This is a genomic window from Bacillus sp. EE-W1, from assembly GCF_009760835.1.
GTDB lineage: Bacteria > Bacillota > Bacilli > Bacillales > Bacillaceae_G > Bacillus_A > Bacillus_A wiedmannii.
In genome coordinates this window covers 179,452-236,626 of sequence record NZ_WIPE01000069.1, presented here as the reverse complement: position 1 = coordinate 236,626, position 57,175 = coordinate 179,452, and the positions used below count along the sequence as shown (strand labels likewise).

Here is a 57,175-nt window from a genome sequence, read left to right as displayed (position 1 = left end):
CATGAAGTAGCAGCATTTGATTTAAATACGAGTGCAGTGGAAGAAATGAAAGAGTATGGTGCTACAGGTGTATCTAGCTTAAGTGAACTCGTTCAATCATTACAATCACCAAGAATTCTTTGGGTTATGGTACCACACGCTGTCGTTGATTCTGTTATTGATGAAGTTACACCATTGCTATCAAAAGGAGATATTTTAATTGAAGCTGGTAATTCACATTATAAAGAGTCAATTCGCCGATATGAGCAACTAAAGAAAGATGGCATTCACTTTATGGATGCAGGAACTTCTGGCGGAATGGAAGGCGCGCGTAATGGAGCTTGTTACATGATCGGAGGAGATCAAGAAGCTTGGGACATCGTTGAACCTATCTTCCATGATACAGCTGTAGAAAATGGATTCTTGTATGCAGGAAAAGCTGGTAGCGGTCACTTCTTAAAAATGATTCATAACGGAATTGAATACGGAATGATGGCTGCTATTGGTGAAGGATTTGAGGTTTTAGAGAAGAGTGAATTTGATTACGATTATGAAAAAGTATCAAGAGTATGGAACAACGGTTCAGTCATTCGTTCATGGTTAATGGAATTGACTGAAAACGCATTTTCTAAAGATGCAAAACTGGATGAAATTAAGGGCGTTATGCATTCTTCTGGTGAAGGAAAATGGACAGTAGAAACAGCATTAGACCTTCAAACAGCAACTCCTGTTATCGCAATGTCTCTATTAATGCGCTACCGCTCATTAGACAATGATACGTTTACAGGGAAAGTTGTAGCAGCACTGCGTAATGAGTTTGGCGGACATGCAGTAGAAAAGAAATAAACATTTTAAAAGTATAACTCGTTAATGTTAAAAAAATGGAGGGAATGAATTATGAAGTTTTTTATTGATACTGCAAATCTTGAGGACATAAAAAAAGCATATAAACTTGGAGTTTTAGCCGGCGTTACAACGAATCCTTCTTTAGTAGCGAAAGAGGGCATTAAGTTTGAAGACCGTATTGCAGAAATTTGTCAGGCAGTGCCTAAAGTTGAATCTGTTTCGGCAGAAGTAACTCCAGATGTTGTAGAAGCTGAAGAAATGATCTCTCAAGCAGAAGAACTGATTAAAATTAACGGTGGCGATAAAAACATCACGATAAAACTTCCGATGACGCTAGCAGGATTAGAAGCTTGTCGCTACCTTACTGAAAAAGGTGTGAAAACGAACGTTACACTTATTTTCACTGTGAACCAAGCCCTTTTAGCTGCTAGAGCAGGTGCAACGTATGTTTCACCATTTTTAGGTCGCCTAGATGATATTTCTGAAGATGGCGTACTATTAGTTGCTAAAATAGCTGAATTGTTCGATATTCATCAATTAGATACACAAATTATTGCGGCTTCTGTTAGACATCCAGACCATGTCACTCGTGTAGCAATGGCAGGTGCTCACATTGCAACAATTCCTTATAAAGTAATTGAACAACTTGCTATGCACCCATTAACAGACCAAGGTATTGAGAAGTTTGCTGCGGATTGGGCGAAGGCGCCTAAGTTATAAGGAAGTAAAGTTTACACAAATTGCTTTTTCATGAGAGGACCAATCTCTATGTAACTTCATCCTTTAAAATAAATCTCGAGTTTGGTACCTTATTACGTAAAAGCAGCGATATGAAAAGACACCATGCATTTTCAAAACAGCACAATGGTTATAAAAAGGATCCCCTTATGAGAGTGAAGTTTATGAAAACGTAGCTCTCATAAGGGAGCGTCTTTTTGTAGACACCATGGTGCTCTTTTGTTATAGGAATGATTTGAAAGGGGTTACATAGTGAGTTCGAAATATATGATTGGTGTAGATATTGGGACAACTAGTACAAAAGCAGTTTTGTTTTCGATCGATGGATCTGTTATTGCAAGCCATGGGATTGAATATCCTTTATATTCGCCCACACCAGAAATAGCAGAACAAGATCCAGAAGAGATTTTTCAAGCAGTCATACATACGATTAAAGAGACTATACAATCAAGTAATGTACAGCCAGTTGATATTCTTTGTGTTTCTTTTAGTTCGGCAATGCATAGTGTCATTGTTGTAGACGAAGCAGGGAAGCCGTTAACGAGATGCATTACTTGGGCAGATAATAGAAGCGCAAGTTGGGCAGAAAAAATAAAGAATGATATGAATGGTCATGAAATTTACCTTCGTACTGGAACACCAACCCATCCTATGTCACCACTTTCGAAATTAGTTTGGCTTAAAAATGAACATGCTGATTTATTTGCAAAAAGCTATAAATTCATTTCTATTAAAGAATATGTTTTCTATAAGTTATTTAAGGAATATGTAATTGATTATTCTATAGCATCAGCAACAGGAATGTTCAATTTGAAATCTTTAAAATGGGATGAAGAAGCTCTTCGTGTTGCAGGAATTTCGGAGGGAAAGCTTTCTAAACTCGTTCCAACGACGCACACTTTAATAGGATTAGATGAAGAATTTGCAAGAGAGATGAATGTACTTGTTACTACTCCTTTTATAATAGGAGCGAGTGATGGAGTACTATCGAATTTAGGTGTGAATGCAATAGAACCTGGAGTAGTTGCTATTACAATTGGTACGAGCGGTGCAGTGCGAGTTGTCACAAATCATCCTGTAACGGATCCGAAGGGTAGGACTTTTTGTTATGCGTTAACTGAGGACCTTTGGGTAATTGGTGGACCGGTGAATAATGGTGGTATGATTTTTAGGTGGGTTCGTGACCAATTATGTGCGTTAGAAGTTGAGCATGGGAAGCGCTTAGGAAAAGATCCTTATGAATTGCTTACTGAAATAGCAGCAAAAGTTAATCCTGGATCTGATGGTTTATTATTTCATCCGTATTTAGCAGGAGAAAGAGCCCCTTTATGGAATGCGAATGCGCGGGGGTCTTTCTTTGGGCTTGGACTACATCATAAGAAAGAGCATCTTATCCGTGCTGTTTTAGAGGGAATCATTTATAACTTGTATACAGTTCTCCTTGCTTTAAAAGAACTAATTGGCGAACCGAAAAAAATTCAAGCGACAGGTGGCTTTGCAAGATCGGAACTTTGGAGACAGATGATGGCAGATATTTTTCATCAAGATGTATATGTTCCTGAAAGTTTCGAAAGCTCTTGTCTAGGAGCAGCTATCCTTGGTTTATATAGTTTAGGTGAAATAAATACATTACATGTAGTTTCTAATATGGTAGGTGCCAATTTTTATCATGAGCCAAACATGGAAAGTGTGGAGAAATATAAAGAATTAATACCGATCTATATTCGTTTGGCCCGTCACTTGGAAGAAGAATATGAAAGTATAGCAGCTTTTCAGAAAAAATGGGTTTAGAGGTTATTTGGCAGAAAAATATGGTAACTTATAAAGAGGTACTCCGATTTTTTAGGATATTCTTTCAATCAAAAATAGTTTTATGAACTTGGTAAGAAGTATGATGAACAAAAACTATAGGGAGAGGGTTATGAAAATGACGGATAACAAAGAGTTTATTGGATATGTTGGAACGTACACGAAAGAAAATAGTGAAGGGATATATACTTTTACTTTAAATACAGAAGCACAAAAAGTTAGTAATGTAACGCTTGCGGCTAAGCTGGATAACCCTACATATGTAACGATTAGCAAAAATAATCAATATATCTATTCTGTTGTTAAGGAAGGCGAAGCTGGTGGTGTAGCTGCTTATTCGATTAACAGTTATACAGGAGAGCTAACGGAACAAAACAGACAAGTAGTAGAAGGGGCTTCTCCTTGTCATATTAGTGTGGATAGTGAAAACGGTACGGTAGTTACAGCAAATTACCATAAAGGAACAATTGAGTCTTTCGTAGTTAATGAAGAAGATGGAACTGTAAATCCTGTTACATCGATTATGGCAAATGAAGGTTCTGGTCCAAATAAAGAAAGACAAGAAAAACCACATGCGCATTACGCGGGATATACTCCTGATGAAAAATATGTGGTAGGCGTTGATTTAGGAATTGATAAAATCATTACGTATGAAATAAAAGATAGTAAGTTAAAGGAAGTGAATAGCTTGTCTGTAAACCCAGGAAGTGGTCCGAGACATATTGCTTTTCACCCGAACGGAAAGCATGCTTATGTCATGACTGAACTTAGCTCGGAAGTTATTGCATTATCATATAATCCGGAAGAAGGGTCCTTTACAGAGTTGCAGTATATTTCTACCGTTCCAAAAGAATTTGATGACAATAGTCAAGGAAGTGCTATTCATATTTCTTCTGACGGCCGTTTTGTGTATGCGGCGAATCGCGGTCATAATAGTATTGCTGTTTTCAGTGTGGATCAAAATTCAGGCCAGCTTACATTTGTTGCACATACATTTACAGAAGGAAATTGGCCGAGGGACTTTGTATTAGATCCGACTGAAAAGTTTCTTCTTGCTACAAATGAAAAGTCACATAACCTTGTGCTATTTTCAAGAAATGAAACGACAGGTGAGTTAACATTGTTACAATCTGATGTTATTGTACCAGAGCCTGTTTGTGTGAAGTTTTTGAACGTTTAATTTGTGATTGGTAGAATTTCTATATATCCCAAAAACAGTAAAAAAGCAAAGCGATATCGCTTTGCTTTTTATTGTTTCTTTTTCGGTCTACGTACTAATTCGCCGCCGCAGTTTGGGCAAACGTTGTGTCTTTCTTCTGTACACGGTGCACAAAATGTACATTCATACACGCAAATGTAGGCTTCGGAATTTGATTCGAGAGATTGATCGCAAATTTGACAGTTTGTTTTCATTTCGAGTGCCATAGTAAGTCTCCTTTTAGTTTGAATATTTATAATTTAATTATAATTCATTAGATAGAAGCTGTCTTTTTCAATTGAAAGGAAATCGAATGATAAAGTTATGATTTGAAATGAAAGAAGCTCATTTATTTTTAAATTGATTATTTAATAAGGTTGGAATATTATGAAATAGTCAAAAGACAACAGGGGGTATATATTTTGACTAATCATAACGATCATTTAAAAGCAAACTGCGAAAAATGCTTCGGTTTATGTTGCGTGGCGTTACCGTTCGCAGCATCGGTAGATTTTGCGGTGAATAAAGATGGCGGGACACCATGTTCTAACTTACAAACAGATTTTAAATGTAGCATACATAAAAATCTTAGAGGAAAAGGTTATAAAGGTTGTACAGTGTTTGAGTGTTTCGGGGCTGGGCAGAAGATTTCGCAAGTTACGTTTAACGGGATTGATTGGCGGAAAGATGCTAAGCATGCGAGAAAAATGTACGATGCTTTTCCAGTTATGCATCAGCTTCATGAAATACTGTGGTATTTGAATGAGGCTATTCTTTTGAAGGCGACACAATCGATTCATAAAGAACTAAGTAAAGCAATTGGAGAGACAGAGCGCTTATCAAATTTAAATGCGGACGAGTTAATGAAAGTAAATATTCCATTACACCGTGCGGAAGTAAATGTGTTACTTTTAGAAACGAGTGAGCTAGTTTGGAAGGAAATGAATGCTGCGCGTAAGAAACGAATTAGTCACCGCGGAGCAGATCTTATGGGGGCAAATTTGAAAAAGAAAGATTTGCAAGGAGCGAATTTAAGAGGGGCATACTTAATTGCGGCTAACTTAAATGGAGCAAACTTAAGAGGAGCAGATCTTATCGGAGCAGATTTACGAGATGCAGATATTCGCGGGGCGGATTTCACAAATAGTATTTTTCTGACGCAAGTTCAAATTAATGCAGCGAAAGGGGATAAACATACGAAATTACCGAAAGTGTTGTCCCGTCCATCGCATTGGAGTGCGTAAAGAATGTGGAACAGGCAGAGATTAAGAATCTCTGCCTGTTTTTTCATTTCTTTTCAAAAGTAGTAATGAAAACACTACATATAATAAGGATACCACCAATAAAAAAGTTAATATTTAATATCTCATTTAAGAGTAACCAACCAAGCAATGATCCGACGATGGGTTGGAAGAAGAAAAATAACGAACCGATGCTTGCGTCCATTAATTCTAACCCTTTATTCCAAAGGAAAAAGGCACCTGCCGTTGAGACGACTCCTAAATATACTACGCCTAATATTACGTACGTATTTATTGTTTCGATAGAGGTTGATTGTAGTTCCCATATCATAAAAGGTGTAATGAAAAAGAGTGAAAAGAATATGGCGTACGTTGTAATAACTAAGGATGAAAATCGAGCTGAAGCAATCTTCACATAAATGGATAGTAAAGCCCACGTAATAGCGGCCCCGACTAATATAATTGTACCGATAAAATAGGAGCCAATTTCAATATCCCATCCAATGACGATAATGACACCGATTGTTGCTATGATAGTAGATAATAGTCTACGAGCGGTTAGTTTTTCTTTTAAAATGATCGCTGCAAATATAACCATAAATGCCGGAGTGGCTGATGTTACTAACGAGCCTGTATGAGCGTCAGATAATTTTGTTCCGATAAATTGACAAGTAATCGAAATGAAATAGCCGATAAATCCAATCCAGGCGAAGAGTAGCCAATCTTTTTTGTGAATGGTTACTTTTTTCTTTTGCTTTTTCTCAGCTATTTTCAAAATTGCATATAAAACAACGAAAGCGATAATAAAGCGTAGCCAAACAAGTGTCAGTGGTGGGATAAAGTCGAGTACGTATTTACTAACAACATACATACCGCCCCATATACTAGCTGCTAGTGATAAACATATAGCTCCTAAAATTGTTTGTTTCATGTAAAGTACCTCCGTCTATTTTTAGGGTATTATGAGTTCCCTAAGACGAGGCATAGTGTTAAGTGTTATATGAATGCCCGCCTTAGTTTATAGACGGCCTACAGGTTGATCATTTTCGAATGAAGTGTTGTAGTACATGAGTGCATTCCTCCTTCATAATTTAATAAAGATATTATAACTTAATTTTCAGTTTATTGGGATGTTTCTTTAGAAAATGGCGGTTGTCTAAGAAAGCATAGTATATGGTAGAAAAACATATTTTAAAAATAAAAGAAACCAATTACATAACTGATAAGTATAGTAAGAGTAGGATGAAAAAGTAGATTAATAGAGAACGAGGAGGAGATTGTTATAACTACAACCGTTATTTCTCATTTTTATAACGAAGAGTATTTATTACCGTGGTGGCTTGCTCATCATACGAAACTGTTTGATCATGGCATTTTAATTAATAAAGGTTCAACAGATCGTTCGGTTGAAATTTGTAAAAAATTCGCACCACACTGGGAAGTACGAGATTCTGCAAATCCAGAATTTGATGCATTAGCGACAGATCATGAAGTGATGAGGATAGAACAAGAAGTAAAAGGATGGAAAATGATTTTAAATACGACCGAGTTTCTTTGTGTGCAAGATAAAAATCAGTTTTGGAAATCCCTGAATGAATTGGGAGGGAGGATGTATTGGCTGGAAGGGCTTATTATGGTCGATGATCTTAACTATAATTATCCGGACCTTAACTTTAGAATACCTTTAATGAAACAGCGATTTCATGGTTATTTACCAGAAGATTGGGCGTTATGGAGAAGAGGTAGATTTATTCATAATCATGAACACGGAAGTTATACGGTTGGGAGACATTTATCTGCACATGAATCTATGATTTATCCGCCACTTGCGTGTATTGCATGGTTTGGTTTCAGCCCTTGGAACAATGCGATGAGAAAGAGGAAATTACAAATTGGCCCGACTCTTTCTGAAGCTAGTAAGCATGGGGGAATGGGAACACATCATATTATTACACCTGAAAAATTAGAAGAATGGTATAAGGATTTAGCGAGAGGGACGAAGGATTTGCGTTTTAGTGGTGCGTATCGTTATGTTTTTTTATAAATGATTCCCACCATAAAATTGTTTCTTCGATCCCAGTATTTAGATCGTATGTTGGTTTCCAATTTACTTCAGTTTTTAAACGCTCTACATTAACGCCGACGAATAAAGGTTCATCTTTAGAGAAAGGAATCGCACCTAGTTTAATTAAATGTTCTTTTCCTAACTTTTTAGCAATGATAGAAGCTAATTCTTTAATTTGTACAGATTGACCAGAAGCGATATTGATTGTGCCTGTAACGCCATGTTCTAATACTGTTACGAGAGCATCAGCGACGTCGCTCACATGGAGGAAATCTCTTGATTGTTTTCCATGTGTACATAGTGCTTCCTCATTTTTTAATAAGGAAGTGATAATGTTAGAAACGAGCCGATTCCCTTGTTCGTGAGGGCCATACATATGAAAGATGCGGCCCCAACACATGCTGAGGCCGGTTTGCTCAGCGTACGTTTGTAGCCAAGAGTGTAGTGCGTTTTTACATAATGCATACGGTGTTTTATAGGAAAGAAGCGGTGAATCTTCAAATAGTACGCCGTTAAACCATTCGTACTCTGCGCCGGTGCCGGCAACAACGACTCGCTTTCCGCCGCATGTTGTGAAGTGCTGAATCAATGAGATGCTGGATGTAAGCCAATAGTAATTATTAATAGATACATAACAAGCTGGCGGCACTGCTTCCCAAGCTAAATGAATGAGATGACTAGGTTTAATGTCGTAAATGAGTTTTTTTACTTCTTCATCACAAAGTAAGTTTACTTTATGCCAGTGGCAAGGGATGTGAGAAGGCTTCTTTGTATGATAAGTGGCGTGCACCTCATAGCCCCTTTGTATAAGAGAATTTACAACATATTTACCAATCCATCCACTACCGCCTGTTACAAGAATTTTTTTCATGGCTCAATTACCTCAACTTCTGGAATGGTTACTAAAAATTTGCCGCCCCACTCACGAATGAAAGAGCATTCTTTCATAATTTCATCTTTCAAATTCCAAGGGAGTATGAGAATGTAATCAGGTTTTGTACGCTTAATTTCTTCTGGAGATTTTATTGGAATGCGTGTTCCTGGTAGTAGGAGATTTTGTTTGTGAGGGTTTTTATCTACTGTATAAGCTAAAAATTCTTTTCCTATTCCGCAATAATTTAAAAGGGTGTTTCCTTTAGCTGGTGCACCGTAACCAATAATTTGTTTGTTTAAAGCTTTTGCTTCGATAAAAAACTTTAAAATATTTATTTTCAATTGCTCGATGCGTTTAGAAAAAAGGAGATAACAATCTAATGTATTTAGCCCGTGATCTACTTCTTTTTCGATTAATTTTGTAACACTGGAATGGATAGTGGATTTGTCGCTATGATGTTTTACAAAAATACGTAAGGAACCACCGTGCGTTGCAAGCTCTTCTACATCGACAATTTGTAAATGATGATGAGCTAAAACTTTTTGAAGACTTATAAGTGAGAAATAGGAGAAGTGCTCATGGTAGATCGTATCAAACTGTTTAAAGGATATGAGATTTAACAAGTGCGGGAATTCAATTGTTATTGTTCCGTCTTGTTTTAATAACGTTTTTAAACCAGCGACAAAATCATGTAAGTTCGGGACGTGTGCCAATACGTTATTTGCGATGATTAAATCAGCTTTTGGTAATTTTTTTGCAAAGTCATTGCTGAAAAAATTCACTTCAGTAGGAATTCCTTTTTGGATAGCGATTTCTGCTACATTTTTTGCTGGTTCAATTCCTAACGTTTCGATATGTTCTTTTTGAAAATATTGTAATAAGTACCCGTCGTTACTCGCGATTTCAATCACTTTCGAATGATTGGTTAAGTTGAAACGCTTAATCGCCATTTCTACATATTGCTTAGCGTGTAGTAGCCAACTGGAGGAGTAAGAGCTGAAGTATAAGTAGTCATGAAAAATATTGTGCGGAGGTTCAAATTCATCTAATTGTACAAGTAAACAAGAGTGACAAACAAATGTGTGCAGCGGATAAAATGGTTCCATTTTATATGAGTGTTCTGGAGTTATAAATGAGTTAGCGAGAGGGGAAACGCCTAAATCTAAAAAAGTATTTGTTAATAATGAGTGGCAAAAACGGCATTTTTTCTGGTCCATTTTGTAGCCCCCTTATAAATTTTTGAATGCATCGATTTGTTGGCGCGTGAAAGATTCCATATTTTCACCAGATGCATATTTCTTGTACCAATCAACAGTCCAAGCGATAGAATGGTTTGTTGATAACTTAGGTGTCCAACTGAGTTTATTTACTGCTTTTGTACTGTCGAGTGTTAAGACAGGTGATTCATAGGGTGTGTTTATATGAGGAGAAAGGATTGTTAGTGGTTGATTCCATAATTTCATGATAGATTGAATGACGTCATGAACTGTTCGGTTAGGTTCGTTCAGCGGACCGAAATTCCACGCTTCTGCATATGCAGCGTCTGTCCAAAGTTTTTCAGCTAAAAGGATATAGCCATGTAAAGGATCTAATACGTGTTGCCACGGGCGAATAGCGTGTTTGTTTCTAATATTTAACGTACCATCTTGTAAATATGCACGAATGACATCTGGGAATAATCGGTCATTTGCCCAATCACCACCGCCGATAACGTTACCTGCTCTTACTGAGGCAAGATTCGGAGTGTTAGTGCGGAAGAATGAGTTTTGATAGGACGTTGCCACTAGTTCAGCACAAGCTTTACTCGCACTATAAGGATCGAAACCTCCTAATCGGTCACTTTCCAAGAATGCACGGTTACCGCTCCCATCATTTTCATAGCACTTATCACTTGTAACATTAATGATGACGCGTATACTTTCTATCTGTTTTGCCGCTTCTAATACATGAACAGTACCTAAAACATTCGTTTTAAATGTTTCAATAGGATTTTTATAGGAAGTGGTAACGATCGGCTGGGCTGCTAAATGAAATAGTATATCAGGGTTATGTTGCTTTAGGGCATGGAATAAAGAATCGTAATCTGTAATGTCGCCATGAATTGATGTGCACTCATTTGCTACATTACCTTGTTCAAAAAGGCTAGGATTGGAGGGGAGTTGAGAGGAGTATCCGATTACTTCTGCGCCTAAAGAAGTTAAAAAAAGGGTGAGCCATGAGCCTTTAAAGCCAGTATGTCCTGTAATAAATACTTTTTTCTTATTCCAAAAAGATGATGAAGCCATATTACCAAACCTTCCACGGAGCGTTATTACTTTCCCATAGCTCGACTAATTTATTTTTATCGCGCAATGTATCCATTGGATGCCAAAAACCAGTATGTTGATATGCAGCCAATTCGTTTTTGTTTACTAACTGAACTAAAGTGTCTGTTTCAAAAACAGATGTATCTCCACTAATGTAATTGAAAACATCAGGATTTAAAACGAAAAATCCACCGTTAACCCATCCGCCATCACCTAGTGGCTTCTCTTGAAAGGATGTGACAGACTGTTTATCTAATACGAGAGAACCGAATCTACCAGGAGGTTGTACGGCTGTAACAGTCGCCATTTTACCGTGTCTTTTATGAAATGCAATGAGTTCTTTTATATTTACATTACTTAATCCATCGCCATAAGTGAGGCAGAAAGGTTCATCCCCGACGTAATTTTGTATTTTTTTAACTCGTCCACCTGTTTCGGTATTTAGACCGGTATTAATCAGTGTAACTTTCCATGGTTCTATACGATGAGAATGGTTAGTAATCGTATTGTCGTTTAAATGTATCGTGAAATCGGACATGTGTAAGTTGTAATTTAGAAAAAATTCTTTAATTGCATATCCTTTATAGCCTAAGCAAATAATAAATTCAGTAATCCCGTAATGGCTATACAAACTCATAATGTGCCATAGAATAGGTTTTGTTCCAATTTCAATCATAGGTTTTGGTTTTAAATGAGTTTCTTCCCCAATCCTTGTTCCATATCCACCTGCAAGAATAACAGCTTTCATTTTTTCCTCCTAAAATAAAAATTTATAATATATACAGTATTCATATGAAATACAAATGGTATGGTTTTTAGCTAAGTGCGTAAAAATATGTGGAACATGATAGGATGAGAAATATTAAGGTTTGAATTTAGGGAATAATTGTTGGTAATCAGGGTGATTACGTAGATCCTGTGTTGCCTTAGTTAACATTAAAAATCGAGCTTCGAGTTCCTCAGAGGACCGACCATATTGTGTTTGAAGTCCCAATCGAATGCCCTTTTTTGAGAGGGTAGGTGTAATTTGTAATTTTCTTGCCTTTGTATGTTCGTTCCAAGGGCTAAAATAAAATTTAAAAATGAATGAAGGGGAGCTATAAACGATAGGTTGGTGCCGCGTAAAATGTCTGCCTGGTAAATATGCGCCATCAAGATGGGTGTGTATAAATCTCCAGGCACAGCCGATTTCTGGTTTATAAGGAAAGAGCCCGTGATATCGTTGCTCTACTAACGGAATAGAATATCTTAGTTTTGAATAATTGTAATTATGCTTATCAATCATTACAATCATTCTAATCGCATACATATTTTGGCCTAACGTATGAAGTGATGAGAAAAACTCTTCTACATTGTTACAACAAAGAAATTCCGTAGTATTTAATACCATTTTCCAACCGGAAACCTCTCTTTCAATTTCCATCACCTCAATATCAGTATTAGTGGGATCGAAATCAAGGAATCTTGAATTTCGTACTTCCCAGTTGGGAGCAAATAATTTACAAATTTCAACAGAACGATCTGTAGAACCTCTATTAATTAATATGCCGTGATCAAATATTTTTGTATGATGCATAAGCCACCATGGTAATAAATACTCCTCGTTATAAAAGTGAGAGATAATTGTCCTAGTGATTTTAATCTCCTCCAGTTGCATAAATAATGATTTTATTTCAATATTATTATCATATGTTTTAAATTAAGGAAGGTTGAAAGGAATGTGTGATTCCATTTTTACATTTTAGTATGGGCATATCGAAAAAACAGTAATCTAACTATATGGGTAGAGTTATAGAGTGTGAATATACTACATACCTAGATAGCATGTGGAATTTTGTATAAATTATGAATAATAAACCGTCACGTTTGACTGTACAGTTTATGTATTGTATGATGGTAGTAATATAAACAAGGGGGGAAGATCGTTGGGAAGGTGTATCGAATCGGACAGTTGGCTCTCATGGCTCACGTGTCGAAACGCACGATTGATTATTATACGAATCTAGGAATCTTAAAAGCGGAGCGATCTCAATCTAATTATCGCTATTACGATGAAACAGCATTTGAGACATTACAATTTATTGAGAAGTGCAAAGAAATGCATATGCCGCTTTGTGAGATTAAAGAGAAAATCGAGGAGAAGAAGAAGCTGCTCGGTATCAATGAACACGTTTCGAAACAAGTGAATGAAGTGACAGACCATATTCATCGATTAGAAGCAGAGTTAACGGAGTTAAAGCCGCTTTTAGATGGATTGACTGATTCACAACGTGAAAAAATATCGAAATCTTTATCTGGTCAAACGACAGCTTTAATACAGACACTTGTTCTATTATTATAGAAAAAAGTGAAATCCGACCTCTTTAATTTTTGTATCGGGCTATGTTTTCTAATGAACAAATAAGAAAACATTATAGTATACAGGAGGTGGACACCTTAGTTTTTTAAACTAAGGGGATTCATTGGAAATATTTAATTTAGTCATGGTTGCGATTTTAATCGCATTTACTGGATTTTTCGTAGCAGCAGAGTTTGCGATTGTAAAGGTACGTTCAAGTCGTATTGATCAGCTTGTTGCGGAAGGGAAACGCGGTGCTTTAGCAGCGAAAAAGGTAACAACAAATTTAGATGAATATTTATCTGCTTGTCAATTAGGTATTACAGTTACAGCTATGGGATTAGGTTGGTTAGGTGAACCGACAATTGAAAAGTTATTACACCCGTTATTTGAGAAATGGAACATAAATCCTTCTATCTCATCAGTATTAACATTTGGTCTTGCTTTTATGCTAATGACGTATCTACACGTTGTAGTAGGGGAATTAGCTCCGAAAACGATGGCAATTCAAAAGGCTGAACAAGTAACATTGTTATTGGCAGGTCCGTTAATGATGTTCTATAAAGTCATGTATCCATTTATTTGGGTATTAAACGGTTCAGCTCGTGTTGTAACTGGCTTATTCGGTTTAAAACCAGCTTCAGAACATGAAGTAGCTCATACAGAGGAAGAATTACGCCTTATCCTTTCAGATAGCTATGAAAGTGGCGAAATTAATCAGGCTGAATACAAGTATGTAAATAACATTTTTGAATTTGATAATCGTATTGCAAAAGAGATTATGGTACCGCGAACAGAAATCATTGGTTTCTACCTGGAAGATTCAGTAGAAGAACACATGAAAGTAATCCAAAATGAACGATACACACGTTATCCGATTTTTGGAGAAGATAAAGATGATATTATCGGTATGGTCAATGTAAAAGATTTCTTTATTCGATATATGAACAACGATAAAGAAGATTTATCATCGATTCGCACGTATATGCGTCCGATTATTGAAGTGATGGAAACAACTCCAATTCACGATTTATTACTTCAAATGCAGAAGAAGCGAATTCCGATGGCTGTTTTATATGATGAGTACGGAGGAACAGCCGGAATTGTAACGCTTGAAGATATCTTGGAGGAAATCGTCGGCGAAATTCGTGACGAATATGATGAAGATGAAGCACCACCAATTCAGCATGTGAATGAGCACCATAAAATCGTTGATGGAAAAGTGCTTATCTCCGAAGTGAAAGATTTATTTGGATTACACATTGAAGAAGATGATGTGGATACAATTGGTGGCTGGATTATGATGCAAAATCATGAAATTGAAGAAGGACAACACGTTGAGGCGGAAGGTTATGAATTTAAAGTGTTAGAAAAAGATGCTTACCAAATTAAACGTGTTGAAATTCGTAAGATGGAACAAGAGCAAGAAGAAGAGAAAGCAGCAACTGTGTAAGTTGCTGCTTTTTTTCTAAAGTATAAAAAATGTGAAATTAGGAGCGGATATTTTGATTCAAGCAGCCTTACGTGTATATCGATTACAATTGTATGCGATCTTTAGTGGTTTACTACTTATGTGGACGATTACTCCGTTTGGAAAACAAGTAACAGGGTTTGGTATCGGATTAGCTGTAAGTGCATATTGCCTTTGGTTATTGGCTCGCAGAGTGGAGAAACTTGGGAAAAGTATCGTAATGAAAGAAAAGGCTCCTGGATTAGGAGTTTTAAACCGATTTGCAGCAGCCATTTTAGGAGCTATTATTATGTATGAAATTGAGCATGAAATGGAAATGTGGGCATTCGGTACAGGCATTTTAGGTGGTCACTTTTTAATGATTGCGAATTTAGCTTATGCAAACGTGCAGTTAGTGAAAGAAGAAGAGAAGCAAAGAGAACAGGCTTCGAAAAACATAGAGCTATGATGAAAGGGGCCTAATGGGGTTCCTTTTTGTGTTTAAAGCGAGCTAATGAAAGGAATCAAATTTACGACAAATATAATACGCTTCTTTTTTACGTTTTTCAATAGTATGAAAAATAATAAAAAAAAATTAAAAAACCCATCGATTTCTAAAGGTTATGTATGTTATCATGACAAAAGACTTTTTGAAAGAGGTGGATACCAATGTTACAAGCGTTACTTATTTTTGTGCTTCAAATTATTTACGTTCCCATTTTAACAATCCGTACGATTTTGCTTGTAAAGAATCAAACAAGATCCGCTGCTGGTGTTGGATTGTTAGAAGGAGCTATTTACATTGTCAGTTTAGGTATTGTGTTTCAAGATTTATCAAATTGGAAGAACATCATTGCCTATGTCATTGGCTTTAGTGCGGGACTGTTATTAGGCGGTTATATAGAGAATAAATTAGCAATTGGTTATATTACGTATCAAGTTAGTTTACTAGACCGTTGTAATGAATTAGTAGATGAATTACGTCACTCTGGATTTGGCGTTACAGTATTTGAAGGTGAAGGTATTAATTCTATACGTTATCGCTTAGATATCGTAGCAAAGCGTTCTAGAGAAAAAGAACTGTTAGAAATTATTAATCAAATTGCACCGAAAGCGTTTATGTCTTCTTATGAAATCCGTTCATTTAAAGGCGGATATTTAACGAAGGCGATGAAGAAAAGAGCGTTAATGAAGAAGAAAGATGAACATGCATCGTAAAGAGAAGGGAGTTGTGCAGCTTTAAAAGCACTGCATAATCCCCATAGAAAAAAGAGAGGAATCTATATTGAAAAAGATTCCTCTCTTTTTTCTGCGTTATTTTTTTCTGCTTTTTCTCAGATTAACAAGTAACCATACAACTTGAATAATTAGTGGTAATATAAATGCAATTAATAAAACGATAAAGGCTATTAATTTCAGCTCAGGTGTTTGAGTAACACCAGTCCCATCAACCTCTCTTAGCCAAATGATAGCTGCCAATATCCCGAAAGTTATAATCCAAAATATGTTACCAATCCACCAATAAATCCATCTTCTTTTCATGCTAGCACCCCTTACATTTACCCTCTGTTAAAAGTGAATTTTCGTTCGTTACATTTATAATGAAATACCTATAAAATTAATTTTTTTAACTGTATATCTAACTTGTTTAAACGTTACCATCTCTCCATCTTTATGATCATCTTGCGTTTGCAAAAGTTGAACTTTTGGTTTGTAATCTGTCCTATGAGCGTGCTCGATATCTTTAATGTTAACTTTGTAGGATTCGCCATTATTAATTTTTTGTTCCAATACTTTTTTATTGGCAACATAAATAAACGTTACTTTATTTTCATCAATGCCTTCAGTCTTAAATTCTAATTCGTTATCTTTTGTTGTAATCGTCGGTGTTAATAATTCAATACTGCCTTTTCCAGTTTCTAAAGAATTTTCTGCTATAGTTGAACATCTGGATAATATGATTCCAATGAATAGAAGAGCACTTAATTTCTTTCTCATAACATCCCCCAATTTCAAGTGATTTTTGATTTTGGCATTGCTAGACTGCTAGTGTGGAACGTAACTGTCTAGCTAGCACTCTTTTTAATTGTACCATAATATGTAAATTTAAACAGGCTGTATATCCAATTTAAGGGGTTTGAAAAGTGTACTTATTAAATATGAAAAATAAAAAAATTCGACTGTCACATATGATGGTCGAATTTTTTATTATAGGCTGCTTGTCTAAAGGTACCATCTCAATTGTAATGTGTTAAAGATGTTTCGTCTCATTACATAGGTATATATCTTCTTTAGAGCTCTCTTTTTTAATATTTAAAATATGGAGTGAAATAAAACCAATAAGTCCTATTCCACCGAAAATAAGCCATGGTGTATACATTCGGCTTAAGTTGGCTGTAAAAGATGTACCGGTATAATTACCGATGATAAAACCAAATGCGAGTGATAGTTGATAAAATCCGAAGTAAGTAGCTGTATATGATTCGTTACTGTAATTTGCAATAGCAATATCAGCGTTAGGTAATACGAGTGTTTCGCCAATTGTAAATAAAATTACACAAATAAATAGCCAATATGGGTGTGGAAATAAAGGAATGAGTAAAAAAGAAAAACTCATTAATAAAACACCGTATTTAATAATCGAAAGTGTATTGTATTTATGAAATAGTTTACGAAATAATACCATAAATATGACGCCTGTTATTGCATTTATCGTAATAACGAGTGTAGCAAGCTGATTGCTATTACTAATGTTTTTCATATGAAGTGGAAGTGCGACAGTAAGCTGAGTAAACATAATATAGAAGAAAATCATGATAAATGAAAACAGAAGAAAAGGCTTGTTTTGTAAGATAGCCTGTATTCCAAATGTAATAGACGTGTTTTCAGTAGTGACTTGAAAGTGATTTTTAAGTAAGTAAAAGATAAAAGTGAATAACAGCATAAGTGATCCTGTTAGAGAGAAAGCATAGATGGGATTGAGTAAGAGTAAGAACCCTCCTGCAATTGGTCCGATTATTGCACCGCAATTAAAACTAAGGTTTAAATATGTAAATAAATTTTTTCTCATATGAGCTGGTTGTGAGCCGAATATGGCGCGCGCAGCAGGTTCGTAAAATGCAGTTCCGAAGCCAATAAGTGCAGAAGAAATAGAAATTGTATAGAAATCAGAGCATATTCCTAAAGCGATAAATCCGATTCCTCTTAAAAATAATCCGGCTATCATCATAATGATATAGCCTATTTTGTCAGCAATTAATCCTGAGAATAATGGGACAACTCGTGATGTGATTGTCATAGCCGTCAACACTGTTCCTACTTGAACAGCAGAAAAATGAAGAAAGCTTAATAGATAAATAGCTAAAAATGCGTATACTGCAAAATACCCAAAAGAAATAAAAAATGAAGAAATAAGCATGAAACGTATCGGTATTGAGAAACTTTTCATAGAACTCCTCCTAATATTGTAACCAGTAAAATTATTTAATGGTTAACTATTTTGTATTATAATTATACATAAAGTCAGAAAAAAGTAAATTTTAAGAAGAAGGTGGATGGAATTGAATCAAAATGCACCAAATGAATTAGAATATATTCGGGAATTTTTAAATACATGGAAAATACCAAACGATACGAGAGAGCCAATTGATACGCTGCAAACAGAAGAGGATATAAAGCTATTTATGAAAAAATATTTTCATGAAGAGGTTCCATTTCATACAATAGAGGAATTAAAAAGTTTTCGAGAAGATATTCGGTTAACCGTTGAAGGCGAAGGATCATTGCAAAAATGGTTAGAGAAATACCCATTTCATGTACATGTAAAAGAAGATATGAAAGGTATTACATATGAGCCTATGCACGAAGAGAATGTATATACAAAAGTATTAAGCATTGTGTTAATGTCAATTCAAGAACATTTGTGGGGAAGATTAAAAGCATGCCCAGATTGTCGCTGGGTATTTTATGATCATTCGCGTAATGGAAGTAAAAGATGGTGCGGTATGTATGCTGGAGAAGCAGGAGGAAGAGCGTGCGGTACGATTGCGAAAGTGAAAAATTACCGGGCGAAGAGAAAAGGGAGATCGGGTTATAATGTGTAATTTATATTAGGGGAAGAAAATGGGATGGGGGAATGTAGAGTATGAAAGATACAAAAATGTTAGCGTTAAATAAAAAGTGTTGGGACACAGTTGCACCATATTTCTTTCAAGTAGATTGTTTACCGAAATATGGTCCGTATACGGCGTCTGAAGATGAGATTCATTTGTTTGATTCAATTAGAGATAAAAAGGTTCTTGATATTGGATGTGGAAGTGGGCATTCGCTGCAATATATGGGAGAGCATGGTGCGGAAGAGTTATGGGGGCTTGATCTTTCAAGTGAACAAATTAAAACAGCGAATGAAACGTTAAAGTGTTGGAATCCAAAGTTAATATGCGGAGCAATGGAAGAAGAAGGAGATATTCCAAAAGGGTATTTTGATATTGTATATTCCATTTATGCATTAGGTTGGACTTCGAATTTAAGAAAAACGTTGGAACTAATTTATTCGTATGTAAAGCCAGGCGGAAGTTTTATTTTTAGCTGGGAGCATCCAATATATTCAAATTTACAGTATGGTACAGAAGAAATTGCTTTAAAGTCTTCTTACCATGAGGAAACACCTATTACGTTTGAAACATTTAAAGGGGAAAATGTACAAGCGACATTATATAAGAGAAAAATAAGTACATACATAAATGAGTTAAATAGAGCAGGGTTTAAAATTGAGAGAATAGAAGAGCCTGAACCATCTAGCTCATTTGATGAAGAACGAGCTGAGCCGTCTACGAAATATTATTCTTTATATAAAGCTAGAATGGTGCCAACGACTTTTATTATTAAGGCGAGAAAGTAATAAACTATAAAAGACGCCCATTGCAAAATCTCCATAGTCAACCCATCTTGGTTGATGGGTTGTTATTTTTGTGTGTATTATAATAAAAGATGATTAATAGTTAGATGGGAAGTGTTTGTTTGATAGTACACACAGTTAAACCTCTTCACATATATAAGAAAATGCGAGAAGACGGTTTTTATAGCGGTAATGAAAAATATGTTTGGCCAGAATTTAAATCTTCGTATGCTTGGATGATGGAGCAAATGAAAGAAAGGCTTCCTCATTATGATGGTTTAACTTATCCTGTATGGCTTTGGCATAAAAGACCAGATCAGAACCGACCAGGGATGCTACCTAAAGGTCAAAAAGGTGTTATCATTACATTAGACATACCAGATGAGGATATTCTTTGGTCATGTTTTGACTCTTGGCATTATGTTTTAAATAAATGGCTATTAACGCAAACAGAAGAAGAGTATACCCAATTAGAAGACTGTTTTTCTGAAGAAGAAATGATATCTTCATGGTCCTATATTTTTGATTTTGATTGGTTAAAAAGCTCAGAAGAAGATTGGCTTGGATTTGACCCGGAATGGATTCAGGGCGTAACACCACGTATTGAAATGAAAAACGTAATGAAAGTAAATCGGTTTATTGCTAAGTAAAGGAGAGGGTTAACATTGCAGTGACTCCTATTAAGTAAACCGTAATTAAAAAACATAACGAAGCAATCTGAGTTCCAAATTTATATGGACTCAGGTTATTTAATTTTTTCTTTTGAAACCTTTTATGATTATAAGAATGTATATATTTGCTTACGGCAAGTTTAAATATAGTGAGAATACTATAAGGAATATAAAAAACACAAGGAATGTCTGTATAGACACACCTTGTGTTTTTTTCTTTATCTTTTCGGTTGAAAAATATGTTGAAAGAAGTATTTGTGATGTAAGTTATCTACAACTTTATTAGCTTGATATGTGCGATGTTGTTCGAGTCGAAGTCTTTGCTCCATCATTTTTATTGCGTGATCAGATAAACGTAACATTATACATGTCTCCTTTTCTATAAATATAGGTGTCTATTGGTATCGATCCCATATTTATAATTAAGGAGGTACACTGTGTAACATAGGCAAAAAGCACCTTCCTCTCCCATTACGCTTACGAGGTTAGCTGTCGGACTCGGGAAGTGAGAGTTTCCCTACTTAAATAAGATTCGCCCCAAGTAGCATGGCTACAAAAATGGTTCCCCCGCTCCAAAATTTGGACTCAGCAAAAGGATTTATAAAGTAAAGGATAACATAAACAAATTGATGAGTCAAACTATTTTATGTTTTCTGATTTTTTGAGTGAGGTTAAAACCACTCCATCGGGTAATATAATATCATTTATTTTAATAAATCCATGTTTTTTATATAAAGACAGAGCAGGTGTATTTTCTTTCCCTGTTTGTACAATATATGTTTGTGAAGGGGAGAACATGTCAAATACATAAAGTAGTAGTTTTGTGGCGATTCCTTTATGAAAATGATTGGGGGATACTACTAAACGATGAATATCAACTTCCTCTTCATCCATTTTAAAAGAAATAAACCCAGCAAGTGTATCTTCATAAAAATAGCCGTGAAAAATTTCATCACATAATTGAATATCGGCTACAGTATCATAAAGACGAGGAATAGCCGTACTATTTATATATTTTGCTTCAATTTCATAAGCGGGTATTTGAATGTTTAAAATAGAAGTAGCGGTGTTGTGAGAAGTTGTTACTAATTTTTGAATCATAGGGTAAAACCTCCTTATAGACTTTATTTTCATAGATTTGACAAGATTTTTCTTTATTGGATATAATAATTATAATAGTTACATAACAATTCAGTATGAAAAAGAAATACACCCATAATAGAAATGGAGGGCTAAAGATGGGATGGATTATCACATTAATAGTTGGTGCTATTATAGGTGCAATTGCAGGTTCTATAACGGGTAAAAATTTTCCGGGTGGAATGTTTGGAAATATTATCACAGGTTTGTTAGGTGCTTCATTAGGTGGTAGACTATTTGGAGCTTTTGGGCCATCATTTGGTGGGATTCATGTCGTGCCAGCATTATTAGGTGCAATCGTATTAATTCTTATTGTATCATTTGTAGTGAAAGCTGCAAGAAAATAAAGATATAGATCATGATGAAAAGCCCTGAATAAGGGCTTTTCATCATTCGAAGAGGTGGTTTCATTGGAGAAATTAAATATTAGAAAAAGAGATAAGTTGAAAAAGTTTTTTAGAGAACAAAATTATTTAGCGGTGTTACTCGGCTTTGCGTTATTGTTTATTAACATATTACTGCTAACGAAAATTTCTTTTGTTTTTACTCCGTTTATCGTCTTTTTAAAAACAATTTTTTTCCCCGTATTATTAGCGGGGGTGCTATTTTATATTTTGCATCCATTCGTTTCGCTTTTAGAAAAGAAAGGTGTTTCCAGAATCGTATCAATCGCTTCTATATATATAATAGTACTAGGATTATTTGTATTTTTAGTTGTAACAGTAATCCCGATTATTAAAGATCAAATTGATGCATTAATAGATAACTTACCGTATTTCGGTCATGAAATTGAACGAGCAGCACGTAGATTCGGGGAAAGTAATTTACTAGGCAAAATTCAAGAGAATTTAAATATTGATGTAGCGAGTATGGTAAAAGACTACACAGTTGATTTTACGAAGTCGCTATCATCAGTAACTGGAAATGTAACTGGATTTTTAAGTACTGTTACAGAGGTCGTTTTAACGTTTGTAATGGTTCCGTTTATATTGTTCTATCTTTTAAAAGATGGTGAACAATTACCGAACCACTTTTTAAAGTTTATTTCAGAGCAAAGACAACCAGCAGCGATGAGAATACTAGATGATATGCATTATGCGATTAGCTCGTATATTAGAGGACAAATTATCGTTAGCTTGTTTATCGGTATTATGCTATTAATCGGTTACCTTATTATTGGTATTAAGTATGCGGTATTACTCGCTATTTTAGCAATGATTGTAAATATCGTTCCGTACGTAGGACCAATCATTGCAATTACACCAGCATTAATTATCGCATTTATTGACTCGCCATCAATGGTGTTAAAAGTAATTATTGTAATGATGGTCGTACAATTAGCAGAAGGTAAATTTATTTCTCCGCAAGTTATGGGAAAAAAGCTAGACATTCACCCAATTACTATCATTTTTATTATTTTAACTGCCGGAAATTTATTTGGAATTATGGGGATTATTTTAGCAATTCCAGGATATGCGATATTAAAAGTGTTAGTAACGCATAGTTATAGATTTGTTAAGTTGAATACGTAAAAAAAGAGCTAAAACAGATAAAACTGTTTTAGCTCTTTTTTATTTATACTCTTGTTGAAGTAAACAAATAAACCTTATGCGTAGGCTTTTAATTCAATGATAGGTAGATTGCTTTCCTTTAGTTTGTAATCAAATATTAAATCGTCCATGCGAAAATTAGCATCCACTTCAAGAGAAATGAAGGTACCCCCGATTTCTACTTGATTTCCGTTCTCATTTTCAAAAGTGAGCACACCGTCAAATGTTTCTATGTACTCATCGCAGGTGTATAAATATATAGCGATAGGTGTGAAATGTATAATTACCCCTAAAGTATCATCGTGACTATTATCATCGTTCTTAAATACATCAATCTTAAACGTATCATTCTTTTTAGTAAACCAACCCATGACATCACCTCGTTTTTGTATTACAAATCAATTCTATATATATTGATTATATATCGTCCGGAATAAATTGGTAATAACTATTGTTAAAACTTAATGAAAATAGAAAATTCAGTTTTGAGAGAACGAGAAATGTGATAAACTGTAAAAAATAACGAAAAGCAATGAAAGAGAAGAGTACATATTCGAAACTTTGCAGAGAGCTGATATGTGGTGGAAATCAGTAAGGGATGAATATGGAATGGGCTCCGGAGCTTCTAGCTGAAATGAGTAGGCAAAGACGGTTACTTCACGTTACGAAGTTGAAGCGAGCTATTAATGATAGCTAATGAAGGTGGTACCGCGGGAGTCTCTCGTCCTTTTTATAGGATGAGGGGCTCTTTTTATTTTAAGGAAGGAGGAGTTAGGGTGAGCGAAAAAATAATGTTAACAGGAATTAAGCCGACAGGTTATCCTCATTTAGGAAATTATATTGGTGCGATTAAACCTGCATTACAAATGTCAAAGAAGAATGAAGGAAAAGCATTGTATTTTATAGCAGATTATCATGCGTTAAATGCTGTTCATGATTCAAGTCAGTTTAGTAGTTATACGAAAGAGGTAGCAGCTACTTGGTTATCACTTGGACTTGGAGAAGATGTTATTTTCTACCGACAAACAGAAGTGCCGGAGATTCTAGAATTAGCTTGGATATTAGCTTGCCTAACTCCGAAAGGGATTATGAACCGTGCCCATGCGTATAAAGCGAAGGTGGAGCAAAATAAAGAAGCGGGTTTAGAGGTAGATGCAGGCGTGAATATGGGATTATATACGTATCCGATTTTAATGGCAGCTGACATATTACTATTTCAAGCTACTCATGTGCCAGTAGGGAAAGACCAAATTCAGCATATTGAAATCGCGCGTGATATTGCGACGTATTTTAATCATACATTTGGTATGACATTTACGCTTCCGGAGTATGTCATACAAGAAGAAGGTGCCATTTTACCTGGTCTTGATGGAAGAAAGATGAGTAAAAGTTATGGAAATGTGATCCCATTATTTACAGAGCAAGAAAAACTACGAAAATTAATATTTAAAATCAAAACAGATTCTTCACTTCCAAATGAACCGAAAGAACTAGAAACGTTATTTATGATATATAAAGAATTTGCGACAGAAAATGAAATGCAGTTCATGCGTGAAAAATATGGAACTGGAATCGGATGGGGCGATGTGAAAAAAGAGTTGTTTCGCGTTGTAGACCGTGAATTAGCTGGACCTCGGGAGAAGTACGCTCTGTATATGAATGAGCCAAGTTTATTATATGAAGCGTTAGAAAAAGGTGCTGAGCGGGCGCGTACTATTGCGAAGGTGAATTTAGCAGAAATTAAAAAACGGATTGGGTTTGAGAGGGAACGCTGAGCGTTCCCTTGTTTTCCGATATAAATTTTAATTATTTCTTCGTCATTTCGTTAGGTGAAGTAAGAATTCACATTTCCTTTCAAAACTTATTAGTTGCACATATTAAAAAGTATGCTAATATAGGGACACTTATTAAACTTATTTAATAAGTGTAATTCATTCTATAACGAGGGAGATGATTGGATGAAAACAGAGAAAGAAAAGATGTTAGCAGGAGAAATGTATGTTGCGGAGGATGAAGAATTAGTGGCTGATAGGGTGGAGGCAAAACGTTTAACACGCCTTTATAACGAGGCGATGGAGACAGGAGATGAACAACGTTTTACGTTATTAAATCAGCTTTTAGGTTCTTCAGCTGATGGGAAAGCCCAAATTAATCCTGATTTTCGTTGTGATTACGGCTACAATATCCATGTTGGAAAGAGCTTTTTCGCAAATTTTAATTGTGTGATTTTGGACGTTTGTGAAGTGCGAATCGGTGATAATTGTATGTTTGCACCAGGTGTTCACATTTATACTGCTACGCATCCGTTGCATCCGGTAGAGCGGAACTCTGGCAAAGAATATGGAAAGCCGGTAAAGATAGGTAACAATGTTTGGATTGGCGGGGGCGCTATTATTAACCCTGGTATTTCAATTGGTGATAATGCTGTAATTGCCTCAGGGGCAGTTGTGACAAAAGATGTACCTAATAATGTAGTAGTTGGCGGTAATCCAGCTAAAGTTATTAAAACGATAGACGAAACATCGAGCTAAATAACAATTGCATGCATCCTAACTATATCATCTCTATTGCTTTAGAAAATGATGTATGATATATTGTCAACGCAACTTATTAAAAGAGTTTAATAAGTGTGTTGATTAAGGTGGTGAGCGATTTGAGTGAACAATTTGTTACTCAAAAATCGATTAAAGAGACGATTCTTCGCGGCATTCGTACAGCTCTTCTAGAGCAAGGAAGTGCGACGAAAGTTGAGCTTAGTAATATATTAGAAATTAGTTTTCCGACGATAAGTAAATTTATAGAGAGTATGAAACAAGATGGTGAAGTCACTTTAGTCGGTTTAGATGATTCAAGTGGCGGAAGAAGAGCGAAACGATATGCGTATAATCCGGAATATATGTTAGGATTAGCGATATTTTTAGAGAAAAATGAAACAAACTATACCATTTTTAACTGTTTAGGGGAAGTAAAAGAACAAGGAAGTACTTCAAGTGTATTAATGGATACTGGCGTGAATCTATTATCGAAACATATTGAAAATCTTATCGCTACATTCCCGAAAATAAGCTCTATATCAATTGGTGTGCCCGGTTCGGTTGATAATGGTCGTATTTTCTATATTCCTGGTTATGAAAAGTTCCAAAACTTTAATTTAAAAAGTCACTTGGAGGATCTGTTTTCAATACCTGTAGTAATAGAAAATGATATGAATGCAGCAGTGCTTGGTTATTATAAAAGCACTGGAAATAACGACAATTCATCTCTTGTGTATTTGTATTCAGGTCAAAATGGCCCAGGGGCAGGGATTATGGTAAATGGAAATGTAGTGAGAGGAAGCACCTTTTTCTCAGGAGAGATATCTTTCGTTCCGCAGTACGATAATAAAAATTTCTTACAAGCTTTAAGAAATGGAGACGAAGTTAACGATGCAAATAATCCAGAGAAATATAATATAGATGCTATTACCCGTTTAATAGCTACATGTATAGCTATTATTAACCCTCATGCCTTTATCTTCTGTGACGATGAAGTGAACCAATTTGTAATAGATCAAATTGTAAAAACTTGTCCGCAGTACATTCCGGTAGAACATATACCTCAAATAACAGTGAGCGATTGGAAAGAAGATTATTTATATGGATTGAAAAGCCTTGGACTTGATTTGATGATAACAAGAACAAGCAAAGAAAATTAAATATCAAATTGTTGGTTGAATACTGTAAAAGAAAAGGTGTCGACTATGAAAATTGAACATGTAGCAATTTGGGTAAATGATTTAGAATGTATGCGTGATTTCTATAAACAGTACTTTGGTGGTGAAGAAAATAGCTTATATCACAATCCGAAAAAGCAGTTTGAGTCTTATTTTATAACTTTTGAAGGTGGAGCACGTCTAGAACTTATGAGGCAAGTAGGGATAGACGATAATACACAAACACAAACAATAGGATATGCGCATATTGCTTTTTCTATAGGTAGTAAAGAAAAAGTGAATGAATTAACTAATACATTAAGAGAAGCAGGATACCCTGTGTTAAACGGCCCACGTACTACAGGGGATGGTTACTATGAAAGTGTAGTAAGTGACCCCGAAGGAAATCAGATTGAGATAACAATCTAACTATTAAGGGGATAATTAGGATTTACAGTGAAATAAAACAATCTCATTTCGCGTTATAATAACGGGAAATGAGGTTGTTTTATTATGTAATGTTTTTTAATTGGAGTGCTGAAACTCCTTAATAATTCTCTCAATAACAGAAGGAAGATTACTAGGTAACTCATCAAGTGAAAAGAAGCGCAGTTCTTTCGATTCCGTTTGGTCGCATACAAGTTCGCCATTGAATTCGCGGCAAATATAAACAACGAGTACACCGTGTACTTGATTGCCGTTTGGATAGATTTGAAAGAAATCTGGTCCTGAGTATGTACGGAATAGTTCTGGATTTTTGATGAAAAGTCCAGTTTCCTCATATACTTCTCGCTTTAAAGCGTCTTCTAACGTTTCGTTATATTCTAAGGCGCCGCCAATAATGCCCCAGCGGTTAAAATCTGTACGTAGCTGCAGTAATATTTCATTTTTCTCATTTAATATAATGGCGTGTGAACCTATTAAAATAAGTGGATGATTTCCTACTAAATTTCTCATGTCTTCAATATAACCCATGTTATTTCTCCTTGCTTTTAATAATAGTTAGGAAGTTCTTTTAACATTCTTTCGGTTTTACGTGCTGTATAGGCTAAGTTATGATCATCTTTCGTTCTGAAAAATAATGTGCGTAAAAAGGTTTTAATGTTGGCACATAATATACAATACTCATTAAGCGAAAGGCGTTTTCTAATTTGAGGAAGCCTTTTTATTTTTTTATAAATAATTGAAATTAACTCATCTTGCGGAAAATCATGATATAGCATCGATAGTAACGGTGTAACAATTCGTTCATCTTCATTATTATGAAAAAGGTCAGATGGAATGAAGATTTTATTCAATAAACAATGAATTAATTCTTCATACCACTCAAAAGTCGTATAGGAATTGTGAACAATTTCAGTAAAGGCATCAGATACGTGGGCAAGACAATGAGCCCATCCTTTATTTTCAATATAGCCTCGAAAATCCATTTCTAAGTTTGTATATGTAATGAGTTTATTTTTTATTTCTTCAATATCCTCCTCTGTGAAAAAGTAGTGCGAGTTAGCGAATTGGAGTATTAACGCAAGTAACGAAACAGTGTAAGAACGTGTGAAAACCCCATCTGTATGCGGGGAGTAAATGTCACAATATAAATATTCATCACTTAAACAAGTTTGTAGAAGTAATTTCAGTTGATCGTCCATAAGGAATTCATGATGAATGAAATGTGCAAAACATTTATATATAAGTTGGTAACGAACGTAACTATCAGTCGTTCCGATATACTGAAGCATGTTGAGTGTTAACTCATTTATATCTATATGTTGCAGTTGCGTATAGTCATTTTGTTGTATAAGCTCTAACTGTTGTTGTAACGTTGTAATATCCAATGGAGAACCTCCTCCGCACTTTAAAGATGCGATGTTTTCTAGTATTCTATATATTCAAGGACAATCCTGCTCATGCAAGGAGAACAAGTAGAAATTCGAGTATGACATAGATGAGGGAAGTATATGATGACTATAGAACAGTTAGAAAAACATTTTAAAATAAGAAGAAATGCTTCTTCTATTATGATAAAAGAAAATAATGCAGAGCTTTTTACAGAAGAGCAATTAGAAGAAATAGTGCAGTATTGCGTTGCTGAGGCTGAAAAAGAGGGAATAGAAAACTTACATTTTGAAATTTCTTCAAAAAGCCCAAATTATGATGTATATAAGAAATCTTTCGAAAAGTATTCATTTGAATATGCTACTGAAAACATGATTGTATTTAAGGATATATATGAAGTAGAAGGTGTCGAAAGTGAGATTGATTTTAAGCTTATTGAAGAGATAGGCGAAGACGCTTTTTATTCATTGTGGAATGAAGTGACGGGAGAACAAATCGATTATGATCACTTTGTAAATATGATGCTACAAGAAATTGGTGAGCAATGGAAAGAGCATTGTTTAACAGCGAGTGTCGATGAAGAGCCGGTAGGAATTGTAATCCCACATATTGAGAGTGGTACGTTAGAAGAGGGAAAACTAATGTATTTCGCAGTTGCTCCAAATATGCGAAATAAAGGGTATGAAGCAGCGTTCTTTACAGGGGCAATGTTTGTCTTAAAAGAAATAGGCGCATCTTATTATATTGGCGAGACAAATGTACAAAATGAGTGGATGAAGGATGTTTTTGAAAAGAATGGATGTCAGTTGTTAAGTTGTACTGAGCGATATGTGAGAAGGTTTTAGGAGGGGGAAAAGGTTCTTGAACTTGTTTAACGGGAATCCGTGTACAAATTTTGAACAAGTAAAAGAACTTCTAGCCTGTTTGTAAGATAAAAAGAAAAATGAGAACGACAAAATAGATATTCCTATAATACAATAGAGAAAGATTCGATTATACGAGAAAGTGTTGGTGAAAGAATGGAGCAGCAAAGAAATTGGTTACAAGCAACTGTAGAAAGAAATGAAGACAATACGTTATATATAAAGTGGGAAAATAATATAGAAGAAGTTCGCATTTACTGGAGTACTTCACCAGAGCATATTGAAGAAACGGGAGAATTACTTGCAACGGTAAATGGAGAATCATCGTGTACAGTTCAAAACCCGAGTGAAACTGAACGTCCATATTTTAGACTAGTAGGAAGTAATGGACAAGCAGTGACAGTAGCTGAGCGTAGATTGCCATTACAAGGCGCGTTTAACTTCCGTGATATGGGAGGATATGAAACGACTGAAGGCCGTAAAGTAAAATGGGGCAAGTTGTACCGTTCTGAAGAATTAGCAGGACTAACAGAGTGGGATATAGACTATTTACAAAAGTCTGGCTTAAAGTTAATTTGTGACTACCGTACAGATTTTGAAGTGAAGCATAAGCCGAATCCAAAGATTACGGGTGCTCGTCAAGTGTGCTTACCAGTTATGCAAGACTTGGCGAAAGACTTGAACATAAATGAATTTTTCCAAGTTGGTGACCTTTCTATGTTAGGGAAACCAGGCGAGTATCTCGTGAAAATGAATCAAGATTTCGTAAGTGGTAATGAAGCATTCGTGAGCTTCTTAAACTTAGCACAAAACCCAGAAAACTTACCGTTAGTAAACCACTGTACAGCTGGAAAAGACCGTACTGGATTCGGATCAGCACTATTATTACTTTTACTAGGTGTACCGGAAAAAACAGTAATGGAAGACTATTTACTAAGTAACGGCTTCCGTGAAAAATTAAATGAAAAAATGATGGCCTTTTTAGGTGCAAAACTACAAAACGATGAAAGTAGAGCAATATTAGGCGCAATGTTTGAAGCGCGCGCTGAATATTTACAAGCTGCGATTGATGAAGTGAAAAAGCAATACGGTTCAGTTGAAGTGTATGCTGAAAAAGCACTTGGCTTTACGAAAGAGTCGTTAGAAGACATGAAAGTGTTATTGCTAGAGGATAAATAATGAGGAGGGAGGCTAATTGGATTAGCCTCCTGTTTCTATTATGAAATTTTTCGTTGTCTTATTATTCCTATGACAATTGGAATAACTGTCCCAATTAACAATATCGGTAAAAATAATTTTCCGAAACGGCCGCTCCAATCTAAAGCTATTGAAATTGTTTCAAATTGGATGAAAGCAAAAATAAGTAAACAGACATTTTTTAATTGATTAAGCATTTTTCTGCTATTTAAATAAAACAGCGGAGCATTCGATTCATTCAGTCTTTGTGGGTAATTGTGAACTTCTGGAAACTTTTCTAAAGTTTGCATTAAAAGGAGTATGAATGCCCCAATTCCTGGTAGAAGCAAAAGTTGCCACTTTGATCCCCAGCGATCTACAGCCCCATATGCGTTATAATGTGTGGGTACTTCCTCGGGTAATCTTCCCCAAATGATAATCAAAAAAATGATTGATCCAAAGAATAATGAATATCCAATGATATCTCCAACCCATTCACTTTTTGTTTTTGGGATTTGTATTTTAGGTCTTCCCCATGAATTTACTATGTCTTTCCGCCCCTTTCTATTCCTGTATTCCTTTTTTAAAAATCGGATTCATTATCCAAATTATCTCAAATTTATAGTATTTTCACAATTAATTATTTTTGAATAACATGATTCGTGTGTCTGAAACAACTTTAAGATTGCTGTACAGCTATTATTCGTAAAGGGAAAAAGTTCGACTTAAGAGACGATTAATGAGAAAATACAAGTTGTAAATAACGTACTAGTTGAGGAGAGCATAATGAAATACAAAGTTATATTATTCGACGTAGATGATACATTATTAGATTTTCCTGAGACGGAAAGAAACGCATTACATAACGCGTTTGTACAGTTTGGCATGCCTACAGGGTATGATGATTATCTTGCAAGTTATAAAGAGATTAGTAATGGATTATGGAGAGATTTAGAAAATAAAATGATTACACTAAGTGAATTAGCGGTAGATCGATTTAGACAATTATTTGCACTGCATAATATAGAAGTAGATGCGCAGCAATTTAGTGATGTATACCTTGAAAACTTAGGGAAAGAAGTACATCTTATAGAAGGTGCAGTACAATTATGTGAGAAACTACAAGATTGCAAGTTAGGTATTATTACGAATGGATATACGAAGGTGCAACAATCGAGAATTGGAAATTCGCCTTTATGTAACTTCTTTGATCATATTATTATTTCAGAAGAGGTTGGTCATCAAAAACCAGCGCGTGAGATTTTTGATTATGCATTTGAGAAGTTTGGGATTACTGATAAATCAAGTGTACTAATGGTCGGAGATTCGCTAACTTCTGATATGAAAGGCGGAGAAGATTACGGCATTGATACGTGTTGGTATAATCCAAGTTTGAAAGAAAATAAGACAGATGTTAAGCCGACTTATGAAGTGGAGAGCCTGCTACAAATTTTAGAAATTGTGGAAGTGGCGGAAGAAAAGGTAGTTTCATTTTAATCGTGTCGATATAATTTGAGTTGCGTTCAATTTATAGGTACGATCGGTGTAATAACTAGAGGTGAGTGAAAGATGTTAACGTTTTTATTTGAGTTAGACAAAAATATTCCGCAGAAGGATGAGCCACGGTATGCCGCTTATGCAAATGGCTTTATTGAAGGGGATGTAACGATGCTTGTCGGTGACAGCGTACTTTTTCAGAAGTCATGTATGAAGGTTGCAGAGCTCGGCATTTATTTAGGACAGTGGATGGAACAAGTGCAACATGGGAAGAACGAACAGTTGAATTATGAAACGAGTAACCGTGAGGAAGTAATTCTCGGATTCTTATATGAAGAGGAAGATCAGTGGAGAGTTGCTTCCAGTTGGCAGCAATTTGAACTTCAGGAGCGTATATCCACTACAGTATTAGTAGAAAGCGTTGGGCGTTATTTGAATGAGCTCAATAAGGAGCTGCGCGCGATAGAATATCCTGTGACGTTTGATCAGTACTTAAGAGGAGAGCGAATGATGCAGCTTTCTTATAAACGACTGTGTGATAGTAAAGCGGATACGACTTCAATAGAGGTTTACAATGGAAGCGAAGGAGTAGGCGTAGTACGGGGCTATTATAAAAATGCGTTGATGAAAGTGCTAGACTTCATTCCGAAAGTCGGTAGTAATATCATTTATGAAATAAAGGATAGTAAGGACAATATTCGTGTCATTGCAAAGGATGTAAGTAGGCAGCGTCAAAGAAGAATTTTAGTAACGTACATCGATAATAATGATGCAGAGCATGAAATACTTGTATGTGACGGAAAGTTATTAGATGCAAATTTCTTATTTACTTTTACATATAAGGGAGAAGAATATGTTGTTCACAAAACTTCAATTGGGCTTGGAAAGTTATTACGAAACGGCTATGTAATCGCAGATTGGAATATTCGTCTTGAGGAAGATATGTATTATATCGAGATGGATGTATATGATGAAAATTATATAGAAGATCAATACTTACTGTTAGGCGTATTTCATGCTGTTTTGTATGGTTGATAAATGAGAAGTACCGGCATTCTTCATGGGAAGGATGCCGGTATTTTTATGTGATTTTGTGTCCTTAATTAATCCTCAAAAATAAAAATCTCATCAATCGTACTATGAAGTGCCTTCGCTATATCGTGAGCGAGTTGTAAGGAAGGGTTGTATTTTCCTTTTTCGAGATGGCTTATCGTTTCACGACGTACACCAACAGTTTTCGCTAAATCTTCTTGTGTCATGTTCGATTTGGCGCGGTATTCTTTTATTCTCGTTACGAACGCCATGGCGCATCTTCCATTTCATCAACAGGTTTATCATAAAAGAACATAGAGAAGCCGAACGTAAGAATGAGTGTGCTGAAAATAAGAGCGATATCAATCTCTTGTAGCACCGGGTTTGGAAATAACATTTCAATAAACATAATGATAGCGGTCGTTAGTAATGTAACGATAAAGGCATTGCGGCACGATTTATTGACGATTTGTTCAAATAGTTCATCGTGTTGAACCGTTCTATACGTTGTGAAAAAGGAGAAGAAACAAAACATAGTAAACAATCCTTTTTCATAAAAAAAGCCGAGGAAACCGAAGAAACCGAGAAATCCTAAATATTTTATCCAAGTTGTTTTCACGATAGATTCTCCTTTCAGTGTTAGAAATAAATCACGTTATGTTATAAATATATCACATGTGAAAATGTATAGTAATAATAGTTTTCCAATTCTTTTCATAATAATAGTAAAAAGAGGAAATATACTGCGAAATAAAGAGGATAATATTGTAAAATGGTTGTAAGGAGGGGGAGGAAGGCATGTTAACTTGGATCATGATCGTTGTATTACTTGTAGTCATTACTGTAGTAGCGACGGTGTTAATTGGGCGAAAGGGTGATGCGAATTATAGTAAAGCAACAAAGGGGAATATTAGAAGGCTTACGATGATTTATATTATACTAGCTGTCGTTTTAATCGTTGGATTAGGCGTGTATATTTATTTTAAAGGTTAAAAAACTGAAAAATAAAAAAATAGAAGTATGCTATAATGTTAATATAGTTATTTGGTAATTAAGGAAAGGATTGGATGTAATGATTGAAATTACGAATGTGTCAAAAAGTTATAATGGGTCTACTTATGCAGTAAAAGATTTAAGTTTATCTGTGCCTAGCGGAGAAATTTTTGGATTTCTAGGGCCGAATGGTGCGGGTAAATCAACGACAATTAAAATGATTACTGGTATTCATGGGGTGGACAAAGGGACGATTACGATTAACGGTATAGATATTATGAAAAATCCGATGGAAGCGAAAAAGACGTTTGGTTATGTGCCAGATAGCCCAGATATGTTTTTACGTTTAAAGGGAATTGAATATTTAAACTTTATGGCAGATATGTATGAAGTGCCGAAAGAAGTGCGACAAGAACGAATTGAGTCTTTAGCGAAGAAATTTGATCTTTACAATGCGTTATCGGATCAAATTCAAAGTTACTCGCACGGTATGAGACAAAAAATCGTTATTATTGGTGTGCTCGTGCATGAGCCAGATGTATGGATTTTAGACGAACCGTTAACGGGGCTTGATCCTAAATCTGCATATATTTTAAAAGAAATGATGAGAGAACATGCGGATAAAGGGAAGATTGTATTTTTCTCTACTCACGTATTAGAAGTAGCTGAAAAAATATGTGACCGCGTTGCGATTATTAATAGGGGAAATTTGCAGTTTAAAGGAAATTTAGATGAAATGAGAGATCATTTTAAATCCAATGAATCACTTGAAAAAATGTTCTTGGAGATGACGGGCAATGAGTAAAATTTGGACGTTAACGAAAGTATTATTAAAATTAAATTATGCGGATTTTATAACAGATAAGAAGAAGCGATGGGCGTATTTATTTTCATTTGCAGCTATTTTATTTGTCGGCTTTTTACTGTTTGGTTCTATCACACACGCAATGTATGAGGGAATGATACATTTAGGGCAAAATCCGGGAATGATTATCGCAATGGGACTTGCGATTGCGAGTATTTGGGTATTTTTAATGAGTATTACGAACATTTTAACTGTATTTTACTATAGTAATGACATTGAAATGTTGTTGCCATTACCATTAAAACCAGCGCAAATTATTTCGGCGAAATTTTTAACAGTATTAATTACACAATACGTAATGAGTTCATTCATTTTATTACCAATCTTTATTACGTACGGGTTAAAAAGTGGCGCATTTATTACATATTACATATACATGATTTTTATTTACTTACTCTTCCCGATTGTGCCGTTAATATTAGCGTCGTTACTGATGACAGTTATTATGAGGTATACAAATATAGCGAAAAATAAAGACCGAGGAAATATATTTATTGGAATCGTAAGTATACTATTTATTGTAGGAATTAATGTGTTTTTACAGTGGAAAAATAAAAGTTCGTTTTCTGAAGATGCAATTACGAATTACCTAGCGAACAACGAATCTTCTCTTCTAGTACAAATGACAAACTATTTTCCAACTACATATTTCGGAGCAGTGGCATTAGTAGAAAATGCAAATTGGAAGGGTCCTTTATACGTAATCATCTTTGCACTTATTTCATTTGTATTCTTTGTGTTGTTTTATTACATTGCAGAGCGTACATATTTAAAAGGGGTTATTGGGCTTTCAACGAGTACAGCAAAAAAAGAGGTCATTTCAGCAGAAGGCTTACAGAAATCAACGGTACAAAGTTCACATTTGAAAGCATATGTGAAAAAAGAATTTAAAACGTTATTCCGTACACCACAATTTTTCTTAAATTGTATCGTACAAACTTTCGTTATGCCGATTATGTTATTCTTTGTTTTATTCGTGCAAGACGGGAATTTAAAGTGGATTACAGGGTATATTGATAACCCAAAATCGGCAGGCCTTGCAATTGGTGTTGGTCTTTGTGCATCGCTATTTTTAATGGGAAGTAACGTTATCGCGACAACATCATTTTCACGTGATGGAAGCTCTTGGTTTGTGAATCGTTATTTACCTGTAAAAGCTTCGGATATCTTTTTTGCGAAAGCAATCACGGCTTGGTTAATTAATGTGATCATTTTAGCAGTATTCGGCATTACGATGGCGGTTGTAGCTGGGATTTCTCCTGTATTCATGTTACTGTGGTTTTTACTAAGTGCGAACGGTTTACTGTTAATTAATTTAATTGGTACACGCTGGGATGCACAAACTGCGGATATACATTGGGATACAGAGCAGAAATTATTTAAGAGCCGATATACAACTTTGTGGAACTTTTTAGCTAATATTTTTATAGCTTTAGTTATTGTAGCGGGAGTAAGTCTATTATACTTCTTCCTTCAAGTAGGACTGTGGGTTATGTTTATCGTTTTATTTGTAATGTTTACGATTGTAAATTATATCTTCATTAAAATTTTAAAATTAGGTGCAGAACGCATATTATCAAATATTGAATAAAAAGATAGATCCTCTGTATTCGTGCAGGGGATTTATCCATAGATGGAGGAGAAAAGGTGAAGAAAATAGCAATTGTAACAGGGGCAACTCGTCTGAATGGAATTGGTGCAGCTGTATGCAAGGTGCTTGCTCAAAAAGGGATAGACATTTTTTTCACGTACTGGTCTCAGTATGATAAAGCGATGCCGTGGGGAATGCATGACAAAGAGCCCTTTTTGTTGAAAGAGGAGATTGAAAGTTTAGGTGTTCGATGTGAAATGGCAGAAATCAATTTATCGCAGTCGTATTCGCCAAATCGTTTGTTTTATATGGTCTCAGAACGTTTAGGTGATCCATCTATTTTAATTAATAATGCAGCGTATTCTACACATACGAGAATTGAAGAATTAAATGTAGAACAGCTAGATAAACATTATACAGTAAATGTCCGCGCTACTATGCAATTAAGTTCATTATTTATAAAACATTATGCACTGAAAACGAATGGAAGTATTATTAACCTTACTTCAGGACAGTCACTAGGGCCAATGCCTGATGAACTAGCATACGCAGCAACGAAAGGAGCAATTGAAGCATTTACAAAATCAGTAGCACCAGTTGCGATGGAGAAGGGGATTACAGTGAATGCTGTTGATCCAGGACCGACGAATACAGGATGGATTACAGAGGAGCTGAAGCATCATTTAGTATGGAAGTTCCCACAAGGTAAAGTAGGAGAACCGTCAGATGCAGCACGCTTAATTTCTTTTTTAGTAAGTGAAGAAGCAAAATGGATTACGGGGCAAGTCATTCATTCGAACGGTGGTTACTCATAAATATATTATGTTAACAATTGTTGAGAAACAAAAAAATAAAAGAAAATTTTATTTTTTTGTTTAAATAAAATGTCAAGAAAGATAAAAATTTGATAGGAGAGTATATCGTCATATGAAGATAGTAATTCTTCATTTGACAATATACTCTTTTTCTTTTACTACAGAGAAGAAAAATGAAGTAGAAGAAACTCGAATATTCAAATGAGTTTATCAGTTTTTGTACGTATTATTATGAAGATTACTGTCGGAAAGATGGTAATTCATGTGAAAAGGGATTTTTTAAGGGGAAATCGAATCGTAAAGGGGAGGATAAATAAAGTAAACATAGGGGGATTTATATGAAAATGAAAAAGGTCGCTATCGCATCGATAACAATTGGTACAATGCTTACTATGGCAGCTTGTAGTCCTTCAGCAGATAAAGAGACAGAAAAGAAAGAGCAAGTAACAGCGCAAAATGAAGGAGAATCAAAAACGACAAGTGCGGATGAGACGTCAAAAACAACGAAAGATACTGAAAAAGATACAAATACTTCTTCAAATGAAAAAACAGATAAGGATGCAAAAAATACGAAAGAATCATCAGGAACAGAGAGTAACGGTAAAACGTCATCTCAAAATGAGAATGTGAAAACAAAAGAAAAAGAGACGACAGGAAAAACGAATGACGAAACGACTAGCGGAAAAACAACAGATCAAAGTACAAGTACAAACTCAAACGGAAAAACAACGAAAGATCCGAAGAAAAGCGTAGCTGTGAAAACAAATGTAAAAGAAGTTGCTGCATTAGTTGATAGTTTAGACAAGCAATTAGCTGCAAATCCGAAATTAGAAACAGTAAATAAACTTGGAAAACAAATTAATGAAAAGTGGGATGTAATCGAGAAAGAGTTAGAAGCATCTCACCCAGCTGAATATAAAACAATCGGACAAAGTATGTATCCGTTAATTGTAGGAGCGGAGAAAGAAAAGATAGATATTAATAAAATGAAATCATTAACGACGAAAACGAAAAAAGATTTAACTCAGTTATTAACGAAACTTTCGTAGTTTGAAAAGCCTACTGTGGAAGTAGGCTTTTTTGTATTGAGAGTGTAAGTAAAGTTTATGGTAAACCTAACGAAAAAGGATGGTGATAAAAATGACAATCGATCGAGTTTGTACAATTGGGCCAGCAAGTAATAATAAAGAAACGTTAGCGCAGTTAATAAACAATGGTATGAAAATAGTGCGCTTGAATTTATCACATGGCACGCATGAAAGTCATAAAGACATCATTCGTTTAGTCAAATCGTTAGACGATTCTATTAAAATTTTAGGCGATGTACAAGGTCCTAAAATAAGGTTAGGTGAAGTAAAAGGAGAACAAATTACACTTCAGGCGGGAGATTCTTTTATTTTACATACGCAAGCAGTTACAGGGAGCAATAGAGAAGCAAGTGTTGATTATGAAGGAATCACGAATGATGTGAAAGTTGGAAGTAGAATTTTAATTAATGATGGAGAAGTTGAGTTAATCGTTGAAACGGTAAGCGCGGATAAAATAGAAACAAAGGTCAAAACAGGTGGTAATATCTCATCTCATAAAGGGGTGAACTTACCAGGGGCAATCGTTAGTTTACCAGCTATTACAGAGAAAGATAAAAAAGACATTCAGTTTCTTTTAGAAGAGGATGTTGATTTTATCGCATGTTCTTTCGTACGGAAACCTAGTCAAATAAAAGAAATACGAGATTTTATACAACAGTATAAAGAAACATCACCTAATGTAATTGCCAAAATAGAAACGATGGAAGCGATCGAGAATTTTCAAGATATATGTAAAGAAGCAGACGGAATTATGATTGCAAGGGGTGATTTAGGAGTAGAGTTGCCGTATCAATTTATTCCGCTCTTGCAGAAAATGATGATTCAGGAATGTAATCGAACGAATACATATGTTATTACAGCGACACAAATGCTTCAATCAATGGTAGATCATTCTATTCCAACAAGGGCTGAGGTAACTGATGTGTTTCAAGCTGTACTGGACGGAACGAATGCAGTTATGCTTTCTGCTGAAAGTGCATCAGGCGAGCATCCAATTGAAAGTGTAAGAACATTACGTCTCGTTTCTGAATTCGCTGAGCATGTGAAAAAAGACGGGCCTTTTGTGATGAAAGATGTACTGGAATTGTTGCATAAGTCTTTGGGTGAGTGATAAATAAAAAGAGGGCGGATATGCATCCACCCTCGTGTTTTTCATTCTTATTATTCTTGCTCTTGCTCGTCCAAAATTTTATCAAAAGCAGCAGATACTTTATCAAACTCTTCATCATTTTCAATGTATGAAAACTCATTATCTTCTTCTACTTTTAAAAAGAAAATATCAATGTCTTCCTCAGATTCTGTTTGAATGTCTTCTACGAAGGCAACTGCAATATATTCTGCGCCTTCGACATCCATCGCTCCGAGTACTTCTACTTCCTGATCCTCATTATTCTCATCACTGAGAGTAAACACTTCGCCAACTTCAATATCAGACATATCCATTCTCCTCCTGTTCGACTCTAAAAAATAGAGCGCTCAAACTGTATACATACTAACATATCTTTCCATGAAAAATCAATTTCATACATTAGAAAAACAAATGATTCTTCAATAGAATAAGTATTTAGCTAGAAGGAGTTTTATTTGTGAGTGCTATATTACTTAATCCATTCAACAATTGTATCCATAGTCTGTCTTGTTTTATCACGCTTTGGCTCTTCTTTACGGTAACCAAAGGCAACCATAACTGATGCTTCAAGATTATCGTCTTTTATAATGCCTTCTTGACGAAGTAAAGAATCTACTTTTTCTTTATCAAATCCTTCTATTGGACAAGAATCAATACCGATTTGAGCTGCGCTCGTCATCATATTACCTAAAGCAATATAAGTTTGCTTAGATGCCCAATCAAATACAGCACGATCGGATTGTAATAAGTTAAAATCTGTTTCCTGGAACTTTTTGAAGAATTCATATCTAATTTGTTGAGTGTCTTCAGGTAATCCAATAATATCGTTCATCATATGTTTAATATACTCTGCATCATAATGCATATCTTTAATGTTTCTTGAAAGAACAATAACAAAGTGACTAGCTGTTGCAAGTTGCCCACCAGCGCCCCATGAATGCGGTTGTAGTTTTTCTCTTAATTCTTTATTTTGTACGACAATAAATTTCCAAGGTTCATATCCAAAAGAAGAAGGAGATAATCTTCCTGTTTCTAAAATGAAATGAAAATCTTCTTCTGAAATTTTGTACATAGGATCGAACTCTTTACATGCATGTCTGAAATGAAAGGCCTCCATAATTTTCTCTTTTGTAATTTCTTTTGTATTTGTCATAAAAGTTCCTCTTTTCATTAATGTATTTTGTAAGTAAATTATATTTTTAAAGTAACATCGATACAAGTACGCACATTTATGTGTTATAGTATCAAAAAAGATACTATTGGTAAGGGAAGGGACTTATGATGGATTGTTCAAACGAAAATAATATAAATTACCCATTTTTAAATAAATATTCTTGTCCAGTGGAAGCTATGGTTGAGGTTATTGGCGGAAAATGGAAAGGGGTTATTTTGTATCATTTATTAGATGGTACAAAGAGATTTAATGAATTAAAAAGATTAAAACCTAATATCACACAAAGAATGTTAACACTGCAGCTGAGAGAACTTGAAGCAGATGGCATTATACATCGTGAAGTATACCGTGAAGTGCCGCCAAAAGTAGAATATTCGTTAACGGAGCTTGGTGAATCGCTACGTCCAATGATTCTATTAATGATGGAGTGGGCAACTCATAATATGGAGAAAGTTTTGGAGAGTAGAAATACGAAAAATAATAGTTAAGAGTTGTAGAAATAAAAGGTGTTTTCCATACGTGAAGACACCTTTTATTTCTGTATTTTTACTTTTTAACTTCAACTGCTGAAGTTGGAATGGCAGCCAAGTTTGCAGTTTTACCATACCAATCAGCATGTTTAAAAACAACACCTTTTCCATATCCTTCAGTTGAAGTACGTTCCCATAGCGTTGTTGAATAGCTAGCAGTAGGGGATGCTGTACTTACAGAAGAAATTTGATTTTGCCAACTAGGAGACAAGTTTTTATAACCGCTACTTAGAGAAAAATATTCGCTACCTTGATTTGTACGTTTATAGAAGTCTGTACTACCAGGTCCGCTTCCTTCAACACCAAGGGGAGTGATTGTATTATTCAACCTTTGTTTATCTTTTTCAATAAAAGCCTCTAAACTTTCTTTGCTCGAAAATCCATAAGATAACCAGTCTCCATTTTGATTTTGTTTCGGTAGAACTAGCGTTATTTTTACGTCTTCCTTTGATGGAGCACTCAATTTGTTAAACGAATCAACAGTCTTTTCATCTACAGTTACATATTCGAAAGAGGAAATCGTATAATCTTTTTCGGTACTAGCTGATACTGATCCTAGCCCTCCAGTTAACGATGAAACAGTTAATAATGCACCTACTACTAACTTTTTAAGCATGAATTCATCTCCTTTAAACTTAGATTTTTTACATAACTAAAATGTATGATAATTAAGTTGTATTGTAAATATTTAGAATTTTATAAAAATAAAACAGAATATTCTTTTATTAGTCTGGAGTAGGGAAAGTAATTTGAAATTAAAAAAGGATTTACTTAAAAAGTAAATCCTTTTTGGGTGTTAACAATAAAGTTATTGTGTAAATTTTGCAATTTGCTAACCGACTTCAAAACTCTACTGATTAAAGTTTCATTTTATCCAGCTATGAATCATACACTTCTTTTGCATTCGTAGAAGCAGCATCTAATAAAAGGAAAAAGGCTGCTATAAAATGTAGAACCATTTCTATATAAGGAAAGAAGGCAACTAGGGTAACGATAATACCGATATAATGAGGGTACGCATTCATGCCTGCTTTTTTAGCTAATAAAATAGTAGTGATATGTAAAGCAATTAATAGTAGCAAAGGTATCCCATTTAGGTTAACAAGACTTGGAAATACATAATAACAAGGAAGTAATAAAAGGTGATAGATACCTGTAGTCCACTTTAGTGCTTGTATGTAGGTTTTCAAAGTAAATCCTCCTAAAATAATTAATATCTATATATTGCCAAAAATAATAGGTAATTGGATATTAAATACTTGTGATTTTTAGTAGAATATAATTGTTTTATGTTAACTAATGGTTTCGTTATCTATAAAATAGAAAAACCACCCAAGCGAGGGTGGTTCGTATTATAAATAACTATTTAAAGAAGAAAGGGGAACCTTCACCTCACTACCTTCCTTCATATTCCGCAGCATAACGGTTTCTGTACTAAGTTCTTCTTCCCCAATAATAAGCACATAAGGGATGTTTTCCTTATTGGCATAATTAAGGGCCCGTTTTAATTTGCGTCCCGCTAGTTCGAGTTCGACTTTTAAGGAAGTTGTAGAACGTAATTGCTGGGCAATTTGTAAGCATTGTAATTCTGTCCCGAGTGGGATGATAAATACATCCGCTGTAGATGATATTGTTTCTTTCTGAGATAGTGCTGTATAAATAACGTCTAAACCGAATGAAATACCGACTGTTGGATAGCTCATATTATCACCACGGAATGCTCCGATAATATTATCGTATCGACCACCGCTACCGATGCTGGATGTAATCGAGCCATCTTTTAAAAAGATTTCATACACGGTACCTGTATACATTGTAAGTCCTCGTGCTAAAAATGGATTGAATATAGCATTTTCATTTATTCCAAGGGCAATTAAGTATTGCTGTAATTGTTGTAGTTCGTTTACTCCATCGGCAACGAGTGGAGTATTGAAAGCGTCTTTAAAGTCATTAATTGAAAGCTTTAGACAAGATAAAACGGTATTACATATCGTATCAGCCATTTCTTCAGTAATTCCGCGCTCTAGTACATCTTTTCGTACACCATCAATCCCAATCTTTTCGATTTTGTCTAATGATAAAATGACGTCACTCGTTCGTTCAGTAGGGATGTTAATAGATTCGAGAATGCCGTTTAACAATTTTCGGTTATTATATTGGATCGTTACTTCTAAGTTTAACGTTCGGAACAGTTCAAACGCCATACTCATAAGTTCCGCTTCTGCCATGACAGATTCTACACCAACTATATCAACGTCGCATTGTATGAACTCACGAAATCTACCTTGTTTAATTGGCCCATCTCGAAATACTTTTCCAATTTCATACCGTTTAAAAGGGAGGCGGATGTTCGGGTTCATTGCCACGACTTTTGCGAATGGAATGGTTAAATCGTAGCGTAAGGCAAGGTCGCGCTTTCCTTGATCTTTAAGCGTATATATTTCTTTTAAAATTTCATCGCCACCGCCGTACTTGTAAGACATAAGCTCATACATATTTAACGTTGGTGTTTCTAACGGTTTACATCCGTATCGTTCGAACGTGTCTTCACAAGCTCTTTTAATTTTATTTCGCAACACTTGTTCCTCTGGTAAATAGTCTTTCGTTCCTTTTACATTTTTCATTTCCATTATAATCACTCCTTTTTTAAATTAAAAAAAGCTATGCGGGTATAAAAATACCCACATAGCTTTATGAACGCTTCGTGGGTCAACAGGAAAAGCCCTGTACCCACGAAGAAAAATTTTTCTTCGGATACACGGCGTTACGTATGATGATGAAGTTGGAAAGAAGTATTAACATTTCGCATGACAAATCTCTCCTTAACATAAGTTTTTCCAAATTATATCAGATGATTTTTGAATTATCAATATTTTTAGTTGTGAAGCGAAATGTATTCATTGCACATTGCCTACAAGATGTTTTCTGTTCGTGCCATTTTTATCGCTTCTTCACGATTGTTAACACCTAGTTTTGAATAGAGATTTGAGCAGTAATTACGGATTGTTCCTTCAGATAAAAATAGCTTAGCGGCAATAGATTTATAGCGTAATCCGTTTGATAGATGTTCTAAAATTTCCATTTCCCGTTTTGTAAGCCCATATGGAGAAGTTTGTTTAGTTGATTTGATTTTCGCTAATTGCTCACGTTGAATTTTCATTTCTTCAAAAATGCGTGTGGCAACTGATTGGTCAATCCAAGTTCCACCGTTATAAATAAGTTTCAAGGCCTCCTTCATTTCTTGTGGATGAATAGATTTCAACATGTAACCTTCAGCTCCATGTTCAAGTGCTGTTGCTGCTTGTAAGGAATCTTCAAATGTTGTCATAAGTACAATCTTCATATTAGGCCAACGTCGCTTCATTTCTAGTAAAGCCTCAATACCATTCATTTCTGGCATCTGAATGTCCATTAGTACAATGTCAGGTTGTAATTGTTCACATAATTTTAATGCATCAGATCCATCATATGCCTTACCAGCAACAATAAAATCAGTTTGGTGCTCTAAAATTTGCTCTAAACTATTTGTAATAAGTGTCTGATCATCAACGACCAATAAGCGAATTATGTCATGTACAAGTTTTGTTTGTAATGGAATATTACAAACAATTAATGTTCCCTGTTCAACATTAGACTGAACCGATAATGTCCCTTGAATTTGTTCAAGTCGCTCTTTCATTCCGCTGAGTCCAAAGCCAAATTGAATTTCTTTCATTCCAATCCCGTTATCTTCAATTTGCAATCGAAGTTGTTGGTCGTCGAAATGTAGTTGAACGGATATGTTGCTCGCTTTACCGTGCCGAACAGCATTTGTTAACGACTCTTGAAGACAACGGTATAGGCAAAAATTTAGTTTTTGCATTACAAGAGTCTCGTTTCCGATCATACGAAATGTAACGGTTGTACCTGTAGATTTCATAAATTCTTTTGTTAATTGTTGTAGTGATTCACTTAATGAATTACTAAGTGGATTATGAGATAGCTCATGTAGATGCTTTCGAATATCATTTAGACTATGCTGAGCAATACTGATAAGGGAATCAATTCGTTCAAACTGTGAATCCGGTACCGATGATCTTAGTGATGTGACGCCAGCGATGAGAGAAGTAAGTGTATGACCAATTGTGTCATGTAGTTCATGTGACAATCGATTACGTTCTTCTATTAAAGTAAGCTCTTCAATCCTATTAATATGTTGCTCTAATAGTAGTTTTTGCTCTTCAATAATTCGAGATTGCTTATGATACTGAATTAATATATTAAAAGAAATGCCAATGGCAAAACCGAGACTACAACTAACGATTAGTTCATATGGTGGTCGGTTGGCAATCCAAGCATTCAATAGCGGGAATGCAAATCCACAAAAAATACCGCTCCATATATAATTATTTTGATTACTACATAGTCCAATAATGATTACGAGTAAAATGAAAGACCAAAGTAAATTTGGAGCTACGGATGCTAAGTAAAGATAAAAACAACCCGCAGTAATAATATCGAATGCAGGGTACCATTCTGGTTTCTTATATCGAATAATTAATGGTACAAGGTAAACGACAAAAGTGAGAGAAAGTACAATCATACTTGATGTATGAATGGATGTTGGAAACATAAAATTAGCGCCGATGATAACAATTAGCCAAAATGTTCGTACGAGCACAAATATCCAGTCATACCAAATCCATTTTTTTGTGAATGAGAACATAAATTAAGCACCTACTTGTATTTTAAGATTAATTATCAATGATTCAGATTCATCATGTAACATATCTTTGAAATCGTCAATAGAAAAACAGTCAACAAAGTATGTCATATGAAGCAGTTGACAGTTTGTCACATGTTTTATATGACATAGTTGCATAAAGCGTCATAAATAAATTAAAACGTTTTGTCACTATGTGATTTAACAATATTGAAGTTAAGGTGAGGGAGTAAGACAACAGAAAAAATTAAAATAATAGGAGCGATGCATAATGAAGTCATTTATCTTAAGAAAAGGAACAGCCCTTACTTTAACAGGAGCAATATTGGTTGGAGCGTTAGCGATACCTTCTTATGAAAACGTACATGCCGTAAACAAAAGGACATCAATTGAACAAGTTATTGATAAAGCTGCCGATGCAAAGAATATTCCAGGAGTTATTGTTACTGTGAAAAATGGAGAGGCAAGTTGGGCATATGCTTCTGGGGAAGGTAATATTGAGAGAAATCATAGAGTAGATGCTGATTCTGCTTTTAGAATTGGGAGCACAACGAAGACCTTTGTAGCTACAGTAGTATTGCAGCTTGCGGGTGAAAAGAAGTTAAGTCTTGATGATACGGTAGAGAAATGGTTGCCGGGACTTATAAAAGGGAAAGGTTATGATGGCAGCAAAATTACGATTCGCCAACTATTAAATCATACAAGCGGAATTGCTGATTACTTGACTCCAGATCTTAAAGAGAAATTAATAGAGAATCCAAGTGAGAATTATACAGCGGAACAATTAATTTCTCGTGCCTTACAATTAGAACCAGTAAAAGGATGGTCATACTCGAATACGAATATGGTTATTATTGGATTACTTATTCAGAAAGTAACAGGGGAATCATATGCTGAGCAGATACAAAAACGAATTATTGATCCTCTTAGTTTAAAAGAAACAGTTCTTCCTGGAAGCTCAATGGATATTCCGAAAAAAAATGCCCGTGGCTATTTAAATACGGGAGATAAATTAGTAGATATTACTTTGTTTAATCCATCGTTTGCTAATGCTAGTGGTGAAATGATTTCGACAGGAGAAGATATGACAACGTTCTTCCGTGCCTTATTAGGTGGTAAATTACTAACACCGGAAATGCAGAAGGAGATGGTGACTCACACAGTAGATACCCCATTAGGAAAGTATGGACTTGGTATTCACGCAACAAAATTACCAGATGGTACTGAAGTATGGGGACATGGTGGTGGTATCCCTGGTTTTACTAACTTTGCTGGTGGAACGAAAGATGGTCAGCATGTTATCTCGATAAATATTAATGTATTAGGCGCAGAGAAACAAATTAATAATATTTTAGCTTCAGAATTTGCGGCAAAATCAAAAAAGGAACCCACTGATAAGGAAAAGAAAAGTAAACATCGAGAAGAAGTACAAAATGTAATGGATCAATTAGTAACGAATAAAAAAATTCCTAGTGTTATAGCTGGCGGATTAAAGGATGGAAAGCGTTGGTCGTATGCTACCGGAACAGCTAGTTATGAGATGCCACACCCTGTAGAAACGAATTTTTCGTTCCGTATCGGAAGCATAACGAAGACTTTCACTGCTTCTGTTGTACTGCAATTGGCTGAAGAGAAACAATTAAACCTTGAAGATACAGTTGAAAAATGGTTGCCAGGAGTTGTACAGGGTAACGGATATGATGGGAGTAAAATTACAATTCGTCAGTTATTAAACCATACAAGTGGGATTGCAGCATATACTGATTTAGATATGCGAGATATTACATTGCCTCAAAACCCATTTCGTTATTATAGTACCGATGAGCTCATAAGTTTAGCACTTGCAAAGCCGCCTGTATTTGCACCAGGGGAGGGCTGGGACTATTCAAACACAAATACTGTTATAGCCGGGGAAATTATTCGGAAGGTAACAGGAGATACGTATGCGGAGCAAATTAGAAAAAGATTTATTGAACCGCTCGGGTTAAAAGAGACATTTGTAATGGAAGCAAGTTCGCACATACCGGGTAAGCATGCTAATGGATATAATATGGATAGATCAGGTCGTTTATATGATTTGACAGAAATTAATCAGTCATGGGCAAATGCAGCTGGAAATATGGTTTCAACAGTGGAAGATTTGACTACATTCTTCAGTGCACTGTTGGGTGGAAAGCTCTTAAATCAAGAGCTAATGGATCAGATGTTCACAACAGTAGATTCACCTATAGGTAAGGTTGGACTAGGAATTTATGAAGAGAAAACATCAGATGGACAATCGTATTGGGGGCATGCTGGTGGGACTTTTGGATTTGAAACAAGGGTTGGTGGACCTGTTGGAGGAGAACATATTTTAGTAACTGCTATTAATGCAGTAGGACCAGAAGTTATTACAGGCAGGGATAAAATATTTAATAAAGAGTTTGGACGTTAAATGTAAAATCAGCATTAACGGGCAGCCCGATTGGTTCAACTAATAATCAGTGGGGAATGAAGAAAACCCCCACTGATTAAAGTTTCACTTTATGTGATTTTAAATTTAATGGGAAATAAAATCTTTGTAGGATGATGCATAAATATATCTACAAAAATGTGAAGTTATGCAGGTAAAATGGAAAAGGGTGTATAATAAAAGAAAACTTAATAATATGAAATAACCTTTTAAGGAGACCGCTATGAAAAAAGATAAAACAAATGCGATGCGAATATTAGATAAAGAGAAAATTGAATATTCGATGATGTCATATGATCCAGACGATGGAAAAATTGATGGCGTATCAGTAGCAGAGAAAATTGGACGAGAAGTGAGAGAAGTATATAAAACGTTAATCGCTCAAGGAAATAGTAAAAATTATCATGTGTTTATCATTCCGGTAGATGAAGAACTGAACTTGAAAGCAGCAGCAAAAGCGGTTAGTGAAAAGAAGATTGAAATGATTCCTGTTAAAGATATTACGAAAGTATCAGGATATATTCGCGGCGGTTGCTCACCAGTCGGAATGAAGAAGTTATTTTCAACATGCATTGATGCGAGTGCGCAATCGCTTGAAACAATCATAGTGAGCGGCGGAAAGATTGGCGTGCAAATTGAGCTAAAAGTGGATGACTTGATGAAAGTGACGAGAGCTCAGTTTGGTGAAATAACGAAATGATGATACATAGGAAAAGAAGTTTTAATTTTATAGGATAGTTAGCCCGTTATGGGGCTGATTATCCTTTTTTATACATTTTTTTGGCTAATCCAGTAACAAACAAGAACACTAAAACCACGTTAGGATAGGAATGTATAAAAAAAGGAAAGTTTTATTCTTTCGCGAATTCATTATACATGCCGAAATTACGAAATTCGCAAAAAAATCGCAGTAGAGCATTGGAAAGAACATTTTAATTTTCTATAACTCCATAGAGAGGTGATTACGCATGAATCAAAGACCGTCTGAAGAGGAATATGCCGTCAACTTCGGAGAGTATATTAGGTTGGTACCGGAAGGCAACATCATCGACATTTTGCTCGCTCAGGAAAAGCAAATGACCGAGCTGCTGGCATCGTTGACCGAAAGCAATGGCGCGTATCGGTATGCGGAAGGAAAATGGACGCTGAAAGAAGTCGTGGGCCACATTGCAGACGGAGAACGCGTTATGACCTACCGCCTGCTTCGGTTCGCAAGAGGGGACCAGACGCCTCTGTCCGGTTTCGACCAGGAATTGTTCATGCCTCCTTTCGGAAACTGGACAACCGCGCAATTGGCCGAAGACTACCGGGCCGTACGGCAATCGACGATCACACTGCTGCGCGGGTTACCGGAGGAGGCGTGGTCTCGTAAAGGCTCAGCCAACAACGCAAGTATTACGGCGCGCGCCCTCGCGTACGGCATCGCAGGACACGAGATTCATCACATGGGGGTCATCCGAAATCGGTATTTGAGTTAGTTGTCCGGAAAATCGGGACGGAAGCTGCGCGGAAAACGCGGCTTCCGTCCATTCTTTATGGCACCCTTCCCGCCCCGTTCATAGACTGATATGAAGAGGGGACAAGATGGGTTGAAAAAAGCAGCAGCGATCGGTTGTTGTAGGTAAATCTAGTTTAGTATTTGGATTGTAAGTTTTTTGCAGGTATTATCCATTGAAAGATGAAAATACTGTCCATTTAACTTGTAAAAAACGAACATTTAAAATGATTTTAATGAAAATGTTCACATTTAGATTGTGTGCACACTAAAAGTTTGATATATTACCAATATAATAATTTTACACATCGTCACTCGTATATACTCGGTAATATGGTCCGAGCGTTTCTACCTAGTTCCCAATGAAAGAACTGGACTACGGGTTAAAGTATTCGGCCGTGCTATTTCATGAGCGCTACCGATCTATAATTTGGCATTTGTTTTATCTTTTGCTTAATTAACTTTGACTACCGTAGTTCTAGAAAGTAGAGATTCTTCTACAATTTCTAGAACTTTTTTATTTGGACCAAAAGCATCGAGTATAGAAAACAACAAGAGAAAGAGGAGATTATTTATGAAGAAGAATACGTTGAAAAAATGTGCTGCCCTAGTAACTACTGTTGCATTGTCATTATCAATACTTGCGGGATGTAATGTGACTCCAAAACAAGTTGAGGCAAAAAGTAATCAACAACCTATTTTAATTCAAGGGCCAATGCCGATAGAGGCTGAGAAGTTTGCAAAAAGGTTAAAAAATGTGAAAGAAGAAAAGTCTGGAACTTTCGTATTTTATAAAGGCACTGTCGACAATTATCCTGTAATCGTAGCGAAAACAGGTAAAGGAATGGAAAATACAGCGGCCGCTACAGCAGTGGCTATTGAAAAATATAAGCCTAAGGCGATTATTAACCAAGGAACATCAGGTGGACACGATCCAAATTTAAACGTATTTGATATTGTTTTAGGAAAACAAGTAGCAAACATAGGTTCATTAAAAACAACAAATATGGATGAGAATCAAGGAATTGAGCCGACAAAATGGATTTCTATGGACTTAATGGCTTCTGAAGGAAGTGCAGGAGAAGATCCAAATGCTGAGAAAATCCGATACTACGAGGGAGATAAGGATTTACTTGCAGCAGCTAATTCGGTAAAAGATAAATATACAAAAGGTAAAGTGGTTGAAGGGATTATAGGTTCAGCAGATGTTTGGAATAATGAAGTTGATAGAATTAAATGGTTCCATACAAAATACGGTACATCTGTTGAAGAAATGGAAGGTGCTGCCGCAGCGCAAATCGCAAAAGCTTATGACGTACCATTTTTAGGAATTCGAGTATTATCTAACAATAAAACAAACGGCGGAAAATACAATCCAAATACAGCAGCGGCAAATCAAGAATATGTATATGAAGTAATTAAAAAGTATATAGATTCGATAGCAAATAAATAGTAGTAGTTCTGTCTCAATATAAAAATGTTATCATTACTGCGCAATGTGTTGTGAACTCAGAATTACCAAAGTTTCTTTAATTAAAATAGATTGGTGCCTTACATGGTATCCAATCTATTTTTGTACTTATTTTTCAGAGGAAGAAGGGTTTTACACCAAAAAATAAAGACAATTATAGAAAAAGGAAAAGTCGAACGATTTATCAAATATGCATAATTGCATGAAAAAATTGAAATTTATAAGTTAACATTAAACTACTTTTTAATTGTAAAGAATATTTTAATAATCTTTACTAGAGAAGGATATTCCTTGAGAAGTAGATAAACCAAAAGTGTGGAAATAATACAGAATCAATAGAGTTTTGTATTAAATAAAAAGAAAAGGATGGGTATGGCTTTCTAAAAGTTTTTGGGGGTTAGAAAGCATTTTTTAGTTAATAGCTTCAAATTATATGTTAAAGGGGAAATGGGTATATGAAATTTCGAAATACAAAGCTTGCTATGGTTACACTATCTTCATTTTTTATTTTAAGTACTGCATCTCTATCATTCACAGATATCATACACGGTGAAGTAGCTTCTGCATCACCACAAGAGATTACTGTAAAAAGCTATGATGATACATATTATAATAATGCAATAGGAAAAACGGGTTTAGAGTTAAAGAAGGAACTTCATAATATTATTGATGATCATACAAAGTTATCATACAGTGCGGTTTGGGAAGCACTAAGAGATACTGATGAAGATCCAAATAATAAAAACAATGTGATACTCTTATATACTGGGCGTTCGCAAGGGAAACTTACGAATGGTTCAGGAGTTGATAATTGGAACCGAGAGCATGTTTGGGCAAAATCTCACGGTGATTTTGGAACGACTGCAGGAGCTGGAACAGATTTGCATCATTTAAGAGCGACGGATGTATCTGTAAATAGTTCACGTGGAAATCTGGATTTTGATAATGGTGGTGTGAATCATTCGGAAGCGACAGAATGTAAATATGATAGTGATTCTTGGGAACCTCGTGATAGTGTAAAAGGAGATATCGCTAGAATGCTATTTTACATGGCTGTTCGTTATGAAGGAGACAACGGCGAAATAGACTTAGAATTAAATGAAAAGGTGAATAACAATAAAGATCCATACATGGGCAAACTATCCGTTTTACTAAAATGGAATGAACAAGACCCTGTAGATGATTTAGAGCGAAAGCGTAATGAAGTGATTTTTACGAAATATCAACATAATCGTAATCCTTTTATTGATCATCCGGAATGGGTAAATAAAATTTGGAAGTAACATACTTAAAGGTATTTTACTTTGAGAGAAGGGATTGATCACTATGATCAATCCCTGTTTATATCTATACTAGAATAAGTGATTTTTATAGGATTGGAGAATAGAATCGATATTTTATTAAGTAAAGTATAATATGAGTCTTTTAATACGGTCCCCACTCAATATTCACGCCAATAATAAGAAAAATAAGTCCGATGATAAACCAAATGAATGCAAGTGGAGCCATGAAGCGAATCCATTTGCCGTAAGAAATACCGCTCGCTGCGAGTACGCCCATTAAAACACCAGAAGTTGGATTGAGGCAGTTTACTACACCTTCTCCAAGCATAACAGCTTGTACTGTAACTTGACGTGTAATGTGCATGAAATCAGCTAATGGAGCTAATATCGGAATGAAAATAACAGATTCTCCTGTCCCGGATGAAATGAGGAAATGTAATGCGGCACTACTTACATACATGCCGATAACGCCAAATACAGGGCTTTGTCCTTCGAGAGACTGTGAGAGTTGGTTAACGATTGTATCAAGTAATTTGCCTTGTTCTAAAATGACTGAAATACAACGAGCCATTCCGACGATCAAAGCACCGTATATGAGATTTTGGCAGCCTGCTAGAAAAGTAGAAGCGATATCGTTCGCTTTCATACCACCTATTATTCCAGCTGTAATTGCTATGAAAATAAAAGTAGCGGTCATTTCTGCGTCTGTCCAATGTAGACGGAAAGCGCCTATTAAAAATGCAATTAACGATAAAGCCGAAACGAGTAAAATTAATTTGTGACGTATTGTCCAAGGAACTTCAGTTTTCTCTAGTTCTTTCTCACTTGAAAGAGCATTACTTGGAAACCAGTTATCTCCGAGTATGCTTCCTTTATTCGATTTTTTTAAGCGTTTTACATACCAATTAATATATAAAATGGTGGCAATTAAAAAAGAGATATAGATTGCTGTGCGTAAACCAATTCCTGAAAACATCGGAAGTTCGGCGATTTTTTGTGAAATGCCTAAAGGTGAGGGAGATAATATAGTAGCATTAAAACCAGCATAAGTGCCTAAATAAATAATTGCTACACCGACGATAGCATCCCATTTCAATGTGCGTGCAACGATGATGCCGATGGGGATAAAGCCTATAACCGAGTTAACGATAATGCCAGTTGTTCCGAGAATAGAAAAGAGTGCGGCGACAATACAAATGAAAAGTAATTGCTGATTACGAAATTTGTTAATAACATGATAGATTAAACCGTCAAGAGCGCCTGTTTTTTCAAGAATGGCAATGGCTCCACCTGTAAATAAAATTAAGAAGATGATAGGAGCAGCAAGTGTCATTCCTTTTTCAATAGCGGTAAAAAAAGAAACAAATCCTACCGGAGATTGTGGAACAGAATGATAACTTCCTGGTATTGTCGTTGTAACAGTACCGTTTGTAACTCTTTTAAACTCTCCAGCAGGAACGAAATATGTAGCAATGGCACAAAGTAAGGCAATAAAAAATAATAGTACGTACGCGTCAGGCATTTTAAACTTTCGTTTACTCGGCTGCTTTTTTACCTTGGTATGTAATTGCATAAAACCCCTCCTTTTTCACTTGATTAATTTTTAATATTCTGAAATTTATCTGTGAAATAGATTATAATAAAGGTGTCTTCTTAAGGCAATAGTTTTTCTATCCTTTTTCTGCACATACAAATTCTTGCAACATTAGACAGGGAAACGAAAATAATCCAAGAATATGTTATATAGAAAGAATAAGGAAAAGAGGGGAAAAAAGATGTGGAAAACTACGGATCTATGTGATGAGTTTGAAAAGGAATTACAAATATGTCGCCAGTCATTTCGGTCTTTTGGGAAGAAAGAACAATTTCACGGGAAAATTGCAACGGTAAAAGTGAAGGATGATAACGTACTAGTGAAGGAAGGATTGCAAACATTACCAGAAGGAACGGTATTAGTCGTTGATGGCGGAGCGTCTACGAATTGTGCGTTACTTGGTGATAATTTGGCAGCTATTGCGGAGGAAAGAAAGCTGGCAGGAATTATTGTAAATGGATATGTTCGTGATTCTAGTGAACTAAAGAATATTAATATTGGTATTTTAGCGTTAGGGACGATGCCAAATAGAAGTATAAAAGAAGGAAAAGGAGAGCGTGGTATTTCATTGCAATTTGGACAAGTAGAATGGAAGCCGAATGAATATGTTTATGCGGATGAAGATGGCGTCATTATTAGTGAAAAGAGTTTGCATCGTTAAAGGATAGTAAACTACTATTCTTAGAAAATAAATCCGATAAAGCATGGACAAAATTCTTTGTCAATAGTAAAATAATACAGAAATTTATAATTAACAGAATGTATAGGTTTATCGTTTTACGATAACTTGAATGGAAGTCAGTTTTGCCTAGAAAAGTGAATGTTATCACAATGATACGTTCATAAACAAAATTATTTTTCCTATACAAATATAGCCGCGAATGATGTGGGTAGGAGGTGTTGCACAGTTTGTTCGACACTTACAAAAAAAGAGTGTCAATTGCACGCCCTTGAAGGGTCTTTTTTTGTGTAAATAGTAGTAAGGGAGGAAATTTTGGGATGGCAATGTTGAAAAAATGGCTGCTTACGTCGTTAATGGCAGTTACACTCGTATTTGTTTCTTTTGCGAATACAGTACATATTACGTTTGCTGAAGGAAATACAGCAAAACTTGCAATTATTGGTGAATCAAAAAAGGGCATTATGTTATGCCCGAAAGAAGAGCAAATTACAGATGGGGAAACAGCTTTAAGTTTGCTGCAAAAAGTCATGGGGGACAAAGTAACAGCAGAGACGATGTCGTTTGGAACGTATGTTAAAGGCATTGACGGCTTAATGGCTGGGGACACAAGCGGCTGGTTGTATGATGTAAATGATAAATCTGCAGAAGTTGGAGCAGATAGTTATAAATTAAAGTCTGGAGATGTTGTTGTCTTTCGTTTTGTTGCAGACTGGAGCAATATGAGCCAGGAAACATTACAGCAAACATTAGATAAATTTGGTACTTGTAAAACTGTAGAAGAACCAAAGACAGATGACCCAAAACAAGAAAAACCAGAAGAACTAAAAACAGATGATCCAAAACAAGAAAAACCAGAAGAACCAAAGACGGATGATCCAAAACAAGAAAAACCAGAAGAACCAAAGACAGATGATTCCAAACAAGAAAAACCAGAAGAACCAAAAAAAAATGATGAAAAGGTAGAACAACCAAAGCAAGAGAACATTCAAGTTCCAGTAGCGCAAGTAAATGAAGCGATCTTTAAGACATCTGAAAAGATGTTACAAGATGGAATTGAAAGTGATTGGGTAGCTTTAGGCCTTTCTCGTTCTGGAAAGAATGTTCCAATTGAGGCGAAATTAAATTATGTTAAGTCAGTAACTGAAAAAGTAGAAAAGCGCATTAACCGTTTTTCAGCGACAGATTTAGCTAGAACGATTATTATGATGAATGCAATGCAAGCAGACCCTACAAAGGTTGGCGAACATAATTTAGTTCAAAAATTGTACGAATCAGATAAAGTGAATTCTGTTACAGGTTATACATTTGCTTTACTTGCATTTGATACGAAGAAATATGAAGTGCCAGTGAATTCAAAATGGAATCGAGTTGCTTTAGTAGATGCGCTTTTAAACTCACAGCATACAGATGGTGGCTGGACTTACGATAGCGCAAGCAGTAAAGACAGTGCTAGTAGCGTTGATGTAACAGGTATGGTTTTATCAGCATTAGCTCCTTATCAAGAACGAGAAGATGTGAAACCCGCTGTGCAAAAGGCTGTTGCCTATTTATATAACGAACAGCTAGAAAAAGGTGGTTTTTCTGCTGATGGACAAGAAAATTCTAATAGTGTTGCACAAGCAATTATTGGATTATCTCTTGTACAAGATGTAGATCAAAATCGTCTACATAAGGCAATGCAAAATCTACTGTCATACCAACTTCCAAATGGTGAATTCAAATGGTTACCAAGTGATCAAAACGGTAGCGGAATGGCTACAGAGCAAGCATTCTTAGCTTTACTTCAGTTTAAAGATCTTGGGAAATCGATTTATGACTGGTCAACTGTATCTGTTCCTGAAATTGATACGAAACCAAATGTGGATGCAGAAAATATTGTAGTAGAAAAAGAAGTTACTGAGCAACCAGAAGAACAAAAACAAGTACAACAAGAAACGAAAGATGACACGCTAAAAGTTGTTGTCGATAACGAACCAGTTAAAAGCAAAAAGTCAGGAAACGGTAGCACGTTACCAAAAACAGGAGCATCTTCTCATAGTGCAGCTACAGAAGTAGGTATGGGTGTATTATGTATTGCTTCTGCATATGTATTATGGAGACGTAAAGCAGCTTAACAA

63 protein-coding genes, 2 riboswitches and 1 other annotated feature (1 of these 66 cut by a window edge) are annotated in these 57,175 nt (G+C 35.4%); of the genes, 37 read left to right on the top strand and 26 right to left on the bottom strand.

All coding sequences use genetic code 11. The annotated features are described in order from the left end of the window. The 4 genes from gnd to GFJ36_RS17795 all read left to right on the top strand — a co-directional run. Positions 1–825 carry the 3' portion of a phosphogluconate dehydrogenase (NAD(+)-dependent, decarboxylating) gene (gene gnd / locus GFJ36_RS17810; protein WP_087984122.1) on the top strand. The gene continues 69 nt to the left of window position 1, outside the view, so 825 of the gene's 894 nt are visible here — the last part of the coding sequence; the start codon falls outside the window, past its left edge; its stop codon occupies positions 823–825. Between the two features lie 51 nt (positions 826–876). Beyond that, complete coding sequence (gene fsa / locus GFJ36_RS17805; protein ID WP_087984123.1) at positions 877–1,545, top strand: fructose-6-phosphate aldolase; 669 nt, start codon at positions 877–879, stop codon at positions 1,543–1,545. Positions 1,546–1,812: 267 nt separating this feature from the next. Then, positions 1,813–3,354 carry a gluconokinase gene (gene gntK, locus GFJ36_RS17800; protein ID WP_087984124.1) on the top strand — a complete coding sequence of 514 codons (1,542 nt, stop codon included), beginning with the start codon at positions 1,813–1,815 and terminating at the stop codon, positions 3,352–3,354. A 136-nt stretch (positions 3,355–3,490) separates the two neighbouring features. After that, positions 3,491–4,552, top strand: a complete 1,062-nt coding sequence (locus GFJ36_RS17795) for a lactonase family protein (protein WP_141542798.1) — start codon at positions 3,491–3,493, stop codon at positions 4,550–4,552. A gap of 68 nt (positions 4,553–4,620) precedes the next feature. Here the strand turns inward: GFJ36_RS17795 and GFJ36_RS17790 are convergent, their stop codons facing one another. Continuing rightward, positions 4,621–4,797, bottom strand: coding sequence for a DUF1272 domain-containing protein (locus GFJ36_RS17790; protein WP_060487780.1), 177 nt, complete (start codon positions 4,795–4,797; stop codon positions 4,621–4,623). A 195-nt stretch (positions 4,798–4,992) separates the two neighbouring features. Between GFJ36_RS17790 and GFJ36_RS17785 the strand changes: the two genes are divergently transcribed. After that, positions 4,993–5,814, top strand: coding sequence for a pentapeptide repeat-containing protein (locus GFJ36_RS17785; protein ID WP_060487779.1), 822 nt, complete (start codon positions 4,993–4,995; stop codon positions 5,812–5,814). Between the two features lie 43 nt (positions 5,815–5,857). Here GFJ36_RS17785 and GFJ36_RS17780 read toward each other — a convergent pair whose 3' ends face one another. Further along, positions 5,858–6,742: a DMT family transporter gene (locus GFJ36_RS17780; RefSeq protein WP_097889816.1), complete on the bottom strand. Its 885-nt coding sequence runs from the start codon at positions 6,740–6,742 to the stop codon at positions 5,858–5,860. Between the two features lie 327 nt (positions 6,743–7,069). Between GFJ36_RS17780 and GFJ36_RS17775 the strand changes: the two genes are divergently transcribed. Then, the gene (locus GFJ36_RS17775) at positions 7,070–7,855 is read left to right on the top strand and encodes a glycosyltransferase family 2 protein (RefSeq protein WP_087984127.1); all 786 of its coding nucleotides are present in this window, start codon (positions 7,070–7,072) and stop codon (positions 7,853–7,855) included. Here the strand turns inward: GFJ36_RS17775 and GFJ36_RS17770 are convergent. From GFJ36_RS17770 to GFJ36_RS17750, 5 genes are all read right to left on the bottom strand, one after another. Continuing rightward, a complete protein-coding gene (locus GFJ36_RS17770; protein WP_141542790.1) occupies positions 7,824–8,747 on the bottom strand; it encodes an NAD-dependent epimerase/dehydratase family protein in 924 nt (307 codons plus the stop codon). The two genes, GFJ36_RS17775 and GFJ36_RS17770, sit on opposite strands and share 32 nt — an antisense overlap. Further along, positions 8,744–9,967: a class I SAM-dependent methyltransferase gene (locus tag GFJ36_RS17765; protein WP_087984128.1), complete on the bottom strand. Its 1,224-nt coding sequence runs from the start codon at positions 9,965–9,967 to the stop codon at positions 8,744–8,746. Before GFJ36_RS17765 ends, GFJ36_RS17770 begins: the two co-directional genes overlap by 4 nt. Before the next feature lie 12 nt (positions 9,968–9,979). Next, positions 9,980–11,035, bottom strand: a complete 1,056-nt coding sequence (gene rfbG, locus GFJ36_RS17760; RefSeq protein ID WP_087984129.1) for a CDP-glucose 4,6-dehydratase — start codon at positions 11,033–11,035, stop codon at positions 9,980–9,982. 1 nt (position 11,036) lies between these two features. Continuing rightward, positions 11,037–11,804 carry a glucose-1-phosphate cytidylyltransferase gene (gene rfbF, locus GFJ36_RS17755; protein ID WP_087984130.1) on the bottom strand — a complete coding sequence of 256 codons (768 nt, stop codon included), beginning with the start codon at positions 11,802–11,804 and terminating at the stop codon, positions 11,037–11,039. A gap of 114 nt (positions 11,805–11,918) precedes the next feature. Further along, on the bottom strand, positions 11,919–12,713 hold the full coding sequence (locus GFJ36_RS17750; protein WP_097889817.1) for a glycosyltransferase family 2 protein: 795 nt from the start codon (positions 12,711–12,713) through the stop codon (positions 11,919–11,921). A gap of 276 nt (positions 12,714–12,989) precedes the next feature. Between GFJ36_RS17750 and GFJ36_RS17745 the strand changes: the two genes are divergently transcribed. The 4 genes from GFJ36_RS17745 to GFJ36_RS17730 all read left to right on the top strand — a co-directional run bounded on the left by GFJ36_RS17745 (position 12,990) and on the right by GFJ36_RS17730 (position 16,062). Continuing rightward, positions 12,990–13,397 carry a MerR family transcriptional regulator gene (locus GFJ36_RS17745; protein WP_000285638.1) on the top strand — a complete coding sequence of 136 codons (408 nt, stop codon included), beginning with the start codon at positions 12,990–12,992 and terminating at the stop codon, positions 13,395–13,397. A 121-nt stretch (positions 13,398–13,518) separates the two neighbouring features. Beyond that, entirely contained in the window at positions 13,519–14,847 is a 1,329-nt protein-coding gene (locus GFJ36_RS17740; protein ID WP_046957914.1) for a hemolysin family protein, read from the top strand. A gap of 52 nt (positions 14,848–14,899) precedes the next feature. Then, complete coding sequence (locus tag GFJ36_RS17735) at positions 14,900–15,313, top strand: ATP synthase subunit I (RefSeq protein ID WP_048546511.1); 414 nt, start codon at positions 14,900–14,902, stop codon at positions 15,311–15,313. A 200-nt stretch (positions 15,314–15,513) separates the two neighbouring features. Continuing rightward, positions 15,514–16,062, top strand: a complete 549-nt coding sequence (locus GFJ36_RS17730) for a DUF2179 domain-containing protein (protein ID WP_097889818.1) — start codon at positions 15,514–15,516, stop codon at positions 16,060–16,062. Positions 16,063–16,158: 96 nt separating this feature from the next. On the opposite strand, the gene GFJ36_RS17725 is transcribed toward GFJ36_RS17730, so the two are convergent. The 3 genes from GFJ36_RS17725 to GFJ36_RS17715 form a co-directional block, all read right to left on the bottom strand. Continuing rightward, positions 16,159–16,386, bottom strand: coding sequence for a DUF3923 family protein (locus GFJ36_RS17725; protein WP_087984131.1), 228 nt, complete (start codon positions 16,384–16,386; stop codon positions 16,159–16,161). Positions 16,387–16,440: 54 nt separating this feature from the next. After that, positions 16,441–16,842, bottom strand: a complete 402-nt coding sequence (locus tag GFJ36_RS17720; RefSeq protein ID WP_141542791.1) for a hypothetical protein — start codon at positions 16,840–16,842, stop codon at positions 16,441–16,443. 253 nt (positions 16,843–17,095) lie between these two features. Then, complete coding sequence (locus GFJ36_RS17715) at positions 17,096–18,292, bottom strand: MDR family MFS transporter (protein ID WP_097889820.1); 1,197 nt, start codon at positions 18,290–18,292, stop codon at positions 17,096–17,098. A 112-nt stretch (positions 18,293–18,404) separates the two neighbouring features. Between GFJ36_RS17715 and GFJ36_RS17710 the strand changes: the two genes are divergently transcribed. From GFJ36_RS17710 to GFJ36_RS17700, 3 genes are all read left to right on the top strand, one after another. Next, positions 18,405–18,947 carry a CGNR zinc finger domain-containing protein gene (locus tag GFJ36_RS17710; RefSeq protein WP_141542792.1) on the top strand — a complete coding sequence of 181 codons (543 nt, stop codon included), beginning with the start codon at positions 18,405–18,407 and terminating at the stop codon, positions 18,945–18,947. Between the two features lie 41 nt (positions 18,948–18,988). Next, positions 18,989–19,744 (top strand): class I SAM-dependent methyltransferase, encoded by a 756-nt coding sequence (locus tag GFJ36_RS17705; RefSeq protein ID WP_097889822.1) that lies wholly within the window; start codon positions 18,989–18,991, stop codon positions 19,742–19,744. 119 nt (positions 19,745–19,863) lie between these two features. Further along, on the top strand, positions 19,864–20,391 hold the full coding sequence (locus GFJ36_RS17700) for a DUF3841 domain-containing protein (RefSeq protein WP_097889823.1): 528 nt from the start codon (positions 19,864–19,866) through the stop codon (positions 20,389–20,391). On the opposite strand, the gene GFJ36_RS30270 is transcribed toward GFJ36_RS17700, so the two are convergent. The 3 genes from GFJ36_RS30270 to GFJ36_RS17690 form a co-directional block, all read right to left on the bottom strand. Beyond that, entirely contained in the window at positions 20,384–20,581 is a 198-nt protein-coding gene (locus GFJ36_RS30270; RefSeq protein WP_481747069.1) for an IS3 family transposase, read from the bottom strand. The genes GFJ36_RS17700 and GFJ36_RS30270 overlap by 8 nt on opposite strands. A 49-nt stretch (positions 20,582–20,630) precedes the next feature. Next, positions 20,631–20,774 (bottom strand): hypothetical protein, encoded by a 144-nt coding sequence (locus GFJ36_RS29195; protein ID WP_000945246.1) that lies wholly within the window; start codon positions 20,772–20,774, stop codon positions 20,631–20,633. A gap of 96 nt (positions 20,775–20,870) precedes the next feature. Continuing rightward, a riboswitch (cyclic di-AMP (ydaO/yuaA leader) is annotated at positions 20,871–21,013 on the bottom strand. 38 nt (positions 21,014–21,051) lie between these two features. Further along, positions 21,052–21,513: a GNAT family N-acetyltransferase gene (locus tag GFJ36_RS17690; protein WP_097889824.1), complete on the bottom strand. Its 462-nt coding sequence runs from the start codon at positions 21,511–21,513 to the stop codon at positions 21,052–21,054. A gap of 137 nt (positions 21,514–21,650) precedes the next feature. On the opposite strand from GFJ36_RS17690, the gene GFJ36_RS17685 reads away from it, so the two are divergent. Next, positions 21,651–21,899, top strand: coding sequence for a GlsB/YeaQ/YmgE family stress response membrane protein (locus GFJ36_RS17685; protein ID WP_097889825.1), 249 nt, complete (start codon positions 21,651–21,653; stop codon positions 21,897–21,899). Between the two features lie 63 nt (positions 21,900–21,962). After that, positions 21,963–23,084 (top strand): AI-2E family transporter, encoded by a 1,122-nt coding sequence (locus GFJ36_RS17680; protein ID WP_000413408.1) that lies wholly within the window; start codon positions 21,963–21,965, stop codon positions 23,082–23,084. Between the two features lie 74 nt (positions 23,085–23,158). Here GFJ36_RS17680 and GFJ36_RS17675 read toward each other — a convergent pair whose 3' ends face one another. After that, positions 23,159–23,473 carry a hypothetical protein gene (locus GFJ36_RS17675; RefSeq protein ID WP_097889826.1) on the bottom strand — a complete coding sequence of 105 codons (315 nt, stop codon included), beginning with the start codon at positions 23,471–23,473 and terminating at the stop codon, positions 23,159–23,161. 152 nt (positions 23,474–23,625) lie between these two features. Further along, positions 23,626–23,834 (top strand) — a binding site (T-box leader). Between the two features lie 5 nt (positions 23,835–23,839). Here GFJ36_RS17675 and GFJ36_RS17670 point away from each other — a divergent pair. From GFJ36_RS17670 to GFJ36_RS17655, 4 genes are all read left to right on the top strand, one after another. Then, positions 23,840–24,877 (top strand): tryptophan--tRNA ligase, encoded by a 1,038-nt coding sequence (locus GFJ36_RS17670; protein ID WP_097889827.1) that lies wholly within the window; start codon positions 23,840–23,842, stop codon positions 24,875–24,877. A 183-nt stretch (positions 24,878–25,060) separates the two neighbouring features. Beyond that, positions 25,061–25,633, top strand: coding sequence for a maltose O-acetyltransferase (locus GFJ36_RS17665; protein ID WP_097889828.1), 573 nt, complete (start codon positions 25,061–25,063; stop codon positions 25,631–25,633). Between the two features lie 122 nt (positions 25,634–25,755). Then, entirely contained in the window at positions 25,756–26,796 is a 1,041-nt protein-coding gene (locus GFJ36_RS17660; RefSeq protein ID WP_141499216.1) for an ROK family transcriptional regulator, read from the top strand. Positions 26,797–26,841: 45 nt separating this feature from the next. Beyond that, the gene (locus GFJ36_RS17655) at positions 26,842–27,222 is read left to right on the top strand and encodes a VOC family protein (RefSeq protein ID WP_097889830.1); all 381 of its coding nucleotides are present in this window, start codon (positions 26,842–26,844) and stop codon (positions 27,220–27,222) included. Positions 27,223–27,318: 96 nt separating this feature from the next. On the opposite strand, the gene GFJ36_RS17650 is transcribed toward GFJ36_RS17655, so the two are convergent. Further along, on the bottom strand, positions 27,319–27,768 hold the full coding sequence (locus tag GFJ36_RS17650) for an NUDIX hydrolase (RefSeq protein ID WP_097889831.1): 450 nt from the start codon (positions 27,766–27,768) through the stop codon (positions 27,319–27,321). Between the two features lie 17 nt (positions 27,769–27,785). Next, on the bottom strand, positions 27,786–28,625 hold the full coding sequence (locus tag GFJ36_RS17645; protein ID WP_088122695.1) for a DUF2785 domain-containing protein: 840 nt from the start codon (positions 28,623–28,625) through the stop codon (positions 27,786–27,788). A 123-nt stretch (positions 28,626–28,748) separates the two neighbouring features. On the opposite strand from GFJ36_RS17645, the gene GFJ36_RS17640 reads away from it, so the two are divergent. Then, a complete protein-coding gene (locus tag GFJ36_RS17640; protein WP_087984144.1) occupies positions 28,749–29,471 on the top strand; it encodes a GNAT family N-acetyltransferase in 723 nt (240 codons plus the stop codon). 174 nt (positions 29,472–29,645) lie between these two features. Continuing rightward, the gene (locus tag GFJ36_RS17635) at positions 29,646–30,668 is read left to right on the top strand and encodes a tyrosine-protein phosphatase (RefSeq protein ID WP_097889832.1); all 1,023 of its coding nucleotides are present in this window, start codon (positions 29,646–29,648) and stop codon (positions 30,666–30,668) included. Positions 30,669–30,706: 38 nt separating this feature from the next. Here GFJ36_RS17635 and GFJ36_RS17630 read toward each other — a convergent pair whose 3' ends face one another. After that, positions 30,707–31,180: a DUF1648 domain-containing protein gene (locus tag GFJ36_RS17630; RefSeq protein ID WP_306472132.1), complete on the bottom strand. Its 474-nt coding sequence runs from the start codon at positions 31,178–31,180 to the stop codon at positions 30,707–30,709. Positions 31,181–31,451: 271 nt separating this feature from the next. Here GFJ36_RS17630 and GFJ36_RS17625 point away from each other — a divergent pair, with 271 nt between their 5' ends. Further along, entirely contained in the window at positions 31,452–32,162 is a 711-nt protein-coding gene (locus GFJ36_RS17625) for a YjjG family noncanonical pyrimidine nucleotidase (protein WP_088064048.1), read from the top strand. Between the two features lie 72 nt (positions 32,163–32,234). Further along, positions 32,235–33,197 (top strand): tubby C-terminal domain-like protein, encoded by a 963-nt coding sequence (locus GFJ36_RS17620; RefSeq protein ID WP_087984148.1) that lies wholly within the window; start codon positions 32,235–32,237, stop codon positions 33,195–33,197. A gap of 68 nt (positions 33,198–33,265) precedes the next feature. Here GFJ36_RS17620 and GFJ36_RS17615 read toward each other — a convergent pair whose 3' ends face one another. Continuing rightward, complete coding sequence (locus tag GFJ36_RS17615; RefSeq protein ID WP_087984149.1) at positions 33,266–33,466, bottom strand: helix-turn-helix transcriptional regulator; 201 nt, start codon at positions 33,464–33,466, stop codon at positions 33,266–33,268. Next, positions 33,454–33,813, bottom strand: coding sequence for a DUF3796 domain-containing protein (locus GFJ36_RS17610; protein ID WP_073515681.1), 360 nt, complete (start codon positions 33,811–33,813; stop codon positions 33,454–33,456). The genes GFJ36_RS17615 and GFJ36_RS17610 overlap by 13 nt, the downstream gene beginning before the upstream one ends. A 179-nt stretch (positions 33,814–33,992) precedes the next feature. Between GFJ36_RS17610 and GFJ36_RS17605 the strand changes: the two genes are divergently transcribed. The 6 genes from GFJ36_RS17605 to GFJ36_RS17580 all read left to right on the top strand — a co-directional run bounded on the left by GFJ36_RS17605 (position 33,993) and on the right by GFJ36_RS17580 (position 39,657). After that, positions 33,993–34,187 (top strand): hypothetical protein, encoded by a 195-nt coding sequence (locus tag GFJ36_RS17605; protein WP_087984150.1) that lies wholly within the window; start codon positions 33,993–33,995, stop codon positions 34,185–34,187. Positions 34,188–34,266: 79 nt separating this feature from the next. Next, positions 34,267–34,992 carry an ABC transporter ATP-binding protein gene (locus GFJ36_RS17600; RefSeq protein ID WP_087984151.1) on the top strand — a complete coding sequence of 242 codons (726 nt, stop codon included), beginning with the start codon at positions 34,267–34,269 and terminating at the stop codon, positions 34,990–34,992. After that, positions 34,985–36,643 carry a putative ABC transporter permease subunit gene (locus GFJ36_RS17595; protein WP_087984152.1) on the top strand — a complete coding sequence of 553 codons (1,659 nt, stop codon included), beginning with the start codon at positions 34,985–34,987 and terminating at the stop codon, positions 36,641–36,643. Before GFJ36_RS17600 ends, GFJ36_RS17595 begins: the two co-directional genes overlap by 8 nt. 56 nt (positions 36,644–36,699) lie before the next feature. Beyond that, complete coding sequence (locus tag GFJ36_RS17590) at positions 36,700–37,458, top strand: SDR family oxidoreductase (protein ID WP_048544550.1); 759 nt, start codon at positions 36,700–36,702, stop codon at positions 37,456–37,458. A 338-nt stretch (positions 37,459–37,796) separates the two neighbouring features. Further along, a complete protein-coding gene (locus tag GFJ36_RS17585) occupies positions 37,797–38,507 on the top strand; it encodes a hypothetical protein (RefSeq protein ID WP_087984155.1) in 711 nt (236 codons plus the stop codon). Positions 38,508–38,586: 79 nt separating this feature from the next. Beyond that, positions 38,587–39,657, top strand: coding sequence for a pyruvate kinase (locus tag GFJ36_RS17580; RefSeq protein WP_087984156.1), 1,071 nt, complete (start codon positions 38,587–38,589; stop codon positions 39,655–39,657). Between the two features lie 50 nt (positions 39,658–39,707). Here the strand turns inward: GFJ36_RS17580 and GFJ36_RS17575 are convergent, their stop codons facing one another. Together GFJ36_RS17575 and GFJ36_RS17570 are read right to left on the bottom strand one after the other, a co-directional pair. Next, the gene (locus tag GFJ36_RS17575) at positions 39,708–39,989 is read right to left on the bottom strand and encodes a DUF1292 domain-containing protein (RefSeq protein WP_002008111.1); all 282 of its coding nucleotides are present in this window, start codon (positions 39,987–39,989) and stop codon (positions 39,708–39,710) included. Between the two features lie 155 nt (positions 39,990–40,144). Next, positions 40,145–40,828, bottom strand: a complete 684-nt coding sequence (locus tag GFJ36_RS17570) for an NAD(P)H-dependent oxidoreductase (protein WP_097889835.1) — start codon at positions 40,826–40,828, stop codon at positions 40,145–40,147. A 128-nt stretch (positions 40,829–40,956) separates the two neighbouring features. On the opposite strand from GFJ36_RS17570, the gene GFJ36_RS17565 reads away from it, so the two are divergent. Beyond that, entirely contained in the window at positions 40,957–41,337 is a 381-nt protein-coding gene (locus GFJ36_RS17565) for a winged helix-turn-helix transcriptional regulator (protein ID WP_000340656.1), read from the top strand. Positions 41,338–41,395: 58 nt separating this feature from the next. On the opposite strand, the gene GFJ36_RS17560 is transcribed toward GFJ36_RS17565, so the two are convergent. The 4 genes from GFJ36_RS17560 to GFJ36_RS17545 form a co-directional block, all read right to left on the bottom strand. After that, on the bottom strand, positions 41,396–41,995 hold the full coding sequence (locus GFJ36_RS17560) for a hypothetical protein (RefSeq protein WP_087984158.1): 600 nt from the start codon (positions 41,993–41,995) through the stop codon (positions 41,396–41,398). A gap of 262 nt (positions 41,996–42,257) precedes the next feature. Next, positions 42,258–42,569, bottom strand: a complete 312-nt coding sequence (locus GFJ36_RS17555) for a hypothetical protein (protein ID WP_087984159.1) — start codon at positions 42,567–42,569, stop codon at positions 42,258–42,260. A gap of 162 nt (positions 42,570–42,731) precedes the next feature. Then, positions 42,732–44,009: a histidine--tRNA ligase gene (locus tag GFJ36_RS17550; RefSeq protein ID WP_087984160.1), complete on the bottom strand. Its 1,278-nt coding sequence runs from the start codon at positions 44,007–44,009 to the stop codon at positions 42,732–42,734. A 281-nt stretch (positions 44,010–44,290) separates the two neighbouring features. Continuing rightward, entirely contained in the window at positions 44,291–46,084 is a 1,794-nt protein-coding gene (locus GFJ36_RS17545) for a hybrid sensor histidine kinase/response regulator transcription factor (RefSeq protein WP_097889836.1), read from the bottom strand. Positions 46,085–46,352: 268 nt separating this feature from the next. Between GFJ36_RS17545 and GFJ36_RS17540 the strand changes: the two genes are divergently transcribed. The 5 genes from GFJ36_RS17540 to GFJ36_RS17520 all read left to right on the top strand — a co-directional run bounded on the left by GFJ36_RS17540 (position 46,353) and on the right by GFJ36_RS17520 (position 52,782). Further along, positions 46,353–48,515, top strand: a complete 2,163-nt coding sequence (locus GFJ36_RS17540; protein WP_098961673.1) for a serine hydrolase domain-containing protein — start codon at positions 46,353–46,355, stop codon at positions 48,513–48,515. A 241-nt stretch (positions 48,516–48,756) separates the two neighbouring features. Beyond that, positions 48,757–49,233: a Cys-tRNA(Pro) deacylase gene (gene ybaK, locus GFJ36_RS17535; protein WP_087984163.1), complete on the top strand. Its 477-nt coding sequence runs from the start codon at positions 48,757–48,759 to the stop codon at positions 49,231–49,233. Positions 49,234–49,501: 268 nt separating this feature from the next. Then, positions 49,502–50,011 (top strand): DinB family protein, encoded by a 510-nt coding sequence (locus GFJ36_RS17530; protein ID WP_087984164.1) that lies wholly within the window; start codon positions 49,502–49,504, stop codon positions 50,009–50,011. Positions 50,012–50,323: 312 nt separating this feature from the next. Beyond that, positions 50,324–50,427, top strand: a riboswitch (purine riboswitch). Between the two features lie 175 nt (positions 50,428–50,602). Next, the gene (locus GFJ36_RS17525; RefSeq protein ID WP_087984165.1) at positions 50,603–51,481 is read left to right on the top strand and encodes a 5'-methylthioadenosine/S-adenosylhomocysteine nucleosidase; all 879 of its coding nucleotides are present in this window, start codon (positions 50,603–50,605) and stop codon (positions 51,479–51,481) included. Between the two features lie 473 nt (positions 51,482–51,954). Beyond that, positions 51,955–52,782, top strand: a complete 828-nt coding sequence (locus tag GFJ36_RS17520) for an endonuclease I family protein (RefSeq protein ID WP_048544587.1) — start codon at positions 51,955–51,957, stop codon at positions 52,780–52,782. 142 nt (positions 52,783–52,924) lie between these two features. On the opposite strand, the gene GFJ36_RS17515 is transcribed toward GFJ36_RS17520, so the two are convergent. Then, positions 52,925–54,355, bottom strand: a complete 1,431-nt coding sequence (locus GFJ36_RS17515) for a YfcC family protein (protein WP_097889838.1) — start codon at positions 54,353–54,355, stop codon at positions 52,925–52,927. A 202-nt stretch (positions 54,356–54,557) separates the two neighbouring features. Between GFJ36_RS17515 and rraA the strand changes: the two genes are divergently transcribed. Beyond that, positions 54,558–55,037 carry a ribonuclease E activity regulator RraA gene (rraA, locus tag GFJ36_RS17510; RefSeq protein ID WP_087984167.1) on the top strand — a complete coding sequence of 160 codons (480 nt, stop codon included), beginning with the start codon at positions 54,558–54,560 and terminating at the stop codon, positions 55,035–55,037. Between the two features lie 338 nt (positions 55,038–55,375). Beyond that, positions 55,376–57,172 (top strand): DUF4430 domain-containing protein, encoded by a 1,797-nt coding sequence (locus GFJ36_RS17505; protein ID WP_157349691.1) that lies wholly within the window; start codon positions 55,376–55,378, stop codon positions 57,170–57,172. The last annotated feature ends 3 nt before the right edge of the window (positions 57,173–57,175 follow it).

Excerpts from the sequence above, each read along its gene's own strand:
- fsa (WP_087984123.1), top strand. The coding sequence starts at position 877 with ATGAAGTTTTTTATTGATACTGCAAATCTTGAGGACATAAAAAAAGCA.
- GFJ36_RS17795 (WP_141542798.1), top strand. The coding sequence starts at position 3,491 with ATGACGGATAACAAAGAGTTTATTGGATATGTTGGAACGTACACGAAA.
- GFJ36_RS17790 (WP_060487780.1), bottom strand. The coding sequence starts at position 4,797 with ATGGCACTCGAAATGAAAACAAACTGTCAAATTTGCGATCAATCTCTC.
- GFJ36_RS17780 (WP_097889816.1), bottom strand. The coding sequence starts at position 6,742 with ATGAAACAAACAATTTTAGGAGCTATATGTTTATCACTAGCAGCTAGT.
- GFJ36_RS17770 (WP_141542790.1), bottom strand. The coding sequence starts at position 8,747 with ATGAAAAAAATTCTTGTAACAGGCGGTAGTGGATGGATTGGTAAATAT.
- GFJ36_RS17765 (WP_087984128.1), bottom strand. The coding sequence starts at position 9,967 with ATGGACCAGAAAAAATGCCGTTTTTGCCACTCATTATTAACAAATACT.
- rfbG (WP_087984129.1), bottom strand. The coding sequence starts at position 11,035 with ATGGCTTCATCATCTTTTTGGAATAAGAAAAAAGTATTTATTACAGGA.
- rfbF (WP_087984130.1), bottom strand. The coding sequence starts at position 11,804 with ATGAAAGCTGTTATTCTTGCAGGTGGATATGGAACAAGGATTGGGGAA.
- GFJ36_RS17750 (WP_097889817.1), bottom strand. The coding sequence starts at position 12,713 with ATGCAACTGGAGGAGATTAAAATCACTAGGACAATTATCTCTCACTTT.
- GFJ36_RS17730 (WP_097889818.1), top strand. The coding sequence starts at position 15,514 with ATGTTACAAGCGTTACTTATTTTTGTGCTTCAAATTATTTACGTTCCC.
- GFJ36_RS17725 (WP_087984131.1), bottom strand. The coding sequence starts at position 16,386 with ATGAAAAGAAGATGGATTTATTGGTGGATTGGTAACATATTTTGGATT.
- GFJ36_RS17720 (WP_141542791.1), bottom strand. The coding sequence starts at position 16,842 with ATGAGAAAGAAATTAAGTGCTCTTCTATTCATTGGAATCATATTATCC.
- GFJ36_RS17715 (WP_097889820.1), bottom strand. The coding sequence starts at position 18,292 with ATGAAAAGTTTCTCAATACCGATACGTTTCATGCTTATTTCTTCATTT.
- GFJ36_RS17705 (WP_097889822.1), top strand. The coding sequence starts at position 18,989 with ATGAAAGATACAAAAATGTTAGCGTTAAATAAAAAGTGTTGGGACACA.
- GFJ36_RS29195 (WP_000945246.1), bottom strand. The coding sequence starts at position 20,774 with ATGTTACGTTTATCTGATCACGCAATAAAAATGATGGAGCAAAGACTT.
- GFJ36_RS17690 (WP_097889824.1), bottom strand. The coding sequence starts at position 21,513 with ATGATTCAAAAATTAGTAACAACTTCTCACAACACCGCTACTTCTATT.
- GFJ36_RS17685 (WP_097889825.1), top strand. The coding sequence starts at position 21,651 with ATGGGATGGATTATCACATTAATAGTTGGTGCTATTATAGGTGCAATT.
- GFJ36_RS17675 (WP_097889826.1), bottom strand. The coding sequence starts at position 23,473 with ATGGGTTGGTTTACTAAAAAGAATGATACGTTTAAGATTGATGTATTT.
- GFJ36_RS17670 (WP_097889827.1), top strand. The coding sequence starts at position 23,840 with ATGAGGGGCTCTTTTTATTTTAAGGAAGGAGGAGTTAGGGTGAGCGAA.
- GFJ36_RS17665 (WP_097889828.1), top strand. The coding sequence starts at position 25,061 with ATGAAAACAGAGAAAGAAAAGATGTTAGCAGGAGAAATGTATGTTGCG.
- GFJ36_RS17655 (WP_097889830.1), top strand. The coding sequence starts at position 26,842 with ATGAAAATTGAACATGTAGCAATTTGGGTAAATGATTTAGAATGTATG.
- GFJ36_RS17650 (WP_097889831.1), bottom strand. The coding sequence starts at position 27,768 with ATGGGTTATATTGAAGACATGAGAAATTTAGTAGGAAATCATCCACTT.
- GFJ36_RS17640 (WP_087984144.1), top strand. The coding sequence starts at position 28,749 with ATGATGACTATAGAACAGTTAGAAAAACATTTTAAAATAAGAAGAAAT.
- GFJ36_RS17635 (WP_097889832.1), top strand. The coding sequence starts at position 29,646 with ATGGAGCAGCAAAGAAATTGGTTACAAGCAACTGTAGAAAGAAATGAA.
- GFJ36_RS17625 (WP_088064048.1), top strand. The coding sequence starts at position 31,452 with ATGAAATACAAAGTTATATTATTCGACGTAGATGATACATTATTAGAT.
- GFJ36_RS17620 (WP_087984148.1), top strand. The coding sequence starts at position 32,235 with ATGTTAACGTTTTTATTTGAGTTAGACAAAAATATTCCGCAGAAGGAT.
- GFJ36_RS17615 (WP_087984149.1), bottom strand. The coding sequence starts at position 33,466 with ATGGCGTTCGTAACGAGAATAAAAGAATACCGCGCCAAATCGAACATG.
- GFJ36_RS17605 (WP_087984150.1), top strand. The coding sequence starts at position 33,993 with ATGTTAACTTGGATCATGATCGTTGTATTACTTGTAGTCATTACTGTA.
- GFJ36_RS17600 (WP_087984151.1), top strand. The coding sequence starts at position 34,267 with ATGATTGAAATTACGAATGTGTCAAAAAGTTATAATGGGTCTACTTAT.
- GFJ36_RS17595 (WP_087984152.1), top strand. The coding sequence starts at position 34,985 with ATGAGTAAAATTTGGACGTTAACGAAAGTATTATTAAAATTAAATTAT.
- GFJ36_RS17585 (WP_087984155.1), top strand. The coding sequence starts at position 37,797 with ATGAAAATGAAAAAGGTCGCTATCGCATCGATAACAATTGGTACAATG.
- GFJ36_RS17580 (WP_087984156.1), top strand. The coding sequence starts at position 38,587 with ATGGTGATAAAAATGACAATCGATCGAGTTTGTACAATTGGGCCAGCA.
- GFJ36_RS17575 (WP_002008111.1), bottom strand. The coding sequence starts at position 39,989 with ATGGATATGTCTGATATTGAAGTTGGCGAAGTGTTTACTCTCAGTGAT.
- GFJ36_RS17570 (WP_097889835.1), bottom strand. The coding sequence starts at position 40,828 with ATGACAAATACAAAAGAAATTACAAAAGAGAAAATTATGGAGGCCTTT.
- GFJ36_RS17565 (WP_000340656.1), top strand. The coding sequence starts at position 40,957 with ATGGATTGTTCAAACGAAAATAATATAAATTACCCATTTTTAAATAAA.
- GFJ36_RS17560 (WP_087984158.1), bottom strand. The coding sequence starts at position 41,995 with ATGCTTAAAAAGTTAGTAGTAGGTGCATTATTAACTGTTTCATCGTTA.
- GFJ36_RS17550 (WP_087984160.1), bottom strand. The coding sequence starts at position 44,009 with ATGGAAATGAAAAATGTAAAAGGAACGAAAGACTATTTACCAGAGGAA.
- GFJ36_RS17545 (WP_097889836.1), bottom strand. The coding sequence starts at position 46,084 with ATGTTCTCATTCACAAAAAAATGGATTTGGTATGACTGGATATTTGTG.
- GFJ36_RS17540 (WP_098961673.1), top strand. The coding sequence starts at position 46,353 with ATGAAGTCATTTATCTTAAGAAAAGGAACAGCCCTTACTTTAACAGGA.
- ybaK (WP_087984163.1), top strand. The coding sequence starts at position 48,757 with ATGAAAAAAGATAAAACAAATGCGATGCGAATATTAGATAAAGAGAAA.
- GFJ36_RS17530 (WP_087984164.1), top strand. The coding sequence starts at position 49,502 with ATGAATCAAAGACCGTCTGAAGAGGAATATGCCGTCAACTTCGGAGAG.
- GFJ36_RS17525 (WP_087984165.1), top strand. The coding sequence starts at position 50,603 with ATGAAGAAGAATACGTTGAAAAAATGTGCTGCCCTAGTAACTACTGTT.
- GFJ36_RS17520 (WP_048544587.1), top strand. The coding sequence starts at position 51,955 with ATGAAATTTCGAAATACAAAGCTTGCTATGGTTACACTATCTTCATTT.
- GFJ36_RS17515 (WP_097889838.1), bottom strand. The coding sequence starts at position 54,355 with ATGCAATTACATACCAAGGTAAAAAAGCAGCCGAGTAAACGAAAGTTT.
- rraA (WP_087984167.1), top strand. The coding sequence starts at position 54,558 with ATGTGGAAAACTACGGATCTATGTGATGAGTTTGAAAAGGAATTACAA.
- GFJ36_RS17505 (WP_157349691.1), top strand. The coding sequence starts at position 55,376 with ATGGCAATGTTGAAAAAATGGCTGCTTACGTCGTTAATGGCAGTTACA.